The organism is Saccharothrix sp. BKS2 (assembly GCF_047689505.1).
GTDB lineage: Bacteria > Actinomycetota > Actinomycetes > Mycobacteriales > Pseudonocardiaceae > Actinosynnema > Actinosynnema lopnurensis.
In genome coordinates this window covers 461,373-518,323 of record NZ_JAUQOL010000003.1, presented here as the reverse complement: position 1 = coordinate 518,323, position 56,951 = coordinate 461,373, and the positions used below count along the sequence as shown (strand labels likewise).

At 73.4% G+C, this 56,951-nt stretch carries 51 protein-coding genes (2 of these 51 cut by a window edge); 36 read left to right on the top strand and 15 right to left on the bottom strand.

Going from position 1 to position 56,951, the window contains the following annotated elements; genetic code table 11:
- The 12 genes from Q5530_RS07850 to Q5530_RS07795 all read left to right on the top strand — a co-directional run.
- On the top strand, positions 1–279 hold the 3' portion of the coding sequence (locus tag Q5530_RS07850; RefSeq protein WP_415361685.1) for an aminoglycoside phosphotransferase family protein. 684 nt of this gene lie to the left of the window's left edge; only the last 279 of its 963 coding nucleotides appear in the window; the start codon falls outside the window, past its left edge; its stop codon occupies positions 277–279.
- Between the two features lie 9 nt (positions 280–288).
- Positions 289–1,584 (top strand): sensor histidine kinase, encoded by a 1,296-nt coding sequence (locus Q5530_RS07845; protein WP_415361571.1) that lies wholly within the window; start codon positions 289–291, stop codon positions 1,582–1,584.
- Complete coding sequence (locus Q5530_RS07840; RefSeq protein ID WP_415361570.1) at positions 1,581–2,261, top strand: response regulator; 681 nt, start codon at positions 1,581–1,583, stop codon at positions 2,259–2,261. Before Q5530_RS07845 ends, Q5530_RS07840 begins: the two co-directional genes overlap by 4 nt.
- 74 nt (positions 2,262–2,335) lie before the next feature.
- On the top strand, positions 2,336–3,214 hold the full coding sequence (locus tag Q5530_RS07835; RefSeq protein WP_415361569.1) for an ABC transporter ATP-binding protein: 879 nt from the start codon (positions 2,336–2,338) through the stop codon (positions 3,212–3,214).
- Positions 3,211–4,293: an ABC transporter permease gene (locus Q5530_RS07830; protein ID WP_415361568.1), complete on the top strand. Its 1,083-nt coding sequence runs from the start codon at positions 3,211–3,213 to the stop codon at positions 4,291–4,293. Before Q5530_RS07835 ends, Q5530_RS07830 begins: the two co-directional genes overlap by 4 nt.
- A gap of 94 nt (positions 4,294–4,387) precedes the next feature.
- The gene (locus tag Q5530_RS07825; protein WP_415361567.1) at positions 4,388–5,971 is read left to right on the top strand and encodes an ABC transporter substrate-binding protein; all 1,584 of its coding nucleotides are present in this window, start codon (positions 4,388–4,390) and stop codon (positions 5,969–5,971) included.
- On the top strand, positions 5,965–6,963 hold the full coding sequence (locus Q5530_RS07820) for an ABC transporter permease (protein ID WP_415361566.1): 999 nt from the start codon (positions 5,965–5,967) through the stop codon (positions 6,961–6,963). Before Q5530_RS07825 ends, Q5530_RS07820 begins: the two co-directional genes overlap by 7 nt.
- The gene (locus Q5530_RS07815; protein WP_415361565.1) at positions 6,960–7,799 is read left to right on the top strand and encodes an ABC transporter permease; all 840 of its coding nucleotides are present in this window, start codon (positions 6,960–6,962) and stop codon (positions 7,797–7,799) included. The genes Q5530_RS07820 and Q5530_RS07815 overlap by 4 nt, the downstream gene beginning before the upstream one ends.
- A complete protein-coding gene (locus Q5530_RS07810) occupies positions 7,796–8,596 on the top strand; it encodes an ATP-binding cassette domain-containing protein (protein WP_415361564.1) in 801 nt (266 codons plus the stop codon). Before Q5530_RS07815 ends, Q5530_RS07810 begins: the two co-directional genes overlap by 4 nt.
- Positions 8,593–9,231 carry an ABC transporter ATP-binding protein gene (locus Q5530_RS07805; protein ID WP_415361563.1) on the top strand — a complete coding sequence of 213 codons (639 nt, stop codon included), beginning with the start codon at positions 8,593–8,595 and terminating at the stop codon, positions 9,229–9,231. Before Q5530_RS07810 ends, Q5530_RS07805 begins: the two co-directional genes overlap by 4 nt.
- 111 nt (positions 9,232–9,342) lie before the next feature.
- Positions 9,343–9,534 carry a hypothetical protein gene (locus tag Q5530_RS07800; RefSeq protein WP_415361562.1) on the top strand — a complete coding sequence of 64 codons (192 nt, stop codon included), beginning with the start codon at positions 9,343–9,345 and terminating at the stop codon, positions 9,532–9,534.
- Entirely contained in the window at positions 9,531–10,931 is a 1,401-nt protein-coding gene (locus Q5530_RS07795; RefSeq protein ID WP_415361561.1) for a sensor histidine kinase, read from the top strand. Before Q5530_RS07800 ends, Q5530_RS07795 begins: the two co-directional genes overlap by 4 nt.
- A gap of 17 nt (positions 10,932–10,948) precedes the next feature.
- On the opposite strand, the gene Q5530_RS07790 is transcribed toward Q5530_RS07795, so the two are convergent.
- Both Q5530_RS07790 and Q5530_RS07785 read right to left on the bottom strand, forming a co-directional pair.
- Positions 10,949–12,094, bottom strand: a complete 1,146-nt coding sequence (locus Q5530_RS07790) for a glycosyltransferase (protein ID WP_415361560.1) — start codon at positions 12,092–12,094, stop codon at positions 10,949–10,951.
- Between the two features lie 60 nt (positions 12,095–12,154).
- Positions 12,155–12,610, bottom strand: coding sequence for a MarR family winged helix-turn-helix transcriptional regulator (locus Q5530_RS07785; protein WP_415361559.1), 456 nt, complete (start codon positions 12,608–12,610; stop codon positions 12,155–12,157).
- Between the two features lie 75 nt (positions 12,611–12,685).
- Between Q5530_RS07785 and Q5530_RS07780 the strand changes: the two genes are divergently transcribed.
- Positions 12,686–14,704: an MMPL family transporter gene (locus tag Q5530_RS07780; protein WP_415361558.1), complete on the top strand. Its 2,019-nt coding sequence runs from the start codon at positions 12,686–12,688 to the stop codon at positions 14,702–14,704.
- Between the two features lie 59 nt (positions 14,705–14,763).
- Here Q5530_RS07780 and Q5530_RS07775 read toward each other — a convergent pair whose 3' ends face one another.
- On the bottom strand, positions 14,764–16,701 hold the full coding sequence (locus tag Q5530_RS07775; RefSeq protein WP_415361557.1) for a discoidin domain-containing protein: 1,938 nt from the start codon (positions 16,699–16,701) through the stop codon (positions 14,764–14,766).
- A 114-nt stretch (positions 16,702–16,815) separates the two neighbouring features.
- Between Q5530_RS07775 and Q5530_RS07770 the strand changes: the two genes are divergently transcribed.
- Complete coding sequence (locus Q5530_RS07770; protein ID WP_415361556.1) at positions 16,816–17,814, top strand: LacI family DNA-binding transcriptional regulator; 999 nt, start codon at positions 16,816–16,818, stop codon at positions 17,812–17,814.
- Between the two features lie 82 nt (positions 17,815–17,896).
- Here Q5530_RS07770 and Q5530_RS07765 read toward each other — a convergent pair whose 3' ends face one another.
- Positions 17,897–18,463 carry a TetR/AcrR family transcriptional regulator gene (locus tag Q5530_RS07765; RefSeq protein ID WP_380643116.1) on the bottom strand — a complete coding sequence of 189 codons (567 nt, stop codon included), beginning with the start codon at positions 18,461–18,463 and terminating at the stop codon, positions 17,897–17,899.
- Positions 18,464–18,564: 101 nt separating this feature from the next.
- Between Q5530_RS07765 and Q5530_RS07760 the strand changes: the two genes are divergently transcribed.
- Positions 18,565–19,488 (top strand): NmrA family NAD(P)-binding protein, encoded by a 924-nt coding sequence (locus tag Q5530_RS07760; RefSeq protein WP_380643090.1) that lies wholly within the window; start codon positions 18,565–18,567, stop codon positions 19,486–19,488.
- 75 nt (positions 19,489–19,563) lie between these two features.
- On the opposite strand, the gene Q5530_RS07755 is transcribed toward Q5530_RS07760, so the two are convergent.
- Entirely contained in the window at positions 19,564–20,943 is a 1,380-nt protein-coding gene (locus Q5530_RS07755; RefSeq protein ID WP_415361555.1) for an FAD-binding oxidoreductase, read from the bottom strand.
- Positions 20,944–21,262: 319 nt separating this feature from the next.
- Between Q5530_RS07755 and Q5530_RS07750 the strand changes: the two genes are divergently transcribed.
- Genes Q5530_RS07750 through Q5530_RS07740 form a run of 3 tightly spaced genes read left to right on the top strand, consistent with a single transcriptional unit; the run spans position 21,263 to position 23,384 of the window.
- On the top strand, positions 21,263–21,655 hold the full coding sequence (locus tag Q5530_RS07750) for a nuclear transport factor 2 family protein (RefSeq protein ID WP_380643094.1): 393 nt from the start codon (positions 21,263–21,265) through the stop codon (positions 21,653–21,655).
- A gap of 36 nt (positions 21,656–21,691) precedes the next feature.
- Positions 21,692–22,111: a GlcG/HbpS family heme-binding protein gene (locus Q5530_RS07745; RefSeq protein ID WP_380643096.1), complete on the top strand. Its 420-nt coding sequence runs from the start codon at positions 21,692–21,694 to the stop codon at positions 22,109–22,111.
- 37 nt (positions 22,112–22,148) lie between these two features.
- The gene (locus Q5530_RS07740; RefSeq protein WP_380643098.1) at positions 22,149–23,384 is read left to right on the top strand and encodes an MFS transporter; all 1,236 of its coding nucleotides are present in this window, start codon (positions 22,149–22,151) and stop codon (positions 23,382–23,384) included.
- A 59-nt stretch (positions 23,385–23,443) separates the two neighbouring features.
- Here the strand turns inward: Q5530_RS07740 and Q5530_RS07735 are convergent, their stop codons facing one another.
- The 5 genes from Q5530_RS07735 to Q5530_RS07715 all read right to left on the bottom strand — a co-directional run bounded on the left by Q5530_RS07735 (position 23,444) and on the right by Q5530_RS07715 (position 28,447).
- Complete coding sequence (locus tag Q5530_RS07735) at positions 23,444–24,655, bottom strand: MFS transporter (protein ID WP_415361554.1); 1,212 nt, start codon at positions 24,653–24,655, stop codon at positions 23,444–23,446.
- Between the two features lie 202 nt (positions 24,656–24,857).
- On the bottom strand, positions 24,858–26,510 hold the full coding sequence (mdlC, locus tag Q5530_RS07730; protein WP_415361553.1) for a benzoylformate decarboxylase: 1,653 nt from the start codon (positions 26,508–26,510) through the stop codon (positions 24,858–24,860).
- Positions 26,511–26,705: 195 nt separating this feature from the next.
- Entirely contained in the window at positions 26,706–27,623 is a 918-nt protein-coding gene (locus Q5530_RS07725; protein WP_415361552.1) for an NADP-dependent oxidoreductase, read from the bottom strand.
- 2 nt (positions 27,624–27,625) lie between these two features.
- The gene (locus Q5530_RS07720; RefSeq protein ID WP_415361551.1) at positions 27,626–27,922 is read right to left on the bottom strand and encodes a hypothetical protein; all 297 of its coding nucleotides are present in this window, start codon (positions 27,920–27,922) and stop codon (positions 27,626–27,628) included.
- Between the two features lie 36 nt (positions 27,923–27,958).
- A complete protein-coding gene (locus tag Q5530_RS07715; RefSeq protein WP_415361550.1) occupies positions 27,959–28,447 on the bottom strand; it encodes a cupin domain-containing protein in 489 nt (162 codons plus the stop codon).
- 266 nt (positions 28,448–28,713) lie between these two features.
- Here Q5530_RS07715 and treS point away from each other — a divergent pair, with 266 nt between their 5' ends.
- The gene (treS, locus tag Q5530_RS07710) at positions 28,714–30,417 is read left to right on the top strand and encodes a maltose alpha-D-glucosyltransferase (protein ID WP_415361549.1); all 1,704 of its coding nucleotides are present in this window, start codon (positions 28,714–28,716) and stop codon (positions 30,415–30,417) included.
- Positions 30,414–31,652 carry a maltokinase N-terminal cap-like domain-containing protein gene (locus Q5530_RS07705; protein ID WP_415361548.1) on the top strand — a complete coding sequence of 413 codons (1,239 nt, stop codon included), beginning with the start codon at positions 30,414–30,416 and terminating at the stop codon, positions 31,650–31,652. Before treS ends, Q5530_RS07705 begins: the two co-directional genes overlap by 4 nt.
- A 14-nt stretch (positions 31,653–31,666) precedes the next feature.
- Here the strand turns inward: Q5530_RS07705 and Q5530_RS07700 are convergent, their stop codons facing one another.
- Positions 31,667–33,082: an FAD-dependent monooxygenase gene (locus Q5530_RS07700; protein ID WP_415361547.1), complete on the bottom strand. Its 1,416-nt coding sequence runs from the start codon at positions 33,080–33,082 to the stop codon at positions 31,667–31,669.
- Between the two features lie 196 nt (positions 33,083–33,278).
- On the opposite strand from Q5530_RS07700, the gene Q5530_RS07695 reads away from it, so the two are divergent.
- The 5 genes from Q5530_RS07695 to Q5530_RS07675 all read left to right on the top strand — a co-directional run bounded on the left by Q5530_RS07695 (position 33,279) and on the right by Q5530_RS07675 (position 37,978).
- Positions 33,279–34,175 carry an alpha/beta hydrolase gene (locus Q5530_RS07695; protein WP_415361546.1) on the top strand — a complete coding sequence of 299 codons (897 nt, stop codon included), beginning with the start codon at positions 33,279–33,281 and terminating at the stop codon, positions 34,173–34,175.
- A gap of 127 nt (positions 34,176–34,302) precedes the next feature.
- On the top strand, positions 34,303–35,757 hold the full coding sequence (locus Q5530_RS07690) for an ankyrin repeat domain-containing protein (protein WP_380640886.1): 1,455 nt from the start codon (positions 34,303–34,305) through the stop codon (positions 35,755–35,757).
- A gap of 4 nt (positions 35,758–35,761) precedes the next feature.
- Complete coding sequence (locus Q5530_RS07685; protein ID WP_380640885.1) at positions 35,762–36,070, top strand: muconolactone Delta-isomerase family protein; 309 nt, start codon at positions 35,762–35,764, stop codon at positions 36,068–36,070.
- A gap of 21 nt (positions 36,071–36,091) precedes the next feature.
- Positions 36,092–36,778: an EthD family reductase gene (locus Q5530_RS07680; protein ID WP_415361545.1), complete on the top strand. Its 687-nt coding sequence runs from the start codon at positions 36,092–36,094 to the stop codon at positions 36,776–36,778.
- Positions 36,779–36,838: 60 nt separating this feature from the next.
- A complete protein-coding gene (locus Q5530_RS07675; protein WP_415361544.1) occupies positions 36,839–37,978 on the top strand; it encodes an amidohydrolase family protein in 1,140 nt (379 codons plus the stop codon).
- 87 nt (positions 37,979–38,065) lie between these two features.
- Here the strand turns inward: Q5530_RS07675 and Q5530_RS07670 are convergent, their stop codons facing one another.
- Entirely contained in the window at positions 38,066–39,724 is a 1,659-nt protein-coding gene (locus Q5530_RS07670) for an FAD-dependent oxidoreductase (protein ID WP_415361543.1), read from the bottom strand.
- 308 nt (positions 39,725–40,032) lie between these two features.
- On the opposite strand from Q5530_RS07670, the gene Q5530_RS07665 reads away from it, so the two are divergent.
- The 9 genes from Q5530_RS07665 to Q5530_RS07625 are packed head-to-tail and all read left to right on the top strand — an operon-like array spanning position 40,033 to position 49,479.
- On the top strand, positions 40,033–40,857 hold the full coding sequence (locus Q5530_RS07665; protein ID WP_380640877.1) for a type 1 glutamine amidotransferase domain-containing protein: 825 nt from the start codon (positions 40,033–40,035) through the stop codon (positions 40,855–40,857).
- Positions 40,858–40,888: 31 nt separating this feature from the next.
- A complete protein-coding gene (locus tag Q5530_RS07660) occupies positions 40,889–42,496 on the top strand; it encodes a thiamine pyrophosphate-binding protein (protein WP_415361542.1) in 1,608 nt (535 codons plus the stop codon).
- Between the two features lie 14 nt (positions 42,497–42,510).
- A complete protein-coding gene (locus Q5530_RS07655) occupies positions 42,511–43,176 on the top strand; it encodes a DJ-1/PfpI family protein (RefSeq protein WP_380640873.1) in 666 nt (221 codons plus the stop codon).
- Positions 43,169–44,986, top strand: coding sequence for an AGE family epimerase/isomerase (locus Q5530_RS07650; protein WP_415361541.1), 1,818 nt, complete (start codon positions 43,169–43,171; stop codon positions 44,984–44,986). The genes Q5530_RS07655 and Q5530_RS07650 overlap by 8 nt, the downstream gene beginning before the upstream one ends.
- A gap of 31 nt (positions 44,987–45,017) precedes the next feature.
- Positions 45,018–45,353 carry an STAS domain-containing protein gene (locus Q5530_RS07645; protein WP_380640869.1) on the top strand — a complete coding sequence of 112 codons (336 nt, stop codon included), beginning with the start codon at positions 45,018–45,020 and terminating at the stop codon, positions 45,351–45,353.
- A complete protein-coding gene (glgX, locus tag Q5530_RS07640) occupies positions 45,350–47,494 on the top strand; it encodes a glycogen debranching protein GlgX (protein ID WP_415361539.1) in 2,145 nt (714 codons plus the stop codon). The genes Q5530_RS07645 and glgX overlap by 4 nt, the downstream gene beginning before the upstream one ends.
- The gene (locus tag Q5530_RS07635; protein WP_380640865.1) at positions 47,491–47,811 is read left to right on the top strand and encodes an anti-sigma factor antagonist; all 321 of its coding nucleotides are present in this window, start codon (positions 47,491–47,493) and stop codon (positions 47,809–47,811) included. Before glgX ends, Q5530_RS07635 begins: the two co-directional genes overlap by 4 nt.
- A complete protein-coding gene (locus tag Q5530_RS07630; RefSeq protein ID WP_380640863.1) occupies positions 47,811–48,269 on the top strand; it encodes an ATP-binding protein in 459 nt (152 codons plus the stop codon). Before Q5530_RS07635 ends, Q5530_RS07630 begins: the two co-directional genes overlap by 1 nt.
- On the top strand, positions 48,238–49,479 hold the full coding sequence (locus Q5530_RS07625; protein WP_380640861.1) for a PP2C family protein-serine/threonine phosphatase: 1,242 nt from the start codon (positions 48,238–48,240) through the stop codon (positions 49,477–49,479). Before Q5530_RS07630 ends, Q5530_RS07625 begins: the two co-directional genes overlap by 32 nt.
- 188 nt (positions 49,480–49,667) lie before the next feature.
- Here Q5530_RS07625 and Q5530_RS07620 read toward each other — a convergent pair whose 3' ends face one another.
- From Q5530_RS07620 to Q5530_RS07610, 3 genes are all read right to left on the bottom strand, one after another.
- Positions 49,668–52,595 carry a type I polyketide synthase gene (locus Q5530_RS07620; protein ID WP_415361538.1) on the bottom strand — a complete coding sequence of 976 codons (2,928 nt, stop codon included), beginning with the start codon at positions 52,593–52,595 and terminating at the stop codon, positions 49,668–49,670.
- Between the two features lie 78 nt (positions 52,596–52,673).
- The gene (locus tag Q5530_RS07615) at positions 52,674–54,122 is read right to left on the bottom strand and encodes an AAA family ATPase (RefSeq protein WP_415361537.1); all 1,449 of its coding nucleotides are present in this window, start codon (positions 54,120–54,122) and stop codon (positions 52,674–52,676) included.
- A gap of 188 nt (positions 54,123–54,310) precedes the next feature.
- Positions 54,311–55,123, bottom strand: a complete 813-nt coding sequence (locus Q5530_RS07610) for a helix-turn-helix transcriptional regulator (RefSeq protein ID WP_415361536.1) — start codon at positions 55,121–55,123, stop codon at positions 54,311–54,313.
- Between the two features lie 182 nt (positions 55,124–55,305).
- Between Q5530_RS07610 and Q5530_RS07605 the strand changes: the two genes are divergently transcribed.
- Both Q5530_RS07605 and Q5530_RS07600 read left to right on the top strand, forming a co-directional pair.
- Entirely contained in the window at positions 55,306–56,352 is a 1,047-nt protein-coding gene (locus Q5530_RS07605) for a hypothetical protein (protein ID WP_415361534.1), read from the top strand.
- Between the two features lie 65 nt (positions 56,353–56,417).
- Positions 56,418–56,951, top strand: partial view of an IS701 family transposase gene (locus tag Q5530_RS07600; protein WP_415361532.1) — the 5' end (the start) only. The gene runs 681 nt beyond the window's last position; the window shows 534 of its 1,215 coding nt (coding positions 1–534); it begins with the start codon at positions 56,418–56,420; its stop codon lies off the right edge, out of view.

Below are 56,951 nucleotides of genomic sequence, written 5' to 3'. Positions count from 1 at the left end.
GACCTGGTCGGCGCCTGGCACCTGCTCGACGCGGGTCCGCGCCGGGTGCTGCGCGAGGAGCTGGGCTGCGGTGACGACGAGTGGGCGCGCGGCCGGGGGTGGGCTTTCCAGCAGGCGATGGGGTTGGTCTGGTACTACGCCGCGAGCAACCCGGTGATGAGCGGGCTGGGGCGGCGCACCCTGGCGCGCCTCGTGGAGGAGGAGGGCGAACCGGGAGCACCGGAGCCCGGACAGCAGCACGGAGCGCGATCGTCCGGCGACGCGGAGCGCATCGGTTAGGTTGTCGCCATGGCAACCGCGGACTCCGCCGGCGCGGAGCCCCGCTGGGCCGAGTGGAGCCGACCGGGACCCACCCCGGCCCAGCAGCGCCGGGACGTGGTGCTCGCGGTGGGCGTGATGGCCGGCGCGCTCGCGATGACCGTCCTGGTGAACAGCATGGGCGCGCTGGCGTTCGGCCGGGCCCCCTCGCTGGGCGAGCAGCTGTTCTGGAGCGTCGCGGTCACCGCCCCGCTGGTGGTGCGCCGCCGGTTCCCGTTCGCCGTCCTGCTCGTGGTGGGCGTGCTGTTCATCGCCGCACAGACCCGGCAGATCGGCGACAACTTCGTGCCCTCGGTGGCGCTGTTCGCCGCGATCTACACCTCCGGCGCGTGGGAGCGCAGCCGCGTGCTCGCCCGGTGGTCGCGGATCGGGGTGATCGTGGCCATGTTCGCCTGGCTCGGGTTCAACCTGGTGCGTTTCCTCATCGGACCGCCGCAGGACTACGGCGACGTCACCGGGCCCCTGGACCCGGTGCTGGCGTCCGTCCTCTACGGACTCGGCTTCAACGTCCTGTACTTCCTGTCCGCCTACGTCATCGGCGACACCGCCTGGGTGTCCGCCCGCCGGCGGGCGGAACTGGAGCACCGCGCCGAGCAGCTGCGCCGCTCCCAGGAGCAGAACACCCGCGGCGCGCTCGTGGCCGAGCGGATGCGCATCGCCCGCGACCTGCACGACGTGGTCGCCCACCACGTGTCGGTGATGGGCATCCAGGCGGGCGCCGCGCGGCGCGTGCTCGACACCGACCGCGAGCTGGCCCGCTCGGCGCTGCTGATGGTCGAGCAGACCGCCCGGGGCTCGATCGCCGAGCTGCGCGGGCTGCTGGGCGTGCTGCGCGCCGAACCGACCGCGGAGGACGCGCCGGACGGCGAACTGGCCGCCCTCGACCGGCTGCCCGACCTGGTGGCCACGGCGCGCTCGGCCGGGCTGGAGGTGGCGCACCAGACCTACGGCGAGCCCCGGCCCGTGCCGGACGGCGTCGCCCTGTCCGCCTACCGGGTGGTGCAGGAGGCGCTGACCAACGTGGTCAAGCACGCGGCCGCGCACCGGGTCGACGTCCGGGTCCGTTACCTCGACCGCGCGCTGGAGGTCGAGATCGCCGACGACGGGCGCGGGCCCGTGCCCGCCACCACGCCCGGGTTCGGCCTGGTGGGGATGCGGGAGCGCGTCGCGGTCCACGGTGGGCAGCTCGAAGCCCGCCCGCGCAAGGGCAAGGGCTACCTGGTGCGCGCGACCCTGCCGACCACCGCCGAGGAGGACCTCCCGTGACCGACCGGCCGCTGCGCGTCGTGCTCGCCGACGACCAGGACCTGGTCCGCGCCGGGTTCCGGGTCATCCTCGGGACGGAGGACGGCATCGAGGTCGTCGGCGAGGCGGGCGACGGCGAACGGGCCGTCGAACTGGTCGAGCGGCTGCGGCCCGACGTGGTGCTGATGGACGTCCAGATGCCGCGCGTCGACGGGCTGGAGGCCACCCGCCGCATCCTCGGCGCGCCCGGCAACACCGCCCGCGTCGTCATCCTCACCACGTTCGACCGCGAGGACTACCTGTTCGAGGCGCTGCGGGCGGGTGCGAGCGGGTTCCTGCTCAAGAACGCCTCGCCGGAGGACCTGGTGGAGTCCGTCCGGATCGTGGCCCGCGGCGACGCGCTGCTCTCGCCCGAGGTGACCCGCCGCGTCATCGCGAAGTTCCACGGCCGGGACCGGATCGGGACCGCGCCGGCCCACCGGCCGCCCGAGCTGACCGACCGCGAGTACGAGGTGCTGGTGGAACTGGCGCGCGGGGCCAGCAACGCCGAGATCGCGCGCGCCCTGCACCTGGGCGAGACCACGGTCAAGACCCACGTCTCCCGGGTGCTCAACAAGCTCGACCTGCGCGACCGCACCCACGCCGTGGTGTTCGCCTACGAGCGCGGCATCGTCCAGCCCGGTGACGGCCGCGGGTAGGTCGCGCGGAGGACCCGCCGGGTGGGTCCCGCGGAGGACGCGGGGCGGGTGCGGCACGGCATAGCGTTCCGGTCGTGTTGACTGTGACGGCGATCAGCCGGAGCTTCGGGGACCACCGGGTGCTCCACGACGTGACCTTCGAGGTCCGCCCCGGGCGGATGACCGGTTTCCTCGGCGCCAACGGCTCGGGCAAGACCACGACCATGCGCATCGTCCTCGGGGTGCTCGCACCGCACGGCGGCGAGGTGGCCTGGCGCGGGCGACCGGTTCGGGAGGGGGAGCGGCCCTCGTTCGGCTACATGCCCGAGGAGCGCGGTCTCTACCCGAAGATGGCGGTGGGCGACCAGATCGCGTGGCTGGGCCGGCTGCACGGCCTGGACCGCGCCACCGCCCGCGCCAACACCGACCGCCTGCTCGACCGGCTCGACCTCGCCGACCGCGCGGGCGACCAGCTGGAGGCGCTGTCGCTGGGCAACCAGCAGCGCGTGCAGATCGCGGCCGCGCTGGTGCACGACCCCGAGGTGCTGGTGCTCGACGAGCCGTTCTCCGGCCTGGACCCGATCGCGGTGGGGGTGGTGCTCGGGGTGCTGCGCGAGCGCGCCGCCGCGGGCGTGCCCGTGCTGTTCTCCAGCCACCAGCTCGCGCTGGTCGAGCAGCTGTGCGACGACGTGGTCATCATCTCCGGCGGCCGGGTGACGGCGAGCGGCACGCGGGAGGAGCTGCGCGAGCGGTACGGGACGCGGCGGCACGAGCTGGTCGTGTCCTCCGACGCGGGCTGGGTGCGCGACCTGCCGGGCGTCCGCGTGGTCGAGCTGGACGGTCCGCGGGCGGTCTTCGAGCTGGACGGCGGCGACGACCAGGACGTGCTGCGCGCGGCCCTGGAGCGCGGCGCGGTCCGAGCCTTCGGCCCCGTGGTCCCCACCCTGGACGAGATCTTCAAGGAGGCGATGTGAGCGTGTCGTTCACCGGGGCGACCCGGTTGGTCGCCGAGCGCGAGGTCAAGGTCCTCGTGCGCACCAAGGGCTTCTGGATCGGCTTCGCCGTGATGCTGGTCGGGCTGTTCGCGCTGACCGTGCTGCCGGCGGTGTTCGGCGGCGGCGCCACGCCGGTGGCCCTGGTCGGGTCGCAGGCGGCCGGGGCCTTCGCCGGCGAGGACTTCGAGGTCCGCCAGGTCGAGGACGTCGCCGCGGCCGAGGAGCTGGTGCGCGCGGAGGAGGTGGACGCCGCGGTCGTGCCGGACACCACCGGCGAGTCCGCCACCGGGGTGCGCGTGGTCGCCCTGACCGAGCCGCCGGGCGAGGTGGTGGCCGCGCTGGCCACCGCACCGCCGGTGGACCTGCTCGAGCAGGCCGAGGTCGGCGAGGACGAGCGGTTCGTCGTCGTCCTGGTGTTCGCCCTGGTGTTCATGATGTTCGGGATGGGCGGCGCGGCCATCGCGCAGAGCACCGTCACCGAGAAGCAGACCCGCATCGTGGAGATCCTGGTGTCCACGATCCCGGTGCGGGCCATGCTCGCGGGCAAGATCGCCGGGCACACCCTGCTGACCATCGGGCAGGTGGTGGTGCTCGCCCTGGCCACGCCCATCGCCCTGCGCCTGGGCGGCCAGTCCGAGCTGCTCGCGGTCGTCGCCCCGGCCCTGGGCTGGTTCGTGCCGTTCCTGCTGCTGGGGTTCGTGCTGCTGGCCTCGATGTGGGCGGTGACGGGCTCGCTGGTCAGCCGCCAGGAGGACCTGGGCTCGACCATGGGCGTGGTCATGATCCTGGTGATGGGCCCGTACTTCGCGGTGCTGGCGTTCGCCGACAACTCGGCGGTGATGGGCGTGCTGTCCTACGTCCCGTTCTCCGCGCCCGTCGCGATGCCGGTGCGGCTGTTCGCCGGGCAGGCGCAGGCGTGGGAGGCGCTGCTGTCGCTCGCCGTGCTGGCCTGCTCGGTCGTGGCGATCGTGCTGCTGGCCGCCCGGCTCTACGAGGGGTCGCTGCTGCGCACCGGCGGCAAGGTCAAGCTGTCCAAGGCGTGGGCGCGGCAGGACTGACCAGGTCCCGAGGGGGTTCCGGATTCCGCGCGGCCCTGTTGCCTATCTATGATTGTTGCGAACCACTAGCAACAGCATTGAGGGGGCGATTGGGTTGCGTGGAGCTACCCGGCGGCTGGTGGCCGCGGCGGTCGTCACGGCGACCGCCGCGACGGCCTGTTCCAGCGGTGACGCGGCCGGCGGCCCGGCGCCGACCGAGCTGCGGTTGGCCATCGGCGGCGAGTCGGAGGAGGGCTACGACCCGACGCTGGGCTGGGGCCGCTACGGCAACCCGCTGTTCCAGTCCACGCTCCTGACCCGGGACGCCGACCTGCGCGTCACCAACGACCTGGCCACCGGCCACTCGGTGAGCCCCGACGGTCTGGTGTGGACGGTCGAGCTCCGCGCCGACGCCCGGTTCTCCGACGGCCGCCCGGTCACCGCGCGCGACGTCGCCTACACCTTCACCACGGCGGCCAAGAGCGGCGGCCTCACCGACGTCACCGTGCTCGACGAGGCCGTGGCCGTCGACGACGACACCGTGGAGCTGCGCCTGAGCCGGCCGCAGAGCACGTTCGTCAACCGGCTGGTGTCGCTGGGCATCGTGCCCGAGCACGCCCACGGGCCCGACTACGCGCGGCGGCCCGTGGGCTCCGGGCCGTTCGTGCTGGAGCAGTGGGACGAGGGGCAGCAGCTCATCGTCCGCCGCAACGACGACTACTACGGCGCCAAGCCCGCCTTCGAGCGCGTCGTGTTCGTGTTCACCGGCGAGGACGCCTCCCTGGCGGCGGCCCGCTCCGGGCAGGTCGACGTGGCCGCGCTGCCCTCGTCGCTGGCCTCCACCGCGATGCCCGGCATGGAGCTGCACCGGGTGGAGTCGGTCGACAACCGCGGCATCATGTTCCCCTACCCGCCCGCCGACGGCCGCACCGACGACGACGGCAACCCCGTCGGCAACGACGTCACCTCCGACCTGGCGGTGCGGCGGGCGGTCAACACCGCCCTGGACCGCCGGGCCCTGGTCGACGGCGTGCTCGACGGGTACGGCCGCCCCGCCACCGGCCCGGTCGACGGCCTGCCCTGGTACGAGCCCGCCACCGCCGCCCCGGACAACGACCCCGACGCCGCGCGCCGCCTGCTGGAGGAGGCCGGGTGGCGCGACACCGACGGCGACGGCACCCGCGAGCGCGACGGCGTCAGGGCCGAGTTCTCCCTGCTCTACCCGGCCACCGACTCCCTGCGGCAGGGGCTCGCGCTCGCCGCGGCCGACATGCTCGAGGCCGTCGGCATCGCGGTGACGCCCAAGGGCGAGAGCTGGGAGGTCATCTACACCCGGATGCACGCCGACGCGGTGCTGTTCGGCTGGGGCAGCCACGACCCGACCGAGATGTACAACCTGTACTCGTCGGCGCAGGCGGGCGTCGAGAGCTGGAACCCCGGCTTCTACGCCGACGCCGAGGTCGACGCCGCCCTGGCCGCGGCGATGGCGGCCACCGACGCCGACGAGGCCACCCGGCACTGGCGGGAGGCCCAGCGCGGCTTCGGCCCGGCCGCCGACGCGGCGTGGGCCTGGCTGGTCAACCTCGACCACACCTACTTCGTCGACTCCTGCCTGGACGTCGGCCCGGTGCAGGTCGAGCCGCACGGCCACGGCTGGCCGATCACCTGGGGCATCACCGGCTGGCGCTGGACGTGCTGATCCCGGCGCTGCGCGGCGCGGCCGGGCGGCTGACGCGGCTGGTGCTGCTGCTGGCCGCCGTGGCGGTGGCGTCCTTCGCGCTGATGGTCAACTCCCCGGTCGACCCGGTCGCCGCCTACGTCGGCGCGGACGTGGCGGCGATCGGCCCGGAGCAGCGGGCGCTGATCGCGGAGCGCTGGGGGCTGGACGACCCGGCCCCCGAGCGGCTCCTGTCCTGGTTCGGCAACCTCGTGCGGGGCGACTTCGGCTTCTCCGCCACGTTCAACCAGCCGGTGCTGGACGTGATCGGCGACAAGTTCCTCACCAGCCTCGCGCTCATGGCGCTGGCCTGGCTGCTGTCCGGCGTGCTCGGCTTCGCGCTCGGCCTGGTGGCGGGTGCCCGGCGGGGGCGCGCGGCCGACCGCGTGATCACCTGGTGGTCCTACACGCTGGCCTCCGCGCCGACGTTCTGGGTCGGGCTGCTCCTGCTGTACGCGTTCGCGGTGTCGCTGAACTGGGCGCCGGTGTGCTGCGCGGTGCCCATCGGCGTGCCCGCGGCCGAGGTCGGGCTGCTCGACCGGCTGCACCACCTGGCGCTGCCCGCGATCACGCTCAGCGTGGTGGGCGTCGCCCCGGTCGTGCTGCACACCCGGCAGGCCGTGATCGAGGCGATGGGCAGCGACCACGTGGCGTTCGCCCGCGCGCAGGGGGAGCGGGGGATCGGCCTGGTGCGGCACCGGGTCGTGCGCAACGCGGCCGCCCCGGCGCTGCTGCTCCAGTTCGGTTCGCTGGGCGAGCTGTTCGGCGGGTCGGTGCTGGCCGAGCAGGTGTTCTCCTACCCCGGTCTCGGCGCGGCCACCACGACCGCCGCGCTCGGCCAGGACGTGCCGCTGCTGCTGGGCATCGCCCTGTTCACCACGGTGCTGGTGTTCGCGGGCAACGCCGTCGGCGACCGCGTGCACGCCGCCGTCGACCCGCGGGCCGCGCTCGCCGACGCCAGGAGGCGCACGTGACCGCCACCGTCCTGCCCCGGCTGGACCGCCGCGGCCGCACCCTGGCCCAGCTCGGCGCGTCGGCGCTGCTCGTGGTCGCCGTGGTGGTCGCGGGCACGGTCGCGGAGGACGCCGCGCAGACCACCGGGCTGGCCGAGCGCAACCGGGCGCCGTCGGTCGGGCACTGGTTCGGCACCGACTGGCTGGGCCGGGACGTGCTGGCCCGCGTGCTGGCCGGGCTGCGGTTGAGCCTGGTGGTGGGCACCTCGGCCGCGGTGCTGTCGGCGCTGATCGCGCTCGTGCTGGCCTGCGCGGCGACCGTCGGCGGGCCCAGGGTGGACGCGGTGGTCGGGTGGCTGGTCGACCTGTTCCTGGCGCTGCCGCACCTGGTGCTGCTGATCCTGCTGGCGTTCGCCTTCGGCGGCGGCACGGAGGCGGTGGTGGTCGCGGTCGCGGTCACCCACTGGCCGACGCTGACGCGGGTGCTGCGCGGCCAGGCCCGGCAGGTCGTCGGCTCGGACTTCATCGTGGTGTCCGCCCAGCTGGGCCGGAGCCGGTGGTGGATCGCGCGGCGGCACGTGTCCGGGCACCTGGTCGGGCAGTTCCTGGTCGGCCTGGTGCTGCTGTTCCCGCACGCGATCCTGCACGAGGCGGCGCTGTCGTTCCTCGGCCTGGGCGTGGACCCGGCGGAGCCGTCGATCGGCGTGCTGCTGGCCGAGTCGATGCGCTTCCTGTCCGCCGGCGCGTGGTGGCTGGCCGTGCTGCCGGGCCTGTGCCTGCTGCTGGTGGTCAAGGCGGTCGACGGCATCGGCGAGAATCTGCGTTCGCTGCTGAACCCGAGGAGCCACCACTCGTGAGCCCGCTGCTGGAGGTCTCCTCGCTGGCCGTGTCGTTCCACCAGTACGAGCGGGGCCTGCGCCGCCGCACGGTGGTCGCGCTGGCCGGGATGGACCTGACCGCCGACCGGGGCGAGCTGGTCGCCCTGGTCGGGGCGAGCGGGGCGGGCAAGAGCCTGCTCGCGCACGCCGTGCTCGGCATGTTGCCGCCCAACGCCGAGGAGAGCGGCGTGGTCCGCTTCGACGGCGTCGCGCTGGACCCGGCGGCCCGCCGGGCGCGGGCCGGTTCCGGCACCGCCCTGCTGCCGCAGGCGGTGACGTTCCTGGACCCGGTGACGCCGGTCGGGCGGCAGGTGCGGCGCTCGGCGGAGCTGGCGCGCAGGCCCGACCCGGATCTGTCCGCGGCGGTGGCGCTGGCGGACCGGGGGCTGGGCCCGGAGGTGGCGCGCCGCCACCCGCACGAGCTGTCCGGCGGCATGGTCCGGCGCGTGCTGACGGCCATGGCGATGATGGCGAGCCCCGCGCTGGTGCTCGCGGACGAGCCGACGCCCGGCCTGCCGCCCGAGGCGGTCCGGGCGGTGCTGGCCGAGCTGCGCCGCATCGCCGACGAGGACCGGGCCGTGGTGCTGATCACCCACGACCTGACCGCCGCGCTGGAGGTCGCCGACCGGGTGGTGATCTGCCGGGACGGCCGCACCGTGGACGAGGCGCGGCCCGCGGACTTCCGCTACGACGGCGCGGCGCTGTCCCACCCGTACACCCGCGCGCTGTGGCGGGCCCTGCCCGCCAACGGCTTCCACCTGCCGGAGGACCCGTGACCCTGCTCGCCGAAGACGTCTGGTTCCGCTACGGCCGGCGGCAGCCGTGGGTGGTGCGCGGCGCGTCGCTGACCGTTGAGCCCGGCGAGGTCGTCGGGCTGCACGGCCCCAGCGGCGCGGGCAAGAGCACCCTGGGCAGGCTGCTGGCCGGGCTCGTCGCGCCCGGCCGCGGCCGGGTGGAGGTCGACGGCGAGCCGCCGCGGCCCGACCGCCGGGCCGGGCGGCCGAACCCGGTGCAGGTGGTGCACCAGCACGCCCACCTGGCCATGGACCCGCTGTGGAAGGTGGGTGCGGTGCTGGCCGAGGCGGGGTCGGCGGCGGTGGACCCCACCCTCGTGCCGCCGGCGCTGCTCGACCGCTTCCCGCACGAGATCAGCGGCGGCGAGGCGCAGCGGGTCGCCCTGGCCCGCGCGCTGCTGGCCCGGCCGCGGTTCCTGGTCGCCGACGAGATCAGCGCGAGCCTGGACGCGATCAGCCAGGCCGAGGTGTGGCGGCTGCTGCTGGCGCGGGTCCGCGCCGGGGGCGTCGGCGTGCTCGCCATCTCCCACGACGGGCCGCTGCTGGAGGCCGTGGCCGACCGGGTGCTGGACTTCGCCGACCTCGCGGTGTCACCCGATTGGGTTGTCACTGGATAGTGGTAATCCTCGGCGGGGACCCCCAAAGGTCCACCGCAGGTTGGACGATTGGCCGGTCGAGTGGTGATTTCCTCGTTGCTGACCTCAATGGACCAACCAAGGGAGTGACCGATGTCGGGAGCACAACCTGTCGTGGCCGGCCAGACCTCCGGTGAGGTGCGGCCGGTCGAGGAGGACCGGGGCGCCGCCCGCTCGACCGAGCCCGCCGAGCCCGCCGCACCCGAGCGGAAGGCCCCGCCCGGGAGCCCGGCCCGTGGTGTCTGCGCCGCGCACGGTGTGCCGGAGTGCAAGCGCTGCGGATGACCGGGGGGCGCCTCCGGCCGATCGCCGCCGACGTCGCGCTGGCCGTGGCCGCCTGCGTGATGGACCTGACGCTGTACTCCGCCGCTCCGCTGCGGATCGACGACCCGCACTTCTGGTCCTCGGTCGGGTACCTGGTGTTGATCTTCGCGGCCCTGCTGGCGCGGCGGCGGCGACCGGCGGCGGTGTTCGTGGTGGTGCTGGCGCTGTCGGTGCTGGCCGAGCCGTTGACCGGGGTCGACTTCCAGCCCCTGGTCGTGGTCTACCTCGCGCTGTTCGCCACCGCGGTGGGCTGCCGGAAGGAGGTGGCGGCGGCCGCGCTGGCGGGCGCGCTGGCGTGCGCCGTCCGGCTCGCGTTCGAGGACGTCCACGTCGGGAACCTCGAGGAGCTCGTGGTGGAGGTGGTGGCGGGGGTGTACCTGATGGTGCTGCCCCTGTCCGTGTGGGCGGCCGGCAGGTGGGTGCGGATCAGCCGGGAGCACGCGAAGGACCTGGAGGCGCGCCGGGAGCTGGAGGCGCGGCAGGCGGTGGTCGAGGAACGGGCCAGGATCGCCCGGGAGCTGCACGACATCGTGTCGCACGCGGTGACCGTGATGGTGCTCCAGGCGGCGGGCGGGCGCCGCGTCCTGCGCCGCGACCCGGCGCGGGCCGAGCGGGTGCTCGACACCATCGGGCAGGTGGGGGAGGAGGCGATGGGGGAGCTGCGCCGGATGCTGGGGCTGCTGCGCACCGACTGGCCGGTCGGGTCGGGAGGCCGGGGCCGGCCGGGGGGATCGGGCGGGGCGGCCGGGTCGGGTGCGGCGGATGGGTCGGGTACGCCGGGTGGAGCAGACGGGCCGGATGAGTCGGGTACGCCGGGTGGATCGGGCGCTGCGGGTGAAGCAGGCGCGCCGGGTGAAGCAGGTGGGGCGCCCGGGTCGGGCAGGTCGGGGGGTCTGCCCGACCCGGGTGACGTGCCCGACCCGCTCGGTCCGGGGGAGTTCGACGGGCCGTGCTCCGGGGTGGCCGACCTGCCCCGCCTGCTCGACCCGGTCCGCGCCGTCGGCGTGGACGTGGCGCTGCGGGTGGCGGGCGAGCCGCGCGCCGTCGCGCCGGGTGTGGACCTCGCGGTGTACCGGGTGGTGCAGGAGGGGCTGACCAACGTCACCAAGCACGCCGGGGCGGGCGCCAGCGCCGAGGTCCGGCTGACCTGGTCGGGGGACCGGGTGGAGGTGGAGGTGGTCGACGACGGGGGCGAGGGGGAGCCCCGGCGCGGCCTGTCCACCGGGCACGGGCTGTCCGGGCTGCGGCAGCGGCTGGCGGTGCTCGGCGGCGACCTCACGGCGGGGGAGCTGCACGGCGGCGGGTTCCGGCTCGCCGCCGTGCTGCCGGTCGCGGACCGGCTGGTGGCCTCGGGCTGACCCCTCGCCCCGGCCCGTCAGGCGTAGCGGGGCAGCGTGGCCGCCACCTCGTGCGGCGACGGCATGGCGGCCACCTCGGCGGCGATCGCCCTCGCGGCCTCGCGCACCGCCTCGTCGGCCAGCAGGCGCCGCGCCTTCTCGGCGACCGCCTCGGCGGTGACCTGCTCGCCCAGCAGTTGGTCGCCCAGCCCGCCCTCGGTGACGGCCGCGGCGTTGCTGAACTGGTCGGCCCCCTGCGGCAGGAGCAGCTGCGGCACGCCCGCGCCGAACGAGCCCATGGTGGTGCCGCTGCCGCCGTGGTGCACCACGAGGTCCACGTGCGGCAGCAGGTCGGCCTGCGGCACCCACGGCAGCACCACCACGTGGTCGGGCACCTCGCCCAGCGCCTCGGTCGACACGGTGGGACCGGCGGCCACCAGCACCCGGGCGCCCAGCCCGGCCAGGCCCCCGATCGCGGTGCGCAGCACCTCCACGTCGCCGAACGCGGTGCCCAGCGTCAGGTAGACCAGCGGCTCGCGGTGCTCGGTCACCCACGCGGGCAGCTCGCCGGGCTCCGCGAACGGCACGGGCCGCAGCTCGATCCGCTCGGTGGAGGCCAGGAACGCCGGCGCCTGCACCGAGGGCGGGCAGATGTCGAGGTACGGGTTGCCCATCAGCATGGGGTCGTTCCCGGGGGCCTTCGCGCCCAGCTCGTCGGCGACCTGGGCGATCAGGCCGGCGGCGTGCCGGACGAGGTCGTCGTCACCCGTCCACATGCGGCCGAAGCCGTGGCACAGGGCCGGTAAGCCGGCCACCTGCGCGGCCATGCCCGCGCCGGGGTTGGCCACCTCGTGCACCACGAGGTCCGGCCGCCGGTCGGCGATGATCGGCTTGAGGTCGAGCGCGAAGCCGCGCGGCAGGAGGTAGCCGAAGAGCCGGGCCAACATCTCGGGCAGGATTTCGCGGGGCCCCTCGGCGTCGAGGCCGGCGGTGGCCTCGGCGAAGGCGGCCCCCAGCTCCGGTCCGCCGGTGAGGTGCTCGACGCCGACCCTTTCCAGGGCGGGGCCGAAGGCCGCCGAGGTGACGTAGAGGACCTCGTGGCCCAGGTCGCGGGCGGCGGCCGCCAGCGGGATCAGCGGGTAGGTGTGTCCGTGCGAGCCGAGGCTCGAAAAGAGGATCTTCACCGGTTCGAGGGTACTCAGCTTTTTCCACAGCGGGTGAATTGCTCTCGGTTGAGAGGTGGGTCACTCCGCCAGGTCGGTCCGCACGGCCACGGTCGCCTCGATGCTCGCCGCGAGGAACCGCGCGACGACCTCCTTCTCGGCCTCGCCGAACCCGACCCAGGCCCGGGTCAGCGCCTCGTTGAGCGGGGTGAAGAAGGCGCGTCCGAGGTCCAGCGCCTTCTCGTTCACCCGCAGTTCGACCTTACGTCGGTCCTGTGCGCTGCGGGTGCGTTCGACGTGCCCGGACGCCTCCAGCCGGTCCAGCACGGAGGTGGTCGCGGACGCGCTCAGGTGCATCGCCTCGGCCAGTCTGCTCGGCGACATCGGCTCGCCGCCCCACCGCGCGTCCATGATCAGCGCCAGCGCGTTCAGGTCGGTGCGGTGCATCCGCTGCCGCTCGCCGAACAGCTCCGCGAACCGGTCGCTCTCGACCGTGAGCTGCCGCAGCAACCTGACCAAGGTCGAGTTGTCGACCATGCGCCCTCCCCTTAAAATTTCGATCGTCGAACCATCAGATCATCGAACTAAGTTGTTCCGGAAGGACATTCTCCCGTGCACGCCACCCGTTCCCGCACCCGCTGGCTGCTGCCCGCCCTCGTGGCGGTCGCCTGGTTGGCCCTGGGCGGCTTCTCCGGCCCCTTCGCGGGCAAGCTCGGCGAGGTCTCGGTCAACGACAACACCGCGTTCCTGCCCGCCTCGGCCGAGGCCACCGAGGTGGCCGAGCGGGTGCGGGAGTTCGGCGCCGGGCAGGGCCTGCCCGCGGTCGTGGTCGCCGAACGCCCCTCCGGCCTCACCCAGGCCGACCGGGACTGGCTCGGCGGCCGCGAGTGGCCCGGCGAGGCGTCCCCGGTCATCCCCTCCGAGCGGGACGACCAGGCGGCCCAGGTGGTCGTCGTGGTCGACCCGGAGGACCCGGCCGGCGCGGTCGAGGAGCTCCGGTCGCGGCTGACCTCGCCGCCCGACGGGCTGACCGTGCTGGTCGCCGGGCCCGCCGCGCAGGTCGCGGACCTGAAGGAGGCGTTCGGCGGCATCGACGGCCTGCTGCTGCTCGTCGCGGGCGCGGTGGTCGCGGTGATCCTGGTGCTGGTCTACCGCAGCCCGCTGCTGCCGTTCGTGGTGCTGCTGTCGGGCGTGTTCGCCCTGGGGCTGGCGAGCCTCGCGGTCTACCTGCTGGCCGACGGCGGTGTGGTCGACCTCAACGGCCAGAGCCAGGGCATCCTGTTCATCCTCGTCTTCGGCGCGGCCACCGACTACGCCCTGCTGCTGGTCTCCCGGTTCCGCGAGGAGCTGCGCGACACCGAGGACCGGTACCGGGCGGTGCGGGTCGCCTGGCGCGCCACCATCGAGCCCATCGCCGCGTCCGCCGGCACCGTCGTGCTCGGCGTGCTGTGCCTGCTGTTCAGCGACCTCAACTCCAACAAGGGCCTCGGGCCGGTGGCGGCCATCGGCATCGCCGCGGCGTTCCTGGCCTCGGTGACCTTCCTGCCCGCCGTGCTCGCGCTGCTCGGCCGCGCCGCGTTCTGGCCGCTGCGCCCGGCGTTCGGCTCGCCGCACCCCGAGGCGAGCGGCCTGTGGGCGCGGGTGGCCGGCCTGGTCGCCGCCCGCCCGCGCGCCACCTGGGTGGTCACCACCCTGGTGCTGCTGGTCGGCGTGGCCTTCGTGCCGCAGCTCAAGGCGTCCGGCACGGCCCAGTCCGACGTCTTCCTGACCGAGGTCGACTCCGCGGCCGGGCAGGAGGTGCTGTCGCGGCACTTCCCGGGCGGCAGCGGCTCGCCCGCGATCGTGCTGGCCGACGCGGACCGGGCGCAGGCGGTCGGCGAGGCCGCCGGCGGCGTCGAGGGCGTGTCCGCGGTGCGGCCCGCCGGGGAGGCCGGGGGACTGGTCCGGATTGACGCCGTGCTGACCGACCCGGCCGACTCCGACGCGGCGCTGGCCACCGTCGAGCGGCTGCGAGAGGCCGTGCGGGCGGTGCCGGACGCGGACGCGAAGGTCGGCGGGCCCACCGCGACCCAGCTCGACACGCGCGACACCTCCGAGCGCGACCGGCTGGTGATCATCCCGATCGTGCTGCTGGTGATCTTCCTGGTGCTGGCGCTGCTGCTGAGGTCGCTGCTGGCGCCGCTGCTGCTGATCGCCACCGTGGTGCTGTCGTTCGGGGCCACGACGGGCGTGGCCGCGCTGGTGTTCAACGGCCTGTTCGACTTCCCCGGCGCGGACCCCGTCGTGCCGCTGTTCGGGTTCGTGTTCCTGGTCGCGCTGGGCATCGACTACAACATCTTCCTCATGACGCGCGTGCGCGAGGAGGCGGCGGAGCTGGGCACGCGTCAAGGCGTGCTGCGCGGCCTGACCGTGACCGGTGGCGTGATCACCTCGGCGGGCGTGGTGCTCGCGGCGACGTTCTCGGCGCTGGCGGTGCTGCCCATCCTGTTCCTGGCGCAGCTCGCGTTCATCGTCGCCTTCGGCGTGCTGCTGGACACCTTCGTGGTGCGGTCGCTGCTGGTGCCCGCCCTGGGGATGGACCTGGGGCGGCGCATCTGGTGGCCGTCGGCGCTGGCGCGCGGCAAGGACTAGGCCGTCCCGCCCGGGTCCGGCCACCGGAGCCGGACCCGGGCGGGACGACCCGGGGCGGGTCAGCGGTAGAGCCGGACGTCGGCCAGGCTCCACCAGTTCGGCGCGGCCGTCGTCGTGGTGATCCGGAGGTGCCGCGCGCTGGTCGGCGGGAGGTCCACCGCGGTCAGCTGACCGGTGGCGGAACCGGTCCGCAGGGTGCGCCACGTGCGGCCGTCGTCGCCGGCGGCCAGTTCGTAGCCGCGCGCGAAGTCGCCCACCTCGCCGCCGCTGTCGAGGGCGACGCGCCGGAAGGACTTGCGCCCGCCCAGGTCCAGCTGGAGGTACTGGCCCGCGACCTGCGCGGTGCCGGTGCTCCAGCGGGTGGAGGCGTCGTCGTCCACGGCCAGGCCCGGGTCCCCGCCGAGCGGGGAGGTGGCCGTGGCGCCCTCCAGCGGCACCCGGTCCAGGGTGGTGCGCAGCGCCGCGCTGCGCGGCCAGGTGAACGTGGCCAGCGCGCCGCCCGGGAGGGTGTACTCGAAGGTGCGGCTGCCGACGTTGACCGCGAACGCGCGCGGGTCGTCGTTCTGGTTGTGCACGACCAGCGCGGTGGAGCCGTCCGGGTTGCGGAACGCGACGTCCATGACCTGGCCGTTCCAGCCGGTGGTGCCGAACGAGGTGCTGGCGACGCGCCGCGCGCCCGGCTTCACGAACTTCGCCAGGTGGCCGATCGTGTAGTACTCGGCGTCGGTGGTGACCGAGCCGTCGGGCTGGACGGTGACCAGGCCGGTGCACGTGCCGCAGCCGCCGTTGTGCGGGCCGCCGGTGCTGTCCAGGGCGATGTTCCAGTTCACCGCCGAGCGCGCCCAGTTGCGGGTGGTGCCGATGACGACGTTGCGTGCGTGCCAGGTGAGGGTGTCGCGGAAGACCTTGGCGGGCGGGTCGGTGACGCCCTTCGAGCCCGAGCACTCGGTGAACCAGATCCCCTTGTCCGGGAACGCCTCGTGCAGCGCGGTCTGCGCGCTCGGGTCGCCGTAGTAGCAGTGGAACGCGGTGCCCGCGACCCAGCGGGACGCCCGGCCGCGCAGCACCTCGTACGGGTAGTCGGTCTCCGGGTCGGAGCCGGGCGGGGTGGCGGCGACGTCGTTGGGGTGCGTGGCCCAGTTGTGGTCGTAGGCGAGGATCTTGGTGCGCGGGCTGGCCAGGCGCAGCTTCGGGCCCAGCGCCTCGATCACCCCGAGCTGCTGGGCGACCGGCATGTCCGTGCCGGGGTAGGCGTCGGGCGTGCGGTTCTGCGGCTCGTTCTGCACCGACAGGAAGTCGATCGGCACGCCGGCCGCCGCGTACGCCTGGACGAACTTCACCAGGTAGCGGGCGTAGGCGTCGTAGATCCGCGGGTCGTCCTCGAGCCGCCCGCCCACGAGCGAGTCGGTGGTCTTCATCCACGCGGGCGGGCTCCACGGCGTGGCCATGACCTTCAGCGCGGGGTTGAGCCGCTTGGCCTCGCGCAGCAGCGGCAGCACCTGTGCGCGGTCGCGGTCGATGCTGAAGTGCCGCAGGGCGAAGTCGGTCTGCCCGGCCGGGACGTCGTCGTAGGTCCAGTGCTCGGCGGCCGCGGTGAAGTCGGAGGAGCCGACCGGCTGGCGCAGGAAGCTCACGCCGATGCCGCGCACCGGGTCGAACAGCTTCCGCATGGTCTCCGCGCGCACGGCGGGCGGTAGGCCGGCGAGCAGGGCCGCCGAGGAGTCGGTGATCGAGGCGCCGAAGCCGTCGACCTGCTGGTACGCGTGGTCGGGGTCGACCACGATCGTCGGGAGCGTCGACGGCGCGGTGCCGAACGCGACGCGCGGGCGCTCGGCCAGCAGTTCGGACCGGTCGGCCGCGGTCACCCAGACGCGGGCCTCCACGGCACCCCGGTCGGGGCCCCGGTCGGGACCTGTGGCCTGCGCGGCGACCACGCCACCGCAGGTCAAGGCCACCGCGGTCGTGACCGCCGCCACGCCGCGCACGGTTCTCCTCATCAGCCACCCACTTCTCGCGCACCAGGGATCAATCATGGTGGAACAACTTGTTCCGGAATGGAACACGTCATCGTTGTCGCACGTCAAGCCCCAGGTCGTGGGTATGGTGATGCGGTGGAGACCGACCGGCGACGTGCCAGGGTCCGCGACATCGCGGCGGAGACCGGCGTGTCCATCGCCACCGTGTCGCGCGTGCTCAACGACCACGTCAACGTCTCCCCGCGGACCCGCGAGCTGGTGCTGCGGGCGGTCGAGCGGCGGCGGACCGGGGACGGCGGGCCGCGCACCGTCCACGTCCGGTGCCCGTACGTGCTCACCGACTACTTCGGGCTGATCGTCTCCTCGATCGCCGAGGCGCTGCGCCTGCACGGCGCGCGCATGGTCCTCGACGCGGGCGAGGCGTCGCAGCACACCGACACCCTGGCCGGGCTGCCCGACGAGCCGGGCGTGGCCGGGGCGGTCCTCATCCTGCCGCCCGAGGACGGCGACCAGCTGGTGGAGCTGGCCGGGCGCGGGTTCCCGTTCGTCGTGGTCGACCCCCGCACGCCCCCGCCGCCGGACGTCGCCGCGGTGTCCGCCGCGCACTTCTCCGGCGCCCGCGCCCTGACCGCGCACCTGGTCGGGCTGGGGCACCGGGACATCGGCGTGGTCGCGGGCCCCGAGGAGTGGCTGGCGGGCGACGCGCGCACGGCGGGCCACCACGCCGCGCTGGCGCGGGTCGGCGTGCTGCCCGCGCCGGACCGGGTCCACCACGTCGAGCCGACCGCGGCCGAGGGGCTGCGGGCCGCCGGCGCGCTGCTGGACGGTCCCGACCGACCGACCGCGATCGCCTGCTTCAACGACAAGCTCGCGGTGGGTGCGCTGCACGCCGCGTTCGAGCGGGGGCTGAGGGTGCCGGAGGACCTGTCCGTGGCGGGGTTCGACGACATCGACCTGAGCCGGGCCACGCGGCCCGCGCTGACCACGGTTCGGCAGCCGCTGCGGGAGATGGGGCGCCTCGCGGTCACCCAGCTGATGCGCGTGCTTGACGGCCACCGGCCGGAGGCGCTGCACCTGGAGCTGTCCACCACGCTGGTCGTGCGGGGCTCGACCGGGCCGGTGCCGGGCCGCTGAGCCGGGTTGCTGGACCGGGTTGCTGAGCCGGTTCGCTGGACCGGGCCACCGGTAGCGGGGTGGGCGCGGGCGGGCGCCTCGGTCAGCCCCGCGGGCTCAGACCCGCCACCGCCAACCGGAACAGCCGGTCCGCCCGTGCGGCGGGGTCGGGGTGGTGCTCCGTGGCCAGGACGATGCCGACGGCCAGTGTGATCAGGTCCGAGACGGTGACGCCCGTCGCCACCGCGCCGTCCCGCGCGGCGCGGCGCAGCAGGGGCCCCGCCGCCTCCTCCAGTGCCGCCGAGCAGGAGTTCTCGTGCACGGGGTCGGGTTCGACCCCGTCGTAGGCCAGCGCCGCCGCCAGCCCCCGGGCGGAAACGCAGTAGGCGACGACCTCGCCCAGCCACTCCAGGAGCGCGTCGCGGCTGTCGTCCCGGCCGGTCAGGTCGTGGGCACGCGCGGCCAGCGCCTCGATCCGCTCCCGGGAGACCGCCTCCAGCAGCGCGCGGCGGGTGGGGAAGTGCCGGCGCACGGTGGCCGAGCCGACCTCCGCGGTGCGGGCGATCTGCTCCAGGGAGGCGCCGGCGCCGTGGGCGGCGACCTCCGCCTCGGCCACGGCGAGGATGCGCGCGTAGTTGCGCCGGGCGTCGGCGCGCTGGCGGTCCGGCATGGCGTGGTCTCCGTGCTTGCTCAAGTGGCGGGCCCCGCCGTATCGTACCGCGGCAGAAACGGCGGGCCCCGCCGTTTCTAGCCGAGCACCCGAGGAGCGCCATGTCCGCAGATCCCGCACCCGTCCTGGTCACCGGGGCCACCGGCAAGCAGGGCGGCGCCACCGTCCGCGCCCTGCGCGCGGCGGGTGTCCCCGTCCGCGCCCTGGTGCGCGACCCGGCCACCGACCGGGCCCGGTCCGTCGAGGCGCTCGGCGTCGACCTGGTCACCGGCGACCTCCACGACCGCGGGTCCGTGACCCGGGCCGCCGAGGGCGTCCGCGCCGTCTTCTCCGTGCAGATGCCCGCGATGACCGCGGCGGGGTTCGACTACGAGGGGGAGGTGGCCCAGGGCGCCAACCTCGTCGCGGGCGCGAGGGCCGCCGGGGTGCCGCAGTTCGTGCACACGTCCGTCAGCGGCGCGGGGCAGCACACCGGGGCGCCCGGCTGGGCCGAGGGCCGGTGGGCTTCGATGGCGCCCACCCTGGGCGCCAAGAGCGCGGTGCAGGACCTGGTCCGCGAGGCCGGCTTCCCCCGCTGGACGCTGCTCAAGCCGGGCTTCTTCATGGAGAACTTCCTCCCCTCCGCGGCGTTCCTGTTCCCGCGCGGCGTCGAGGGCGGCCTGGTGAGCGTCGTCAAGCCCGGGACCCGGCTGTCCCTGGTCGCGGTGGAGGACATCGGCCGGGCCGCCGCGGCGGCCGTCGCCGAGCCGGAGCGGTTCGACGGCGTCGAGCTGGAGCTGGCGGGCGACCACCTGTCGATGGCGGGGATCGCCGACGTCCTCTCCCGCGTCCTGGGCGCCCCGCTGCCCGCGCCGGACATGACCGAGGAGGAGGCCCTGGCCGCCGGGATGCCGGCCATGGGCGCTTCGCACGAGTGGATGAACGTCGTCGAACAACCGGCCCGCCCGCGGTACGCGAGGGACCTCGGCATCCCGCTCACCACCTTCGACGAGTGGGCGCGCGAGCACTTCCGGGCCGACGCCTGACCCGGTGCTCCCACGCGCCCGGCGGATCGCCGGCACCGGGGAACCCGACCGGCGACCGCGGGCGGCGCGTTCGCCTCACGACACCGGCGGCACGAGGGCGGGCACGGCGGTGAACACGCCGTCCGGGTCCAGCCGCCGCTTGACCTCCAGCAGCCGCGCGGTGTTGGGGCCGAACGCGGCCATCGCGCGCTCGTGGTCGTCCGGCCCCAGCAGGTTCGGGTAGCCACCGGGCAGCGCCGACCGCTCCAGCTCGTCGGCCAGCGCGGCCGCCCACTCGCGGTGCGCGCCGCCGCTGTCCGGGGAGTTCGGGGCCCAGGTGGTGATGATCTCCAGCAGGACGTGCTCGTCGCGCAGGCCGAACGCGGTCGACGAGACGGGCACGCGGGTCGCCGCGCCGTGGAAGTGGTGCAGCGTCAGGGAGGACAGCGGTGACGTGACCCGCCGGGCGAAGTCCACCAGCACGTCGCACACGTCCTCGGTCAGCACGGGCAGCCACCGGCTCGTCGCGGTGTTGTGCCGGCCGTCGACGACGAACGGGTCCAGCAGCCCCAGCTGCTCGGGCGCCGTCATCGGGCCGAGCCGCGAGAACACCGGGGTGCCGAGCGCCCGGATCCGCCGCAGGTACGGCTCGCCCGCCGCCGGGTCGCCGCTCCACGTCGGGTACAGCATGATCAGCGGCGAGCCGTCGGGGCCGCTGTAGAAGCCCCCGATGACCGACAGCTCGTCCGGCGACTCGGCCAGCAGCTCGCGGTAGCCGCGCAGCACCGAGGGCGCCTGCGCCAGGGGGAACATCGCCATGCCGGACAGCACGGTCGGGATCGGGTGCACCCGGTAGCGCAGCCCGGTCACGACGCCGAAGTTGCCGCCACCGCCGCGCAGCGCCCAGAACAGGTCCGGGTTCTCCTCGGCGTCCGCGGTCACCGCCGTGCCGTCGGCCAGCACGACGTCCGCGCCCAGCAGGTTGTCCAGCGCGAGCCCGTGCGCGCCCAGCAGCGGGCCGTAGCCGCCGCCCAGCGTCAGCCCGGCGATGCCCACCGCGTTGACCGTGCCGGTGACCGCGCGCAACCCGTGCTCCGCCAGGGCGGAGGCGACCCCGCCCGCCAACGACCCGCCCCGCACCCGCGCGGTCCGCCCGTCGGCGTCGAGCTCCACCCCGCGCATCGCGGAGAGGTCGAGCACCACGCCGCCCTCGCGGATCGCCCGGCCACCCCAGTCGTGGCCGCCGCCCCGGACCGACAGCGGCGCGCCGTGGTCGCGGGCGACCCGCACCGCGTCCGCCACGTCGGCCGCGTCCGCGCACCGCACGACCGCCGCCGGGTACCGGTCCACCAGGCCGTTCCACACCCGCCGGCCGCGGTCGTAGTCCGGTCCGCCCGGGATCAGCACGGGGCAGCGGACGACCGCCCGCAGGGCGTTCGCGACGGTGCGGGCGGGGGAAGAGGTGGTGGCGGTCATCGGTCCTCCAGCAGCGAGAGGGGATGTCCGGGACACTAGAGCGGGAATTCCGGGATTGCCCACGGCGATCGCACGGAGTGCGGTGCGGCCGATCGCCGGGCCTCCCCCGAACGAGTGGCGTTCCCCGACCTGGGCCCGTCCGGCGGGGTCGACCTGCGCGAACGCCCCACGCCATCCTGGTACTCGCGGTGCCACGACCAGTCGGTACTGGAACCCCCCTCGCGCGCGGCGGGATGCTGTGGGTCCACGTGACCGGAAAGACTGGGGGATCCCCATGGCCGACGACGGCGGGGTCTTACGCGACCGCAACATCGCGGCGGTGACCGAGTTCCTCCGCCTCCTGGAGGAGGGCGACATCCCGGCGTGGATGGAGCTGTGGGCCGAGGACGCGGACCACTACTACCCGTACGGCACCGAGATGTTCCCCGCTCACATCGTCGGCAAGGCGGCGATCCACGAGCGGTGGAAGGGGATGCCGGGCAACTTCTCCGAGCTGAGCTTCCCGATCAGGGAGACGTGGGCCGACGGCGACACCGTGCTGGCCCGCTTCGACTCGGACCTGGTGCTCAAGGACAGCGGGGACGAGTACCACAACAGCTACCTCGGGGTCTTCAAGTTCGACGACGAGGGCAGGTTGTACGAGTACCGGGAGTACTTCGACCCGATCCTCGCGGGTCAGGCGTTCGGCCTGCTCGACGTCACCTACCGGTAACAGATCTCAAGCAGCACAACACCATAGGAGCAGTGCATGAGCACGGTCACCCTTTCCCGGCACGACGCCCGGCGCGTGCTCGACGCCGCACTCGCCCACGCGCAGGAGCTGGGGGTCAGCGTCTCCATCTCGGTCGTGGACGACGGCGGCCACCTCAAGGCGTTCGAGCGGATGGACGGCGCGTCGTTCTTCAACACCTCGCTGGCCACCAGCAAGGCGATCACCGCGGTGGGCATCGGCATGTCCACCGAGGACTTCATGCAGTTCGTGGCGGGCATCCCGCCGCTGCTGGCCGGCCTGTCCGCCCAGCCGAACGTCGCCATCCTGCCCGGCGGCGCGCCGATCACGGTCGACGGCGTGGTCGTCGGGGCCATCGGCGTGGCCGGTGGCAAGGGCGGCGAGGACCAGCCGGTCGCGCAGGCCGGCCTGATCGGCTTGACCGCCGCCGCGGTCTGAGCGCGACACTCTCGCGAGGAAATCGAGGTAGGTGCACATGAGCACGACCATCCAACCGGGGGAGGGTCATCCCCGGAGCACTGTGGCCCTGGTGGCGTTGGCGCTGGGTTCCTTCGTGATCGGCACGGCGGAACTCGTCATCGTCGGCATCCTGAACCTGGTCGCCGACGACCTGTCGGTGTCGGTGAGCACGGCCGGGCAGCTCGTCACGGCCTACGCGCTCGGCATCTCCGTCGGCGGTCCGATCGTGACCGCCCTGACCATCCGGTTCGGCCGCCGCACGCTCTTGTGGGCGTCGCTCGTGGTCTACATCGCCGGCAACCTGTTCGCGGTGTTCGCCGTCGGGTTCGGGGCGCTGCTGGCCGCGCGCCTGGTGACCGGTGCGATCCACGGGCTGTTCATCGGCGTGGCGTCCACGATCGCCGCCGCCCTGGTGGCGCCGAACAAGCGGGGCCAGGCCATGGGGATGGTCTTCGGCGGCATCGCGGTGTCCACCGTCCTCGGCGTGCCCCTCGGCACCCTGGTCGGCCAGTCGATGGGGTGGCAGGCCGCCTTCGTCGGCATCGTCGGCCTCGGCGTGATCGCGCTCGTCGCGACGCTGCTGATGGTGCCGCCGGTGCGGAGCGCCGCGCCCTCCGGGCTCGGCGCGCAGGCGAAGTCGGCGTTCGCGCCCAGGGTGCTCGCCACGCTGGCGGTGGGTTTCCTGCTGCTGGGCGGGCAGTTCACGGTGCTGACCTACCTCGCGCCGTACCTGGAGGAGGTCACCGGCATCACCGGTTCGCTGATCAGCGTCTTCCTGCTGGCCTACGGCATCGCGAGCGCGGTGGGCACGTTCTTCGGCGGCCGGTTCGCCGACCGCAGCGCGACGCGGACGCTGGTCGTGGCCAACGTGCTGCTGATCATCGCGCTGGGCGGGCTCTACCTGCTGGGCGCCTCGCCGGTCCTGGCCGCGGTGGCGCTGGCCCTGTGGGGCCTGGTCGGCTTCGGGCTCGTCCCGTCGCTCCAGCTGCGGGTGATCACGCTCGCCGGTCCGGGCGGCGACCTGGCCGCCACGCTCGGCGCCTCCGCGGTGAACGCGGGCATCGCCGTGGGCGCGGTGGGCGGCGGGCTCGCGCTCGCCTCCGGCGGCCCGAACGCGGTGGTCCTCACCGGCCTGGTCGTCTGCGCCGTGGTGCTGCCCGCCACGTGGGCGATCGGCCTGCTCAAGGTGCCGGGCGCGGCTCCCGCGGCCGGCAGCCCGTCGAGCGCCGCGGCGGACCCCGTCACCGCGTAGCGAGCGCGGACGCACGCAGTCGAGGGCCCCGAACCGACCGATCGGTTCGGGGCCCTCGACTAGGCGCGCTCGGCGGGCACGTGCGCCGCCGACCCGGCCAGCGCCACCAGCACCAGCGTGCCGACCGCGACGATGAACGCCGTCGTCGCGCCGCGCGTGCCGATGGCGTCGACGGCCAGTCCGAGGCCGATCGCGGGGAACGCCGTGCCGATGTAGGCGACCACGTTCACGGCGGCCATCAGCTCGCCGCGCCTGCCGGGTGCGGCCAGCTCGCTGAGCAGCCGGAACGCGGCCAGGTAGGTGGCGCCCCAACCGAAGCCCAGCAGGGCGGTCGCGGTGAAGAACAGGGCGGTCGACCCCAGGGACAGGGCGACCAGGACCAGGGCGAGGCCGCCGAGCAGCAGCCAGGAGCCGGCCGCCATGGCGGTGCGGCAGCGGACGCCGCGGCACGAGACCTGCGCCAGCGCCCCGGCCCCGGCCAGCGCGGTGACCACCAGGCCGTCGACCACGCTGCTCCGGCTGCCCAGCAGCTCCGCCGCGAGCAGCGGCCCGAGCCCGAGGTACAGCCCGCCCACCGCCCACACGGCGACCACCGGCAGCGACAGCGCCAGGAACGCCCGGCGCGCCCGCGACGGCACCGAGATCCGGCGCGCCACCCCGATCCCGCGCCCGCGGGCGCCCGGCACGGTCTCCGGCAGGAACAGCACCCCGGCGGCCGCGCCGACGAGCAGCACCAGCAGGACCACGTAGGTCAGCACGGTGGGCGCGGGGCCGTGCTCGACCAGCGCGCCGGCGCCGAGCGCCCCGGCCCCGATGCCGACGATCGGGGTGAGGCTGCCCAGCAGCGCGCCCGCCGGCGCGAGGTCGATCAGCGCCGCCGCCACGGCGCACCCGCCGATCCCGCCGCCGAACCCCTGGAGGGCCCGCGCGGCGAGCAGCCAGCCGACCCCGTCCGCGAACGCGAACAGCAGGGTGGACCCGGCCACGAGCCCCAGCGCCAGCAGGAGCACCGGTCGGCGGCCCGCCGTGTCGGACAGCGAACCGAACAGCACCATGCCGGTCAGGGCGCACAGGCAGTAGACGGCGAACACGACCGTGGTCGTCGCCGTCGAGAAGTGCCAGCGCTCCTGGTACAGGACGTACATCGGGGAGGGGGCGGTGGAGGCCGCCGACAGCAGCACGGCCACCGCGCACACCAGGGAACACGCCCACCGGGATCTATCCGAATCGGAACCGCCCGCCACCTGGGGGCGGGCGTCCACGAACTCCATGACTTCTCCTCGGGGATTCTCCGAGATCCGACGGAAATGGTCGGGAAATTACATTCGCCGACCATGGTGGCGGAATTTTCGGAGCCCTCACAAGAAGATCGCACCCCGGCGGGCGCAGTACGTGATGTCGAAAAAAGTAAAAACCGCGTTCCCGCCCGCTGGGGCAGACGGGAACGCGGCGCCTCGGGGGTCTTTCCGGGGATCAGAGGCGGAACAGGCCCGGGTCCTGCACCACGACGTCGAGCAGCACCGGGCCGTCGGCGTTCAGCGCGGCCTTGAGCGACGCGCGCAGCGATTCCGGCGATTCGATGCGCTCGGCCGGGCAGCCGAAGCCGCGGGCCAGCTCGGCCATGTTCACGCCGCTCAGGTCCCAGCCGGAGTGCCACGCCTTCTGGCTGTTCTCGTCCAGGTAGTACTTGAGCGACAGGTAGCCGGAGTTGTTCGGGATGATGAAGGTGACCGGCAGGTTGTGCTGCGCCGCGGTCCACAGCGCGTGCAGCGTGTACTGCGCCGACCCCTCGCCCATCACCACGACGGCCCGGCGGTCCGGCCGCGCCACGGCGTACCCGACCGCGCCCGCGAACGGGAAGCCCAGCGCGCCGCTGGCGGTGGCGAAGTAGCCGTTGTCCGGGCCGAGCGGGATCTGCTCGTGGAAGTCCGCGCGGGCGATCGGCAGCTCCTCGAACAGCTGGGCGTCGGCCGGCAGCTCCTGCGCGAGCAGGTGGAACAGGTACGCCTGGGTCAGCGGCGTGGTCGCCTCCGGCACCGGGATCTCCTCCCGGAACGACGGGAGCGCCACCTTCTCGTGCTCGCGGACCAGCGGCAGCAGGTCGCGCACGGCCTGCGCGGGCGGGCAGACGTACGCCGCGTCGGCCATCGACCACGCCGCGGCCTCGGGGCTGTCGGTGACGTGCAGGACCCGCGTGCCCTCGGGCAGCGCCGGCTGGTCGCTCTCGTCGAGCGCGGCCGGGTTGGTGGAGAACAGGTCCACCGTGGTGAACAGGGTGAACGTCGGGCTGCCCAGCACCACCACCACGTCGTGCTCGGCGAGCTTCATGTTGATCAGCTCGGGCATCGGCGCCAGGACGCCGCCGAACAGCGGGTGCGTCTCGGGGAAGCTGCCGCGCGGCCACACCGGGCTGCCGTAGACCCTGGCGTTGAGCCGCTCGGCCAGCCGCACCAGGTCGAGCCGGGCGCCGCCGATCTCCACACCCGGACCCGCGACCAGGGCCGGGCGCTCGGCGCCGTCGAGCGCCGCGGCGATCGTGGCCAGCACCTCGGGGTCGGGCACGACCGCGCTGCGCACCTCGCGCACCTTGATCGGGCCGGGCGCGGCGGGGCGGATCCAGTCGTCCTCGGGCACCGCGACGAACACGGGACCGGCGGGCGCCTGCTTGGCGATGTGGTACGCCTTCTCGATCAGCGCGGGCACGTCCTGCGGGCGCGCCGGCTCACCGGCCCACTTGATGTAGGGCTTGGGCAGCTGCGTCGCGTCGCTCGCCTTGAGGAAGGGCTCGCCGAGCAGCAGCTTGCGGGCCTGCTGGCCGCCCAGGATCACCATCGGCGTGTGCGCGCTGGCCGCCGTGTAGATCGAGCCCATCGCGTTGCCGACGCCCGGCCCGCCGTTGATGATCACCAGCGACGGCTCGCCGGTCGCCTGGGCGTGGCCGTCGGCCATGCCGACGATGCTGGCCTCCTGGAGGCCCATCACGAACTTGAAGTCGTCCGGCCACTGCTCGAACAACTTCATCTCGGTGTGGCTCGGATTGCTGAAGACCGTGGTCATCCCCAGTGCCCGGAACAATTCCAAGGTCGCCTCGCGGACGGTTCTGGAATTGGCTTGTTCCGCTGTCATAATCCACGCTCCTGGCTTGTTTGCGATTGACGTGGCCGACGATGATCGCGGGTGTCGAAGAAGTGTCGCGCGTCGTCGCGGCGTTAACGTTCCACCCGTTGCACGGAATACTGTCCCAGCGTCGGGGCGGTCTCAAGCCTCCCCGATCCCGGGGCGGCCACTTCGTTAGCTGGCCACCCCGGCGCGGATTCTCGGTCAGCTCACGTCGAGCACGAGCCGGCCGCGCACGTGGCCGCGCTCACCGGTCCGGTGCGCGTCCGCCACCCGTTCCAGCGGCAGCACGTCCTCGATCGCGATCCGCAGCCCACCGCGGGCCAGCAGGTCCGCCACGGCGGCCAGCGCCTCGGGGTCGGGGCTCACGTAGGTGTAAGCCGTGCGCAGGCCCCGTGCGGCGGCGGCCCGGTCCAGCGCGTCGTCCTGGCCCTTGAGCGTGACCAGCACCCCGCCGGGCCGCAGCACGTCGAGCAACCGCAGGGCGTCCGGGCCACCCCTCGTGTCCACCACCAGGTCGATGTCGCGGACCACGTCCTCGACCCGCTCGGCGGTGTAGTCCACGACCCGGCCCGCGCCCAGGCCCGCCACGAAGTCGTGGTTGTGCGCGGACGCCGTCCCGACGACGTCGGCGCCCGCGTCCGCGGCGAGCTGCACGGCGACGTGGCCGACGCCGCCCGCGGCGCCGTGCACGAGCACCCGCTGCCCCTCGACCAGCCCGCCGTGGCGGAACAGCGTCTGCCACGCGGTGGTGCCGACCATCGGCGCGGCCGCCGCGGCGCGGTGGTCGACGCCGGCGGGCTTGGCCGCCAGCTCCGCGGCCGGCGCGACCACGTACTCGGCGTAGGCGCCCGCCAGGTTCGGGAAGCGCGGCATCCCGAACACCTCCGCCCCGGTGTCGACCGCGGTGCCGGAGACGTCCCAGCCCAGCACGGCGGGGAAGGACCGCACCCCGACGCCCTGGCCGGCCCGGGAGAACCAGTCGATCGCGTTGACGCCGGCCGCGTGCACCCGGACGAGGACCTCGCCCTCGCCCGGGGTGGGGACGGGGACCTCCGCGATCCGCAGCGCCTCCGCGGGTCCGAAGGCGTCGATGACCGCGGCGCGCATGGTGTCCGCCATCGTCAGCGGCCCACCCGCTGGTACCGGCCGGAGGACACCGTGGGCAGGTCGATGGCGGCGAGGAAGTCCTGCGTCTCCGAGGCGCCGAAGAACGCGGCGATGGTCGCCTCGGCGTCCTCGACGGTGGCCCAGTGGACGGACACCATCCACTCGCCGTCCTCGCTCACCGCGGTCTCGCGGGACTGGAAGCCCGGCCGGCGCTCCATGTACTCGGTCTCCACGTACCGGTTGCGCCGGATGAAGTCCTCGGTCTCGACGTCGTCCCGCAACCGGAACCTGATCGTCTCGATGGTGCTCATGCGTCTACCTCCCGTTCGTTCCTGCGGTCGTGGTGGTCACAGCGCCAGGCGGAGGTCGTGCTCCGGGGCCAGCTCCACGATCTGCCGCTGCTGCTCGGGCGTCAGCGGCACGGGCGCGATGCCCGGCCGCGCGGGCGTGCCGATGGCGCTGAAGAAGTTCTCCATGCCGGTGCTCGGCGTGAAGAGGAAGAGCAGCCGCGACACGTGCAGGCCGACGTTGCGGAAGCGGTGCCTCGTGCCGCGCGGGATGTACACGAAGTCGCCCTCGCCCGCCAGGAAGGTCTCCTGGCCGTTGAGGAACTCCAGCTCGCCCGAGAGGATGAAGAACGCCTCGTCGGCGTGCGGGTGGACGTGCGGGGGCGGACCGCCGCCGGGCGGCACGGACGCCTCCGCGAACGTGAGGGCGCCGTTCGTGGTCGCCTTGGTGGCCTTGAAGCTGTAGATGGCGTCGCCGAACCACACCGCCGGGCCCTGACCGGCCTTCGCGTGGATGACGGGGAGCAGGTCGTTCTCCGTCGTGGTCATCGCTGCCTCCGTGGGGTGGGGACGTCGGCGACCGGAAGAGCGTCGACGACGTCCCCACCGTGGCCCACCCGCGCCGTTCTAGGGAGCGTGAGCTTGTGGTGGTACCGCGAGTGCCAGTCAGGGACTGCGTCGAGTCCGAGCAGTCAGCCCGGCCTCCTCGTCAAACACCGGCGGCGTGTTCAGGGTGAGGGGGAGAGGTCGTCGAGGGGCGAGGAGGCGATCAGGGTGAGGCGACGAGACCTGGGCGGGGTTGCGGAGGTCGTTCCGTGACCGGCATCGCACACGATCCCGACTGGTTCAAGAAGGTCGTGTTCTACGAGGTGCTGGTCCGCGCGTTCAGCGATTCCGACGGCGACGGCACCGGCGACCTGCGCGGCCTGGCGTCCAAGTTGGACTACCTCCGGTGGCTGGGCGTCGGGTGCGTCTGGTTGCCGCCGTTCTTCGCCTCGCCGCTGCGCGACGGCGGCTACGACATCTCGGACTTCCGCACGGTGCTGCCGGAGTTCGGCACGGTCGAGGACTTCGTGCACCTGCTGGACGAGGCGCACCGGCGGGGCATCCGGGTGATCATCGACCTGGTGCTCAACCACACCAGCGACGCGCACCCGTGGTTCGAGCAGTCGCGCACCGACCCGGACGGCCCCTACGGCGACTTCTACGTCTGGCACGACGACGACCGGAAGTACGCCGACGCGCGCATCATCTTCGTCGACACGGAGACCTCGAACTGGACCTACGACCCGGTGCGCGGCCAGTTCTACTGGCACCGGTTCTTCTCCCACCAGCCGGACCTGAACTACGAGAACCCGGCCGTGCAGGAGGCGATGCTCGACGTCCTGCGGTTCTGGCTGGACCTGGGCATCGACGGGTTCCGGCTGGACGCGGTGCCGTACCTGTTCGAGCAGGAGGGCTCCAACTGCGAGAACCTGCCGCGCACGCACGACTTCCTCAAGCGCTGCCGCAAGGTGATGGACGACGAGTACCCGGGCCGGGTGATGCTCGCCGAGGCCAACATGTGGCCCGACGACGTCATCGACTACTTCGGCGATCCGACCGTGGGCGGGGACGAGTGCCACATGGCGTTCCACTTCCCGCTGATGCCGCGCATCTTCATGGCCGTGCGGCGCGAGTCGCGGTTCCCGATCTCGGAGATCCTGGCGCGGACGCCGCAGATCCCCGACCGCTGCCAGTGGGGCATCTTCCTGCGCAACCACGACGAGCTCACCCTCGAGATGGTCACGAACGAAGAGCGCGACTACATGTACGCCGAATATGCGAAAGACCCTCGCATGAAGGCGAACATCGGCATCCGGCGCCGGCTCGCGCCGCTGCTGGAGAACGACCGCGACCAGCAGGAGCTGTTCACCGCGCTGCTGCTGTCGCTGCCCGGCTCGCCGGTGCTGTACTACGGCGACGAGATCGGCATGGGCGACAACATCTGGCTGGGCGACCGCGACGCGGTGCGCACGCCGATGCAGTGGACGCCGGACCGCAACGCCGGCTTCTCCCACGCCGACCCGGGCCGGCTGTACCTGCCGACCATCGCCGACGCGGTCTACGGCTACCAGGGCGTGAACGTCGAGGCGCAGGTCGACAACCAGTCCTCGCTGCTCAACTGGACCCGGCGGATGCTCCGGGTGCGCGCGCTGAACCCGGTGTTCGCCCTGGGGACGTTCCGGGAGCTGGGCGCCTCCAACCCGAGCGTGCTGACCTACGTGCGCGGGCTGACCGGGGAGGACGGCCGCGAGACCACCGTCGTGCTGTGCGTGAACAACCTCTCGCGCTTCGCGCAGCCGGTGGAGCTGGACCTGTGCGCCTACCGCGGCCGGACACCGGTGGAGATGACCGGCGGCGCCCGGTTCCCGCGCATCGGGGACCAGCCGTACTCGCTCACCCTGGCCGGCTACGGCTTCTACTGGCTGGAGCTGGAACCGCAGTTCGAGCCCGGGTCGGAGGAAGAGGGACGATGACGACGATGAACCCCGCCGCGTTCGCCGAGGCGCTGGGTACCGCGCTGGTCGACTGGCTGCCGGACCGCCGCTGGTTCGCCGGTGGCGGCCGGACCGCCCGGGACGTCGAGGTGGTGTCGCTGGCCCAGGTCGAGGGGAACGGCGTGCTCGCCGTCGTCGCGGTGCGGTTCGCCGACGGCGTCGAGCACTACCACCTGCCGCTGGCCCTGCGCCGGGACGCGCCGGACGTCGAGGTGATCGCCCGGGTGGGCGAGGTCGGGATCACCGACGGGGCCGGCGACCCCGACCTCCCGTGCGCATTGTTCGACGCGATGGCGCGCAACCTCCGGGTGAGCGGGGCGTCGTTCCGGTCCGAGCCGCGCAGCGGCCTGGTGGCCGGGCGGGTGCGCTCCAGCCGGGCGCTCGGGGTGGAGCAGTCCAACACCTCCGTGGTGCTGGGGGAGCGGTACGTCCTCAAGCTGTTCCGCCGCCTGGCCCCGGGCCTCAACCCGGACCTGGAGGTGCACCGCGCCCTGGGCCTGCTGGGCAGCGAGCACGTCGTGCCGGTGCTCGGCGCGATCGAGGGCGAACTCGACGGCACCCGCACGACGCTCGGCGTGCTCCACCCGTTCCTCGCCCACGCCGAGGAGGGGTGGGACCTGGCCACCAGGTCCGCGGCGCCGTTCGCGGCCCGCGAGCTGGGGGAGGCGGTCGCCGCGGTGCACCGCCAGCTCGTGGTCGCCTTCGGCGCCGCCACCCTGGACGCGGGAGAGCTGAGCCGGGAGCTGCTGACCCGCCTGGACGCCGCCGCGCCCCTGCTGCACGGCCGGGGCGCGTGGGCGCGCGAGGTGTTCACCGCGGTCGCCGGGCTGCCACCGGTGCCGGCGCAGCGGGTGCACGGCGACCTGCACCTGGGCCAGGTGCTGCGCGCCGACGGCCGGTGGCTGCTCATCGACTTCGAGGGCGAGCCGTCCGCGCCGGTCGCGCGGCGCCGCGCCGTGCACTCGCCGCTGCGCGACGTGGCCGGGGTCCTGCGCTCCTTCGACTACACCGGCTCGCCGCTCGCCCCCGCGTGGGCGGCGGAGTTCCTGCGCGGGTACGCCGACGAGTCCGGGATCGACCTCGACCGGCACCGGGCCCTGCTCACGGCCTACGAGCTGGACAAGGCGGTGTACGAGGTGGTCTACGAGACCCGCAACCGGCCGGACCGGGTGCACGTCCCGCTGCGGGCGCTGCGCCGCCCCGACGCCGCGTGACCGGGCGGTCCGGCTCAGCCGGGGCCGTGCAGCCAGGCGGTCAGCTCGTCGGGCAGCCGGTGGACCTCCGCGGTGGGCGCGGTGGCCGCCGCGTAGCCGTCCGGCCGGACCAGCACCGCGTCCGACCGGTCCTCGGCCGGCTCGACGGTGATCGGCCTGCCCACCACCGCGGACCGGGCCGCCGCCACCCCGGCCGCGGTCGGGACCAGCAGCGACCAGCCCAGGCGCGGGGTCGTCGCGGGACCCGGCGCGACGCGGTGGCCCACCGCGCCGTAGCGGACGTCGAGCTGCGCCAACCTCGTCGCCAGCCACCGGGTCAGGCGGGGCGTCGACCCGAACGAGCGCACCAGGTCGTCACGCAGCTCGTGCATCCCCGTGGTGACCGCGCGGGTCAGCTGCTCGCTGAACGCCGCCGCCGCCTCGGCGACCGGGCGGCGCTCCGCGTCGTAGGTCCGCAGCAGCCCGGACCCGGCCGTGCCGTCCAGCACGGCGGCCAGCTTCCAGGCCAGGTTCACCGCGTCCTGGATGCCCGAGTTCATGCCCTGCCCGCCCGCCGGGCTGTGCACGTGCGCGGCGTCGCCGGCCAGGAACACCGGGCCGCGGCCGAAGGTCTCCGCCACCCGGTACCGCACCCGCCAGGTGCTGCTGACGTCGAGCGACCGCACCCGCGCGCCACCCGGGCCCCGGTCGTCGAGCAGCCGCCGCACGGCGGCCAGGTCCGGCGCGGGCGCGTCCGGCGGCACGGGCGCGGCCACGCGGAACCGCCCGTCCGGCAGCGGCGACACGAGCAGGGTGCCGCCGGGGGACAGGTAGTAGGTGAAGGCGTCCACCGGCCCGGACCAGTCCATCGCCACCTCGGCGAGCGCGAACACGTGCGGGTCGGTGCGCCCGGTGAACGCGATGCCGGACCGCTCGCGCACCGCGCTGCGCAGGCCGTCGCAGCCGACCAGGTAGCGCGCCCGCACCACCCGCGCCGTGCCGCCGGGATCGGCCACCACCGCGGTGACGCCCTCCTGCCCCTCGTGCACGTCGATCAGCGCGTGGCCCCGGCGCACCGAGCCGCCGAGCTGCCGCAGCCGCGCTCCGAGCACCTGCTCGGTGGTCTCCTGCGGCACGCACAGCGCGAACGGGTAGGGGGTGCCGAGCTCGTGGAACGCGGCGGACAGCAGGACGCCGTCGCGGTTGCGCACGGTGGCGGCCGGGGCGGGCAGGCCGCGGGCGACCAGCTCGTCGGCCGCGCCGACCAGCGCCAGGGTCTCCAGCGTCCGGGCGTGCACGACGGCCGCCCGGGAGTGCCTGGCCGGTTCGTCGGCCTGGTCGAGGACGAGGTGGTCGACCCCCAGTGAGCGGAGCGCGCAGCCGAGCGTGAGACCGGTGGGGCCGGCGCCCACGACGAGCACGTCGACCTGGTGGGGAAGCGGTTCGGGCATGGGTTCCTCGCAGGGGAAGGAGTGGGGAGTTCAGACCATGATGTGATCATCTCGAATTGGCAATGCGCATCACACGAAGTAATTCAACCCGCCACGCGCCTTCGTGGTACTGCCGCTACCACCACCAATTCACGCTGGACCGTTTCCGTTGACCGGGACGAACCTGATCCCAGTCAACCAAGAGAAGGTGACGGCCATGCGCTACTCCACTCAGGTCGAGCGGGTCGTTTTTCGCAGCGGCGGTGATCTCCTGGTCGGGGACCTGCACCGGCCCGTCGGCGCGGACCCCGGCGCGGCGGTGGTGGTGGCCGGGTCCTGGACGACGGTGAAGGAGCAGATGGCGGGCGGGTACGCCCGGGGGCTCGCCGCGCGCGGCCTCGCGGCGCTGGCCTTCGACTTCCGCGGCTTCGGCGAGTCCGGCGGCGAGCCCCGGGACCTCGAATCGCCCGAGCGCAAGGTCGAGGACCTGCGCGAGGCGGTCGGCGCGCTGGTCGCGAGCACCGGGAGCGACGCGGTCGGCCTGCTCGGCGTGTGCGCGGGCGCCGGGTACACCGCGGTCGCCGCGGCCGAGGACGAGCGGGTCCGGTCGCTGGCGCTGGTCGCGCCGTGGCTGCACGACGAGGGGCTGGTCGAGGCGGTGTACGGCGCGGACGGCGTGCGCGCCAGGATCCGCGCGGGCGAGGAGGCGGCCCGCGAGCACGGGCGCACCGGCCGGACCGCCTACGTGCCGGTGGTGAGCGAGACCGGCGAGGCCGCCGCCATGCACGGCCGGTGCGACTACTACGTCGACGCCGACCGCGGCGCGGTCCCGGAGTGGCCCAACCGGTTCGCCGTCATGGCGTGGCCGGGCTGGCTGCGGTTCGACCCCATCTCGTGGGCGAGCCGGATTCCCGTGCCCGTGCTGGTGGTGCACAGCGACGACGCGGCCATCCCGGAGGGGGTCCGGAAATTCCGCGCGGGCCTGTCCGGGCCGTCGGAGGTGCGGTGGCTGTCGGGCACCCAATACGACTTCTACGACCGCGAGCCCGTGTTCACCGAGGCGTTGAACGCGGTGGCCGACCACTTCCGCGACGTGCCCTCGCGCATTCTGTGAGGTCCGCGCCCCGACTCAACGGAGTCCCCGGGGCGTTGCCGTCCACACCTGCCGTGAACCGCGCCCGTCGGCAACAGTTCCGACGAGGAAACCGGTTGTTCGGCGAGCATCGGGACAGGAGCCTGTGATGACCACCCAGCAAACACGCCAAGTGGTGGAGAAGTACTTCACCGACCTGGAGAACGGGGACCTCGCCTCGGCGCTGTCCGCGTTGGCGGAGGACGTCGAGTTCGAACTCCCCCGCGACCAGTGGAACGAGGTCATCCCGTACCTCGGGGTGCACCGGGGCGTCGCCGAGGTCACCCGCGCCTTCCAGGTCCGCGGCGAGACCACGGAGGTGCTCGACTACGGGATGCGGGACCTGCGCGTGGAGGGCGACACCGCCTTCGCCGTCATCTACACCAAGGGCGCGCACACGCGGACCCGCCAGGAGTTCGAGATCGAGGACTCCCACCGGCTCGTCGTCGCCGACGGCAAGATCGTGGCCTGGAAGGTCTACTTCGACCCCAACGGCGAGGTCGCCGCCTTCAACGCCGACCGCGAGGACCGCCTCGTCGCCGCGGTGTGGGCCTCCGACCACGCGCTGGTGACCGAGTTGCTCGGCACCGGGGCGCGGGTGGACCACCGCGACCGGTCCAGCGGCCTCACGCCGCTGATGATCGCGGCCGGCCAGGCGGACGCGCCGATGGTGGCGCTGCTGCTGGAGGCGGGCGCCGACGTGTTCACCGCGGACAGCGGCGCGGGCGCCACCGCGCTGCACAAGGCGTGCCAGGGCGGCAGCCTCGACGTGGTGCGCGCGCTGGTCGACGCGGGCGCGTTCATCGACGCCGTCGCGCCGACCACCGGCCACACGCCGCTGATGGACGCCCTGTGGTTCAAGTACCCGGACATCGCCAAGCACCTGCTCGACGCCGGCGCCGGCCTGAACCTGTCGACGCACTACGGGTTCACGCTCAAGGAGCACTTCGAGTACGAGCTCAACGTCAACACGCGCGGCAAGGACCGCCTGCTGCTGGCCGAGCAGTACCTCAAGGCCCGCGTGGCGGGCGACGACGCGCGGATCGAGGGCCACCGCCTGATGGCCGCCGTCAACGCCGGCGACGTCGAGGGCGTGCGCGCGCTGCTGGCCGGGGGCGTCGACGTGGACGAGCTGTACCCGATCGTCAACGGCTTCAACGACGGCCACACCGCGCTGCTGGTCGCCTCCCGCGACGGGCACACCGAGATCGCGCGGCTGCTGCTGGACGCGGGCGCGGACGTCAACGCCACCGAGCCGACCTTCGGCGCCGTGCCGCTGCACAAGGCCGTCTACAACGGCCACGTCGCGCTGACCGCGCTGATCGCCGCGCGACCGGGCGTGGACCTGGACTTCCAGGGCGCCACCAACGGCTACACGCCGCTGCACGACGCGCTGTGGCACGGGTACGACGAGTGCGCCGCGATCCTGCTGGACCAGGGCGCCCGCCTGGACCTGCGCGGCCACGACGGCAAGACCCCGTTGGACCTGGCGACCGAGGTCTTCGGCGCCGAGCACGACCTGACCCGCCGGATCGCAGCCGCTGCCCAGCAGGACGAGAGGTGATGACGTGCTGTTCTACGTCCAGATGAAGTGGAAGCACGAGGGCCGGATCTCCCTGGACGAACTGTGGGAGATCGAGGCCGAGGAGGCCGAGCACGCGAAGGAGACCGTGGACTCCGGTTTCTGCGTGGGGATCTGGAAGGTGGCCGCGCAGAAGCGGGTCATCGCGATCATCGACTCGCCGGACGCGGAGGAGCTCGACCGCACGGCGCTGGGCCGGTTGCCCATGCGCGAGTACCTGGAGTTCGAGGAGGTCTGGCCGCTCCGGGACTACCTGGGGTTCGCCGACGACGTCCTCAAGAAGTACAAGGTCTGACGCCCTCGCGAGGAGAATGCCATGATCCACCAACTGATCTTCGCCTACCCCAAGCCGGGCATGACCGAGCAGGAGTTCCAGCGCTACTGGCTGGACGTGCACGCGGTGCAGTACGCGAGCAAGATCCCGCAGATCAGGAAGTACATGATCGACACCAGGGTCTCCCTCGGCCCCGACGAGGAAGAGCCGAAGTGGAGCGGCGTCGCGGAGATCTGGCTGGAGAACGAGCAGGAGCAGCTCGCGTCGCTCCAGACCGAGGAGTTCCTCCAGGGCGCGCGGCTGGACGAGCCCAAGTGGGCCGCGTTCTGGCGGACGCTGGTGCTCGACACCGACGCGCACGTGCTGCGCGAGGGCAGTGAGGACGCGGGCGGCGTCAAGCTCATCGTCCTGGTCAAGCGCAAGGAGGGCCTGCCCCTCCACGAGTTCCGCGAGCACAGCCTCGGCAAGTACGCGGACCTGGTGCTCGACGTCCCGGGCGTGCGACGCTACCTCCAGGGCCACACCAGGGACGGCGCCTACGGCATCGGCGAGGCCGTGCTCGACGCCGCCCACCAGCTGTGGTTCGACGACCTGGACGCGATGAACGCGGCCCTGGCGTCGCCGGAGTTCCAGCGGGCGCAGGAGGACCTGGAGTCCTTCGTGGAGACCCGCTACGTCCACCGCATGGTGGTCGAGGAGCACTGGGTGATCGGTCCGCGCCCCCGCTAGAGCGCCACGGGAGCCCGCACGCCGAGTGGCGTGCGGGCGCCCGCGCGTCAGGAGGAAGCCGTGCTGTTCCAGGACTTCCGGCTGTTCACCGGGGAGCGGGTGCTCCACCGGGCGGACGTGCTGGTGTCGTCCGGGCGCGTGGTCGCGGTCGGCGCCGGGCTGCGGGGCGGACCCGTCGTCCGCGGCGCCGGCCGCACCCTGCTGCCCGGACTGGTCGACGCCCACGTGCACGTCGTGCCCGGCGCGTCCCGCCAGGCGGTCCGCTTCGGGGTGACCACGCAGCTCGACATGTTCGCCGAGCCCCGCGTGCTGCGGGTCGAGCGCGCGGCCGGCCCGGACGCGGCGGACCTCCGGTCGGCCGGGATCGGCGCCACCGCGCCCGGCGGGCACCCCGGCCAGTACCCGCGGTTCTCGGCCTTCCCCACGGTGTCGGGCGCGGGCTCGGCCGACGCGTTCGTGGCCGCGCGGGTCGCCGAGGGGTCGGACTACCTGAAGGTGTTCGCCTCGTCCGCGCCGGGGGAGCCCGACCTGCCGACCGTGTCGCCGGAGGTGGTGGCCGCCCTGGTGTCCGCCGCCCACGACCGGGGCCTGCGGGTGGTCGTGCACGCCACCGACCAGGAGGCCGCGCTGATGGCCGTGCGGACGGGCGCGGACGGCCTGGCGCACCTGCCCTTCGACCGCCCGCCGTGCCCGGCGTTCGTCGCCGCGCTGGCCCCGGTGTTCGTCGTGCCGACGCTGACCGCGGTGGAGTCGTTCTGCCAGGTGCGCCACGAGGTCGACCCGCGCGTGGCCGCCCGGCTGGACGCGGACGCCCTGGCGAACCTGGAGGACTGCATGGAGCCGCCGCCGGCCCCGTGCTACCGGCCCGAGCACGCCTCCGGGGCGGTGCGGCCGCTGCGCGACGCGGGGGTCGCGGTCCTGGCGGGGACCGACGCCGGCGTCCCGGGCACCGCGTACGGGGCCAGCCTGCACCGGGAGCTGGAGCTGCTGGTGTCGGCGGGGTTGACGCCCGTCGAAGCCCTGGCGGCCGCGACGTCGGTCCCGGCGCGGTGCTTCGGCCTGGTCGACCGGGGTCGGGTCGCGCCGGGGCTGCGGGCGGACCTGGTCGTCGTGGACGGCGACCCGACCCGGCGGATCACGGACTCCGCGGCGGTGGCGGCGGTGTACCGCGGCGGCCGGCTGGTCAGCGGTCGGGCGTGACCGGCCGGCAAAGTGCGACAGCCGGCGGGGCGTGACCTGCCGGCGGCGACGGCCTGCCGGGTGTGACCGACAGGCGGGGCGGTCCGCTCAGCACACCGCCCGGTAGTGGTGGATCAGCGCCACGGCCATGGCGCCCTCGCCCACGCCGGCGGCGATGCGCTTGACCGAGTGCGACCGCACGTCTCCCGCCGCGAACACGCCCGGCATGCTGGTCTCCAGCAGCAGCGGCTCGCGCGGCTGTTCCCAGCGCACCGCCGCGCCCTGGTCCCGGCACAGGTCCGGACCGGTGAGCACGAAGCCCTTGTCGTCGCGCAGCACGGACTGGGCCAGCCAGTCGGTGCGCGGGCGGGCCCCGATGTAGGTGAACACGTACTCGGCGGGCTCGGTGGTGCGCCGACCGGTGCGCAGGTCCTCCAGCGTGATCTGCTCCAGCCGGTCCGCCCCGTCTGCCGCGACGAGCCGGGTGCCGGTGTGCACGTGGATGTTCGGCGCCTGCTCGATCTCCCGCACCAGGTAGTGGGACATGCCCGCGCTCAGGTCCTCGGCCCGCACGACCATCCGCACCGACGCCGCGTGCTGGGCGAAGTGCAGCGCCGCCTGCCCGGCCGAGTTCGCCCCGCCGACGATCCACACGTGCTGGTCGGCGCACGAGGTGGTCTCCGAGGACGTCGCCCCGTAGTAGATGCCGGCGCCCTCGAAGCGCTCCGCGCCCGTCGCGTCCAGGCGGTGGTAGGCCAGGCCGGTGGCCAGCAGCACGGTGCCGCCGCTGATCTCGCTGCCGTCGGACAGGGTGATCACGCGACCGCGCCCCGCGGCCCGCAGGGACACCGCGCTGACCGGCGACATGACCTCGGCGCCGAACCGCCGCGCCTGCGCCACCGCGCGCCGGGTCAGCTCGGACCCGGTCACCCCCGAGGGAAAACCCAGGTAGTTCTCGATCCGGCTGGACGTGCCCGCCTGGCCGCCGGGCACGTACGCCTCCAGCAGGAGCGTCGACAGGCCCTCCGAGGCGCTGTAGACGGCGGCGGCCAGCCCCGCCGGCCCGCCGCCGACGATGACCACGTCGTAGTGCGGGCGCCGGGACTCCACGCCCAGGCCGAGCAGCTCCACCAGGTCGGCGTGCGAGGGCCGGTCCAGCCGGGTGCCGTCCGGCAGCACCACGGCGGGCAGCCTGCCCAGGTCCAGGCCGTCGAGCTCCGGGCCCGCGTCGCGCTCCACGTCGAGGAAGCGGAACGGCTGGTGCAGCCGGGTGAGGAAGTCGCGGACCTGGTGCGTGGCCGGCGCGAAGCGGTGCCCGATGACCCTGATGCCCCCGTAGGGCGGCTCGTAGGACCGCTGCCACCCGTCGAGCAGGTCGTCCAGCACCGGGTAGAGGCGCTCCTCCGGCGGTTCCCACGGCTTGACCAGGTAGTGGTCGAGGCGCACGCGGTTGATCGCGTCGATCGCCACGCCGGTGTCGGCGTAGGCGGTGAGCAGCACGCGCCGCGCCGACGGGAACCGCGACAGCGACCGGTCGAGGAACTCGATGCCCGACATCTCCGGCATCCGCTGGTCGACCAGCAGCAGCGCGGGCTCCTCGCGGCGCTCGCGCAGGACGTCCAGCACGCGCAGGCCCTCGACGGGGGACTGGGAGGCCAGCACGCGGTACCGGTCCTGGTAGGCCCGGGTGAGGTCGCGGCGGACGGCCCGCAGCACGTGCGGGTCGTCGTCCACGGCGAGCAGTGTCGGACGAGGTTGTTCAGGCATTGCTTCTCCGAACTGTCGACGCGTGCGGTCCCCCGCGACGGACGAGGTCAAGTTCCGAGTGTGCCCCCCGCGCCGCGTTCCCCGTTACGCCGAGCTAACGGAGTGCCCGAGGTTTCCCCCGGTCCGCCGCTTTTTCCGCGCCGACCACTTGACGAAGTGAACGGTCGGACCCGTCGACTTCCTCAAGTCAATGCCCGGGGGGCCCGTTGCCTTGTTCGGTCCAGCCCGCGTTGCTTGACTCGGTCCGGCAACGCGGAAATGTGGCCACCTGCTATTTCTCCGTTCAGGTCACCGGCGCAGGAGAAACCATGTCCAAGAATATCCTGATCATTCTCTCGGAACACGGGTACTGGGGCGAGGAACTGCTCGGGCCCGTCGTGGCGTGCGACGAGCGGGGCTACCGGACCGTGTTCGCGACCCCCACGGGCAAGCGGCCGCAGGCCCTGCCGCCGAGCCTCGACCCCGGCTACATCGACCCGCCGCTGGGCCGGTCGGTCACCACGCCGGAGGTCGCGGTCGCGGCGACCGAGCTGGACCGGTCCTCCCGGCTGGACAACCCGCTGTCCCTGGCCGAGTGGATCCCGGACCGGCCCTACTTCAGCGAGCCGGACCACCTCCGCAAGATCGAGGCGTACTACCGGGAGCTGGGCACCCTCGACAAGGACGTCGAGCAGTACGACGCGCTCGTCATCGTCGGCGGCAGCGGGCCCATCGTCGACCTGGCCAACAACGGGCGGCTGCACGAGCTGATCCTCGCGTTCGTCCGGGCGGACAAGCCGATCGTGGCCGAGTGCTACGGCGTGGCCTGCCTCGCGTTCGCCCGCGACTGGGAGGACCGCGAGAGCATCATCCTCGGCAAGCACGTCACCGGGCACTGCAAGGAGTACGACTACAAGGACGGCACCGGGTTCGTCACCACCGACTTCAACATGGGCCCGCCGCCGTACCCGCTGGAGTACATCCTCCAGGACGCCACCGGCCCGGAGGGCCGCTACCACGGCAACGTGGGGCGCGAGACGTCCGTGCTGGTCGACTACCCCTTCATCACCGCGCGGTCCACGCCCGACTCGTTCCTGGCCGGCCAGAAAATGGTCGAGGTCCTCGAAAGCGGTCTGCGCAAGTACGGCTGGTGACAATTCCGGACAGGACGTGAGGGGAATTCCGATGACCGCGAGGCCGGGAAAGGTCGCGATCTTCGAACAGTTCGCGGCCGATGGGATCACCAAGATGTTCGGCAATCCGGGCACGGTGGAGCAGGGTTTTCTCGACGTGGTGGACCGGTTGCCCGGCTTCGAGTACGTGCTCGCGCTCCAGGAGACGGTCGCCATCGCCATGGCGGACGGCTACGCGCGGGCCACCGCCGGGCCGGCGCTGGTCCAGCTGCACACCGGCGTCGGCCTCGGCAACGGCATCGGGATGCTGTACCAGGCCAAGCGCGGCCACTCCCCGCTCGTGGTCATCGCGGGCGAGGCGGGCGTCCGGTACGACGCGATGGACTCGCAGATGGCGTCCGACCTGGTCGCCATGGCGCGCCCGGTCACCAAGCACGCGACCAGGGTCACCCACCCCGGCTCGCTGCTGCGGGTGCTGCGGCGGGCGGTGAAGATCGCCATGACCGAGCCGCGCGGCCCGGTGTTCGTCGCGCTGCCCATGGACGTGCTGGACGCCGACACCACCGAGCCGGCCGTGCCCAGCACGATCCCGAGCCGGGCGGTCGTGCCGGTGCCCGCGGAGCTGGACCGCGCGGTCGAGGCGCTGCTCGGCGCCGAGCGCCCCGTCGTGCTGATGGGCGACGGGGTCTCGGTGTCGGGCGCGCAGGCCGAGCTGACCGCGGTGGCCGAGCAGCTCGACGCCCCGGTGTGGGGCGTGGACAACTCCGAGCTGAACATGGACGCCGCGCACCCGCTCTACCGGGGGCAGATCGGCCACATGTTCGGCGCGAACAGCGCCCGCGCGGTGGCCGACGCCGACGCGGTGCTGATCGTCGGCACCTACGTGTTCCCCGAGGTGTTCCCGCTGCTGGACAGCCCCTTCCGGGCGGACGCGCGCATCGTCCACGTCGACCTGGACGACTACGAGATCGCGAAGAACTTCCCGGTCGACGTGGCCCTGGTGGCCGACCCGAAGCCCACCCTCGCGGCGCTGTCCGAGCGGCTGACCGCCGCCGGCCGGACGCCGGGACGGACCGAGGTCCGCTGGGAGCCGACCGAGCCCCAGCGCGACGCGCCGCTCATGGAGCTGTTCGCGGCGGAGCTGGCCCGGCAGGCGCCGGCGGACCTGGTCGTGTTCGACGAGGCGCTGACCGCGTCCCCGTCGTTGCTCAAGCACCTGCCACCGCGGGTGCCCGGGAACTACTTCCTCACCCGGGGCGGTTCGCTCGGCATCGGCATCCCCGGCGCGATCGGCGCCAAGATGGCCCGCCCCGAGGCCGAGGTGGTCGGGTTCACCGGCGACGGCGGCAGCATGTACACGATCCAGGCGCTGTGGACGGCGGCCCGCCACGACCTGGCGGCCAGGTTCGTCATCTGCAACAACCACCGCTACGGCCTGCTGGACCTGAACATCGAGCAGTACTGGGGCGAGCGGGGCATCGAGCACCACGACTTCCCGAGCTCGTTCGACCTCTCCCGGCCGGAGATCGGCTTCGTCGAGCTGGCCAAGAGCCTCGGCGTGGACGCCGTCCGGGTGGAGAAGGCGTCGCAGGTGGAGGACGCCGTGCGCCGAATGCTCAACCACAACGGTCCCTTCCTGGTCGACCTGCTCACCGGGTGAGTCGAGGAGAACCCATGACCGACATCGTCATCCGGGACGGCGGACGGCTCGCCGGCCGGACCATCGCGATCCTGATGGAGAGCGACTACGTCGAGCCCGAGCTGCACTACTACGAGCGCAGGTTCGCCGAAGAGGGCGCCACCACCGTGTTCCTCACCCGGCTGTGGGGGCAGTCCTCCATCACCTTCACCGGCCACGAGTTCGGGCTCCCGTTCACCGTGGACGGGGACCTGGAGGCGGTGGACGACGACCGGCTGCGCTCCTTCGACGCGCTGATCGTGCCCTCCGGCATGGTGTCCGACCGCTTGCGCTACAGCGAGGACGTCACCGAGGTGCCCCCGGCGGTGGACCTGCTCCGCCGGGCGTTCGACGAGCCCTCCGTGCTCAAGGGGATCATCTGCCACGGCATGTGGCTGGTGTCCCCGATCCCCGAGGTGGTCCGCGGCCGCCGGGTGACCTGCCACAACAACCTGGTCGGCGACATCCGCAACATGGGTGCCCGCTACACCGACCAGCACGTGGTGGTCGACGGCGACCTGATCACCGGTCGCAGCGCGAGCCACTGCCACCTGTTCGCCCGCACCATCATCGACATGGTCGCCGCGCGCCACGCGCGCGGCGGCCCGCGCCGGTGGTGGGCCGCCGAGCAATTCGCACCCGTAGGAGCGCGGTATGCGTGACAGCCAGTTCACCTTCTCCGACCTGGTCGCCGGCTACGTGACGGCGCACGACCGGGAGCGGTCGCTGATCGACCTGCGCACCAGCGACGGGCGCGAGCTGCGGGTGACGTTGACCGAGACGACCTCCGCCGAGTTCCTGCGCAACCTGGGCGACCCGTACCTGGACGCGTCCGCGCACGTCAACGACCTGGTGGAGCCGGGGCGCTACCTGTACGCCTACGGCATCTCCTACCCCGGGGGCGACCGGGTGTTCGTGGCCAAGCGGCTGCTGTTCCTGGGCCGCGGGGTGGGCGACTACCACTTCGAGCAGCCCGGCTGGTGGTCCCAGCAGCTGCGCGAGCTGGCCCGGTTCTACCGCCGCGCCCAGTTCGGCAGCAAGACGCCGGTTGACTACGCGGACTACCGCACGGTGCTGCGCCTGGGCGGCGACAAGGCCGACCACCACGTGCAGGAGACCGACACGATCTCCCGCCTGGTCTACGGCATGGCGTCGGCGTACATGCTCACCGGCGACGAGGACTTCCTCGGCGTCGCCGAGCGCGGCACCGAGTACCTGCGCGACCACGTGCGGTTCGTCGACCGGGACGAGGACGTCGTCTACTGGTACCACGGCATCGACATCCGCGGCGGCTCCGAGTCGAAGCTGTTCACCTCGGAGTTCGGCGACGACTACGACGCCATCCCGATGTACGAGCAGATCTACGCGCTCGTCGGCCCGACGCAGACCTACCGCGTCACCGGCGACCCGCGGATCTCCGACGACATCGAGGGCACGCTGCGGCTGTTCCGGAAGTTCTTCCACGACCCCGAGCGGGGCGGCTACTTCTCCCACATCGACCCGATCCTGCTCAACCCGGACCACGAGTCGCTGGGCGTGAACAGGTCGCGGAAGAACTGGAACTCGGTCGGCGACCACGCGCCCGCGTACCTGTTCAACCTGTTCCTCGCCACCGGCGACAAGCGGCACGCCGACATGCTGGAGGAGACGTTCGACCTGATCGTCGAGCACTTCCCGGAGGAGGGCAGCCCGTTCGTGCAGGAGCGGTTCCACGCCGACTGGTCACCGGACCGGACGTGGCGCTGGCAGCAGGACGCGGCGGTCGTCGGGCACAACCTGAAGATCGCCTGGAACCTGATGCGGATGAACGCGATCCGCCCCAAGGCGTCCTACGTGGAGCTGGCCGAGAAGCTGGGCCGGACCATGCCGGACGTGGGCAGCGACCAGTGGCGCGGCGGCTGGTACGACGTGGTCGAGCGCACCCTGCGCGAGGGCTCGGACTCGCACCGGTTCGTGTGGCACGACCGCAAGGCGTGGTGGCAGCAGGAGCAGGCGATCCTGGCCTACCTCGTCCTGGCCGGCAACACCGGCGACGCCGACTTCACCCGGCACGCCCGGGAGGCGGCCTCGTTCTACAACGCCTTCTTCCTCGACCACGACGAGGGCGGCGTGTACTTCAACGTGCTCGCGGACGGCACCCCCTACCTGCTCGGCAACGAGCGGCTCAAGGGCAGCCACTCGATGAGCATGTACCACGCCTCCGAGCTGTGCTTCCTGGCCACGGTCTACGGCCGCCTGCTGCTGCACTCCGAGCCGCTCACCCTGTGGTTCCGCCCGCGGCCCGACGGGTTCTCCGACCGGGTGCTGCGGGTGGCGCCGGACGCCCTGCCCCCCGGCCGGGTGCGGCTCGACTGGGTCGAGGTGGACGACCGGCCCTACGAGGACTTCGACCCGGTCGCGATGACCGTGAACCTGCCTGACGCAACCGGCGACGTGGTGGTGCGCGCCCACCTGTCGCCCGTGGAGGACTGACCGCGCGCGGATCGTCGACAGGGGAGCTGACATGCGGGTGGACAAGTACATGCGCGGGGCGGTCACCGTCATCGCGTTGAACGGCGAACTGGACAGCCGCACGGCGCCCGAGGTCCAGCAGAGCCTGGCCGACCTGCTGCCGTCCGACGGCACGGTGCTGCTCGACCTGAACGGCATGTCGTACATGTCGAGCGCGGGACTGCGCGTGCTCCTGCTGGTCCACCGCAAGGCGAAGGAGGAGAACGTGGAGGTGGTGCTCTCCTGCGTGCCGCAGGACGTGCACGCGGTGATGTCGGCGACGGGGTTCCTCGCCTTCTTCACCATCACCGGCTCCGTGGACGAGGGACTGGAGGCGCTGGCCGGATGAGCACCGTGCTGCCCGAGCGGATCGACGCCTACCCGACGCACCGGATCGCGGAGCACCCGGTGCGCGCAGGCCGGCTCCTGCCCTTCGGCGCCACCCCGGTGCCGGGCGGGATCAACTTCTCCGTCTACTCCAACAACGCCACCGCGATGACGCTGGTGCTGTTCCGGCGCGGCGAGCGGGAGCCCGTCGCCGAGCTGCCCATACCCGAGTGCTTCCGGATCGGCGGCGTGTACGCGATGACGGTGTACGGCCTGGACCCGGAGACGACCCAGTACGGCTACCGCGCCGACGGGCCCTTCCGGCCGGAGGAGGGGCACCGGTTCGACCCGTCCCGCGTCCTGCTCGACCCGTACGCCAGGGTGCTGGAGGGGCAGGACACCTGGGGCGTCCCGGTGGACCACGAGGACCGGTACCTCCGCCGCTGCGGGATCGCGCCGGACGACTTCGACTGGGAGGGCGACCGGCCGCTGAACCGGCCCGAGCAGGACACGGTCGTCTACGAGGCGCACGTGCGCGGGTTCACCCGGCACGACTCCTCCGGGGTGGACCAGCCGGGCACGTTCGCCGGCCTGGTGCAGAAGATCCCCTACCTGGTGGAGCTGGGCGTGACCTGCGTCGAGCTGATGCCGGTGTTCGAGTTCGACGAGATGGACAACTCCCGGGTCGACCCGACGACCGGCGCGCGGCTGCACAACTACTGGGGCTACAGCACCGTCGGGTTCTTCGCGCCGAAAGCCTCGTACGCGGCCACCGGCCGGCACGGGATGCAGGTCGACGAGCTCAAGAACCTCGTCAAGCAGCTGCACCGGGCCGGCATCGAGGTCGTGCTCGACGTGGTGTTCAACCACACCGCGGAGGGCAACGAGCTGGGGCCGACGATGTCCTTCCGCGGCCTGGACAACCGCGTCTACTACATGCTCACGCCGGACGGCCACTACTACAACTTCAGCGGCACCGGCAACACGGTGAACTGCAACCACCCGGTGGTGCGGGGCTTCGTGCTCGACTGCCTGCGCTACTGGGCCTCGGAGTTCCACGTCGACGGGTTCCGGTTCGACCTGGCCTCGATCCTCGGGCGGGCCCAGGACGGGCGGTCCCTGAGCGACCCGCCGCTGGTCGAGTCGCTCGCGAGCGACCCGGTGCTGCGGGACTGCAAGCTCATCGCGGAGGCGTGGGACGCGGGCGGGCTCTACCAGGTGGGCAGCTTCCCGGACTACTGCCGGTTCTCCGAGTGGAACGGGCGCTACCGCGACACGGTGCGCCGGTTCCTGCGCGGCGACCTGGGCGTCACCGGGGACCTGGCGACCCGCGTGGTCGGCTCGCCGGACCTCTACCAGCGGCGCGGGCCGGTGGCGTCGGTCAACTTCGTCACCGCCCACGACGGCTTCACCCTGCACGACCTGGTGTCGTACAACGAGAAGCACAACGACCGCAACGGCGAGGGCAACCGGGACGGCGACAACGCCAACCACTCGTGGAACTGCGGGGCGGAGGGCCCGACCGACGACCCGGAGGTGCTGGCGCTGCGCGCCCGCCAGCAGCGCAACGCCATGCTGCTGCTGCTGACCAGCCTCGGCGTGCCGATGATCGTCGCCGGTGACGAGGTCGGCCGGACCCAGCTGGGCAACAACAACGCGTACTGCCACGACGACGAGGTGTCGTGGTTCGACTGGCGCCTGGTGGAGCGCAACCGCGACATGCTCGCGTTCACCCGCCACGCGATCGCCTTCCGCGCCGCCCACCCGGCGCTGCGGCGGCGCAGGCACCCGACCGGTCACATGGGCGACGGGCTGTTCCCCGACGTCAGCTGGCACGGCGCGCACGCCTGGACCCCGGAGTGGTCCGGCTACAACAGGCTGATCGCCGTCATGCACTACACCCGCGACGAGGGCGTGGACGACTGCGTCTACGTCGCGGCCAACGCGCACTGGGAGCCCTGCGACCTGGAGCTGCCGGAGCTGCCCGCCCACCTGGCGTGGCACCTGTTCGCCGACACCTCGGCGCCGTACCCGCACGACTCCCGCGAACCGGGCAGCGAGCCGCGACTGACCGATCAGTCGTCCTACCGGATCGCCCCGCGCAGCGTCCTGGTGCTGGTCGCCGGGGGCAGCGCGTCGACCAGCAGAGGTGAGGACCGATGAACTTCCAAGCCAAGGCGCACACCGACGACGGCGTGGTCACCGTTCGGCTGACCGGGGACCTGGACTCCCGGTCGGCCCCCATCCTCAACGACCTGATCACCGAGGTGACCGCGGGTCCCGTCCGGCGCCTGGTGCTGCTCCTGGAGGAGCTGGCCTACCTGTCGTCCGCGGGCCTGCGGTGCCTGGTGTTCGCGCACCAGAAGCTGGGGCGCGGCGTGGACATCGTCCTGATCGGCACCCGGCCGGAGGTGGCCGAGACGATCCGGATGACCGGCTTCGACCGCAGCGTGGTCATGCAGGACCCCGTGGAGACGTGATGGTCGCGCGGCGGCTCGAACTGCGGGACGGCCGGCACGCCGGTGACGAGCTGGCCGAGTTCGTCCGCTCGCTCGCCCGGCAGGCCGGCCTGCACCCGCGGCAGGTGTACCGGCTGCGGTTGGCCGCGGACGAGATCACCACGAACATCGCGCAGCACGGCTACCGGGGGGCCGGGGGAGCCGTGACCATCGAGGGAGGGGTGGAGGAGGACGGCGTCTGGCTGCGCATCGAGGACACCGCCCCGCCGTTCGACCCCCGCGCGCACGACCCGGGACCGCGTCTGGCCACTCCTCCCGAGGAGGGGCCGGAAGGCGGTCTCGGGTTGTTCCTCGCGCTGCGGGGGCTGGACCACTTCGCCTACGACTACGTCGGCGGCCGCAACCTGAACACGCTCGTGGTGCGGCGGCCGACGAAGGGAGGAACGGATGACCGGGACGACCGTGCTGGTGATCTCTGACCACGAGCTGCCGACGCCCGAGCTGGACGGCCTGTTCGCGACCGGCGAGTTCGAACCGCGGCACCGGACCGCCGGCGAGGTGATGACCCACCCAGCCCAGGCGTTGGGGGCCGAGGTCGCGCTGGTCTCGGCGTCCCTGGGCCTCCAGCGGGTCGCCCTGATCAGCCAGCGCCTGGCCGACGCGTGCTCGTCGCCCACGGTGCTGGTCTTCCCGCAGGGCGACCTGGCCGCGCTGGAGTCGTGCGTGCTCGGCGGGTTCGACTACGTGGTGGCGCCGTACCAGCCCGCGCTGCTGCGCAGCCGGATGTCGTCGTGCCGGGAGCGCCGGCGCCTGGCGCGGGCGGTCGAGGAGATGGCCGCGGCGGCGAGCCTGCGCGAGTACGAGCAGGACCTCGACCTGGCCCGCGAGATCCAGGCCGGCTTCCTGCCCGACGCGCTGCCCGCGCCGCGCGGCTGGGACCTCTCGGCGCGCACCAAGCCGGCCCGCCAGGTCGGCGGCGACTTCTACGACGCCTTCGAGCTGGTCAACGGCCGCCGGGTGGGCTTCGTCGTGGCCGACGTGTGCGACAAGGGCGTGGGCGCCGCGCTGTTCATGGCACTCATCCGGACGCTGCTGCGGCACACCGCCGAGCACACCGGGGGCTGGGACGCGCACGACCTCGAACCGGACGTCGGCGCGGCCGCGGCCGCGGCGGCGCTGACGCCGCTGCTGTCCGTGGGCGCGGGCCCGCTGGTGCAGGCGGTCGTCGGCACGAACCGCTACCTGGCCCGCAACCACCTGCGGCAGGGCTACTTCGCCACGCTGTTCTTCGGCGTGCTCGACCCCGTGTCCGGTGCGCTGCTCTACATCAACGGCGGGCACAACCCGCCGGTCCTGGCCCGCGCGGGCGGCGGGCACGTCCTGCTCCAGCCCACCGGGCCCGCGGTCGGGATGCTGGCGGACAGCGGCTACCTGCTGCACCACGTCAACCTGGACCCGGGCGACTCGCTGCTGGTCTACACCGACGGGGTGGTGGAGGCCCGGGACACCGCCGGGGCGCAGTTCGGGATGGAGCAGCTGGTCCGCATCGCGTGCGGGTCGGCGCCCTCGGCCTCGGGCCTGCTGGACCGGGTGGACTCGGGGCTGCACGACCACATCGGGACCGCGGAGCAGTTCGACGACATCACCATGATGGCGCTGCGCCGGGAGGTGCCGGCCCCCTCGCGGTGACGGTCCCGCCGGGCGTGTCGAGGCGACGACGGTACGTGGGTGACCACGCCGTTGTCGCCTCGTCCGCCGTCGTGGGTCTTCCGCGCCCCGGCCCTCGTGCGAGGGGCGGCTCCGGCAACCCGGCCGGGTGGCGCGTGGGGGAGCGGCCCACCTTCCCCGGGAGGTGAGCCGCGTCGCGGTGGTGCCGTTCAGCCCACGACCGCCAGCCCGGTCCGCGCGTGCAGCTCGCCCGCCAGGTGGCGCAGCGACCCGGCCCCCAGCAGCAGCCTCGGCGGGACGACGATGGCCAGGTGGTCCTCCACGATCGACCGCAGCTGCATCGCGAGCAGCGAGTCGAGCCCCAGTGACGTGGCGGTGCGGTCGAGGTCGACGTCCTCGGTGTGGAGCAGCCCCGCCACCTGGTCCCGGACGTAGCGCTCGAAGTCGGCGACCGTCCGCAGCCCCGGGGACGCCGCCGCCCGGCGGTCCTCCAGGACCCTGCGGCGCGGCCGGGTGAACCAGAACGAGCGGTGCTGGAACGGGTACGCGGGCACGGGGACGTAGCGGCCCCCGGTCTGGACCCTGGCCCAGTCCACCGCCCCGCCCTCGACGTGCACGACCCCCAGGCCCTCCAGCATCGACGCGAACTGCGGGCGGTCGCGGTGCGTCGAGGCGATCGCGGCGCCCCAGCCACCGGCCCGGTCGACGCAGTCCTCCAGCGCGGGCACGAGCACCGGGTGCGGGCTGATCTCCACGAAGACGACCGGTCCCGACACCGCGACCGAGGCGACGGCCGAGCCGAACCGGACCGGTTCGCGGAGGTTGGCCATCCAGTAGTCCGCGTCCAGCCGCGTCCCGTCCACCACCCGGTCCAGCACGGTGGAGTGCAGCGGCACGGACCCGGAGGTCGGGCGCAGCCCGGCCAGGCCCGCCAGCAGCCACGGCCGCACCGGCTCCACCTGCGGCGCGTGCGAGGCGAACTCCACGTCGACGCGGCGGCAGCGCACCCCCAGCGAGCGCAGCGACTCGGTCACCTCGGCCAGCGCGTCCCGGTCGCCGGAGAGCACGGTGGCGTGCTCGCTGTTGACCACGCCGACGCAGAGCCGGTCCGCGAAGGGCTCCAGCACCCGGGCCGCCTCGCGCTCACCCACCTGCACGGCGACCATCGCGCCCGGCCCGCAGTGCTCGGCGATCAACGCGCTGCGCCGGCAGATCACCGCGGCCCCGTCGGCCACCGACAGCGCGCCGGAGACCGTCGCGGCGGCGACCTCGCCCATGCTGTGCCCCACCACCAGGTCCGGCTCGACGCCCCAGTCCCGCCACACCGCGGCCAGCGCCACCTGCACCGCCCACAGCACCGGCTGCACCTCGCGCACCGAGGTCAGCGGCGCGTCCTCGTGCAGTCGGTCGACCACCGACCAGCCGGTCTCGGCGCGCACCGCCGCGTCGCACTCCCGCAGCCGCGCGGCGAAGACCTCGTTCTCGGCCAGCAGCTCCCGGCCCATGCCGACCCACTGCGAGCCCTGGCCGGGGAACACGAAGACGATCCTCGGCGCGGTGTGGGAACCGGTCCTGGACATCGGCTTGAGGACGCCGTCCGCGTAGGCGCGCAGCCGGCGCACGAGGCCCTGCCGGTCCGGCGCCACGACGGCGAGCCGGTGCTCGTGGTGGGTCCGCCTGGTGCCCGCGCTGAAGCAGACGTCGGCGAGGTCGTCCCCGTCGAGATCCCCTGCGGTGGGGTCGCCGGTGGTGGGGTCGCCCTCGGCGAGCCGCTGCGCGTAGGCCCCGGCGAGCTGCCGCAACGCCGAGGGGCAGCGGGCCGACACCGGCAGCAGGTAGGCGGACGGCCGGTGCGCCGCATCGGGTTCCCGCACCGGCGGTGCCTCGCCGACGACGACGTGCACGTTGGTCCCGGAAAGCCCGAACGAGCTGACACCCGCGAGCGCGGGGCCGTGCCGCTCGGGCCACGGTGTCGCTGTCGACGGCAGCTCGACCGCGGCGCGGTCCCCGCCGCCCGCCGGGCCGTGCAGGGTGGCCGGGACCGTGCGGCGCTCCACCGCCAGCACGGTCTTGACCAGACCGACGAGCCCCGCGACCGCCTCGGTGTGCCCGATGTTGGTCTTCACCGACCCGACCAGGCACCGCCTGCCCGCGGGTCTGCCCTCGCCGAGGACCCGGTCCAGCACGGCCAGCTCGACCTGGTCGCCCTGGACGGTCCCGGTGCCGTGCGCCTCGACGTAGTCCACGTCGGCCGGGTGGACGCCGGCGTTGCGGTGCGCCCGGCGGATCGTGTCCTCCTGGCCCTCCTCGGAGGGGGTGGTGAGGGCGATGCTGGTGCGGCCGTTGTTGCCCGCCGCGCTGCCGAGCACCACCGCGCGGACGCGGTCGCCGTCGGCCAGCGCGTCGGCCAGCGGCTTCAGCACCACGGCCGCGGCGCCCTCCCCGCGGCCGTAGCCGTTCGCCGCCGGGCTGCCGAACTTGCTCCGCCCGTCCGGCGCCAGCACGCGTCCGCGCGTGAGCGAGTCCCAGTAGCCGCCGTCGAGCAGGGTGTTCGCCCCGGCGACGATCGCCAGGTCCGTCTCGCCGGAGCGCAGGCCCTGGCAGGCCAGGTGCACGGCCAGCAGCGAGGTCGAGCAGGTGGCGTCGAGCGCCATGCTCGGGCCGCGCAGGTCGAGCAGCCGGGAGATCCGGCCCGCGGCCGTCCCGTGCAGGCCCGAGCCGATCAGGCCGTGCATGTCGTTGGCGTCGTGCGCGCGCAGCAGGTCCCAGTAGGTGGAGCCCAGGCACGCGCTGTAGACGCCGGTGCCGGACCCGGCGAGGGCGGCCGCGGGCAGGCCGGCGTCGTCCAGCGCGGTCCACGTGGCCTCGGTGAGCATCCGGTGCTGCGGGTCCATCCGGCCGGCCTCGCGCGGCGAGATGTCGAAGAAGGCGGCGTCGAACCCGGACACGTCGTCGAGGTAACCGCCGATGCGATGCCTGGTGTGCGTCCGGGCCGCGTCGGGCGCGGCCACGCGGTCCTCCCCGTTGACGAGCAGGTCCCAGAAGCGATCGGCGTCCGGGGCGCCGGGCAGCCGGCAGGACAGGCCGATGATGGCGATCGGTTGGTCACCGTGACGGGCTGTGGGCGTTAATCCCATGGAACTCTCCCGTTCTCTAGGTATGCGGAAATCCGGTGCCCGACCCGGGGGGAGGTCGGACACCGGTGGGTGCTGTGTCTAGGACGCGAGTTCGACGGCCCCGCCGGCGATCGGCATCCGGTGCCCGACCAGCTCGGTGAGGGTGACGGCGACGTTCCAGGCGTTGTCGCGCTTGCCGCCGTGGAAGTCGCCCGCGACGGCGGTGGCCTCGGTGAGCCTGCCCGCGAGCAGGAGGGCGTCGATCAGGCAGGCGGTGAGGTAGGGCTCCATCCACGGCACGTCGTCGCGCTGGGCCCGCACCGCGATCAGGGCGCGGCGCAGGTGCGAGACGGCGATGGCGGGTGAGCCGACCGCGAGTTCGACCGCCGCGCGTGCGGCCCTGGTGAACAGCGCCGCCTCGTGGTCGCTGCCGCCGCGGTCCAGCGCGTCGAGCGAGGCGAACGCCTCGGTGGGCGAGCCGGTCACGGCCAGCAGCCACGCCCGCACCGCGAGCAGGTGCCTGCGCCGCTGGAGGTTCGTGCCGCCGGCCAGCCGGAGCAGCTCGCCGGCCTCCTCGGGGCGCCCGAGGCCGAGCGCGAGCACGAGGGCGCGGACGGGCGCGACGCGCGACCACGTCGGCTCGTCGCGCCCGAGGGAGTCGAGGAACTCCAGGGCCTCGCCGGCCCGGCCGCGCAGCAGGAGCACCCCGGCCAGCACCTCGGCGACCCGGTCCTCGGCGCCGCTCCACCGGGCCAGGCAGCACAGCTCCTCGGCGCGGTCGAGCGCCAGCTCGCGCCAGGCCCGGTGGGTGGTCTCGACGAGCGCGGTGATGCCCTCGGCGGCGAAGCCGGCCCTCCCGCCCGTGCGGCACGGGTTGAACCGCCAGACCCCGCCGTCCAGCACGACGTCGTCCGCGAGGCGCTCGCCGACCAGGTCGTGCAGCGCGCGCGGGTTGCCGCCAGTGACGGCGTGCAGCGCCTCGACGGTGGCGCGGTGGACGCGCCCGCCCAGCACGCCGCCCAGCACCGCGCCGACCTCGTCGGTGTTCAGCGGGGGCAGGCACAGGATCTGGAAGTCGCGCTCGTAGCGCAGGCAGTCGAGGGGGTCGGGGCCGGGCGCGGGGGAGACCCCGGTCGGCCTGGTGATGATCGGCAGCACGTCGCCGCGCCGGTGCAGGTCGCGCACGACGAGCATCCCCGCGTGGTCGGCCCGGTGCGCGTCGTCGACCACCAGCACCACGCGGCGACCCTCGACGCGGTCCAGGAAGGCGTCGACGGCCTTCCGCACGGCCACGCCGAGCGGCTCGGTGGTGACGAAGTCCTCGGGCAGGTGCGGGAGCACCAGGCCGAACGGCACGAGCCCGCCGTCCGGGTGGAGGTGGATCACCTCCAGGTCGGGGTCGTCCACCTGGGCCAGGGCCCGCCGCAGCGCGGTGGTGCGGCCCACGCCCGGCTCACCGGTGATCAGCAGCGGCCCCGCGTGCGCCCGGGCCACCGTCGCGCGGATGCGCTCGACCTGCTCGGTCCTGCCGACGAAGTGCCACGGCATGGCTCCTCCAAGGTTCGGTTCACGTGGACCGCGACCGGGTGCGCTGGGAGGAGCACGGCTGTCGCAGTGTCCGAAACGCCGCACCTCTGGGGGGCGGCACCTAGAAGGTGGCCGAATGCCACGTGACGGGTCAACGACGAAATAACACAGTCCTCCCTCAACTGGTCTACTACTTAGAAGCCCAATGGTTACAGCGTGTCATTCGGACCAGCGGGCAGGTGGTACGCCACCATGTAGGAGTCCGTGTCGGACGGGTAGACGACGACGAGGCGCATCGTCCGGTTACCCAGCGTGGGGTGGCACAGGGTCCGCAGCCTGCTGCGCTGCTCGATGACGTCGTGCTCCTCCCACCACAGCCGGAACTCCGCGCTGAGGCGCTTCATCTCCACCACCAGCCTGGCCAGCCGCGCGTCGTGCGGCCGGCGGGCGGGCACGGTGCGCAGCCGGGCCACGATGTCCTGGGCGTCGGACTCCCAGTCGGCGAACCGGATCCGCGCGGTCGGGTCGGTGAACATCCAACGGACCATGTTGCGCTCGGCCGGGTCGAGCGCGCCGAAGTCCGCGTACCACTCGGTCGTGGCGTGGTTCCACGCGATGACGTCGGCGCTCAGGTTGAGCGCGTAGACCGGGTACTGCCCGATGCCGGTCGTCCGCACCAGCTGCCGGATGATGTCCTCCGGCGGGAAACCCGTGTCCAGCGGCTGCGGTTCGGCCACCTGCCCGTGCGCGAGCATGTGCATGTAGCGGCGCTCGTCCTCGGACAGCAGCAGCACCCGCGCGAGGCTGTCCAGCACCTCGGACGACGGCCGGATCTTGCGGCCCTGCTCCAGGTAGCAGTACCAGGTCGGGCTCAGCCCGGCGAGCACCGCGACCTCCTCGCGCCGCAGTCCCGCGGTCCGGCGACGCGGACCGACCGGCAGCCCCACCTGTTCCGGGTTGATCCTTTCCCGTCGACTGCGCAGGAACTGCGCGAGCTCGCGCCGGCCCAGGCCGCTGTCCAACCACACCACCCCCCGGAAAAGGATATCGCCCGCCGTGTCGGGCGAGCGGGCACCGCGAGTGTGGATGGCGTCTGCGGCCGACGCAATGCTGGTACCCGGAGTACCACCACAAGCACGGTGTGGGAAACGAGCGCGCGCCGACGCATGGTAAGGGCGACGAACGGTTGAGAGAGGACTACTCGATGGGTTTCGGCCTTCTTCTCCCCCTGACCGGCCTGCTCGGCGCAGCGGTCGTGTTCGCCGGGTGGCTCAGCGTGCTGCGCACGGTGTTCACCCCGCGGCGGACCTCGACCGTTGCCGCGCGGTGGTCGGTGCGGGTGGTGGCGATGGCGGTGTTCGCCCTCGCCCGGCGCACGCCGAGGAGGCTGCGGGAGAGGGTGCTGGACACCTGTATGCCGGTGAGCGTCTTCCTCATGCTGTGGGTCTGGCTGGTCTCGCAGGTGGCGGGCTTCGGTCTGGTCGCGTTCGCGTTCGGGGTCCTGCGGCCCGAGCCCGACGAGGTGGTCCGGTTCCTCACCCTCGACGGCGGCGACTCCGGCGCCGGCCTGGCGCTGCTCGCGTGGGTCTCCTGCGCGATGGTGCTGGCCGTGTTCTTCGTGCACCTGCTCCGCCTGCTCGACTCGTTCCGCCGGCGCGAGCTGCTCGTCACCGGCGGGATGATCACGGCCGTCGTCCCGTCGGACGCCGAGGTCCTGCTCGTCGACCACCTCCGCACCGGGTCGCGAGAACGGCTCGACGGCGCGTTCGCCCAGTGGTCGGCCTGGTTGGCCGACATCCGGGCCACCCACGTCTCCTACCCGTCCCTGCTCTACTACCGGCCCGCGAGCCAGTTCGAGTGGCTGCGCGCCGCGGTCGTCGTGCTCGACGCCGCCGCGCTGGTCCAGGCCATCGCCCCGCAGTGGGCCCCGCCGCACACGAAGGCGCTGCTGCACAACGGGTCGTGCTGCCTGGAGGAGTCGGCGTCCCGGCTCGGCCTGCGCGTGCCCAGGACCGAGGTCAGCCTGCACGGCCGCGAGGAGCACGCGTTCTCCGACGCCATCGGGGCCGCCCTGTCGGCCGGCCTGCCGCCGGAGCGCACCGGCGAGGACGCCTGGCACGCCTTCCAGTCCGTGCGGACGCGGTACGCGCCGCACGTGAGCATGATCTCCGCGCACCTCATGTACGACTTCGAGCTGCCGGCGTCTCCGGATTCCGTCGCCGACGAGCGACCGAGGACCCCTGTCGCCTGAACAGCACCGGGTGCCGCCACGTCGTCGATGTCGCTTGCGTATTTTTCACCAATTTGGGGGAACAGATGAGCAAGGACAACGAGTTACCCGGTTCCGCGATCCGCGACTCCGAATATCTTTCACTTTTTTGCCAGGAGTTCTTCACGCCGTTGGCCCGATCCGACCAACGGCGGTGGGCGGAGTCGTACGTTCGCGGACTGATCCACGTGCCCGGCCGCAAATCCATTCGCAGGATATCCGATCACGTCGTCGGCTGGCGCGCCGACCAGTGCCTCCAGCAGTTCGTGAACCAGAGCCCGTGGCGCTGGGAGCCCGTCCGCCTCGGCCTGGCCCGGCACCTCTCCTCGGCGCTCGCGCCGCAGGCGTGGGTGGTGCGGGAGGTGGTGTTCCCGAAGAACGGCCGCAACTCCGTCGGGGTGGCCAAGCAGTACGTGGCCTCCGCCCGGCGGACCCTCAACTGCCAGAAGGGGATCGCGGTCTTCCTGGCCGGCCGGGAGGCGAGCGTCCCGGTGAACTGGCGGCTGATGCTGCCGCGGTGCTGGGACGCCGACCAGAAGCGGCGGTCCAGGACGCACGTGCCCGAGGAGGAGCAGCACCGC

Bases quoted from the DNA above. Each gene is read 5' to 3' on its own strand.
- Q5530_RS07845 (WP_415361571.1), top strand. From the start codon at position 289: ATGGCAACCGCGGACTCCGCCGGCGCGGAGCCCCGCTGGGCCGAGTGG.
- Q5530_RS07800 (WP_415361562.1), top strand. From the start codon at position 9,343: ATGTCGGGAGCACAACCTGTCGTGGCCGGCCAGACCTCCGGTGAGGTG.
- Q5530_RS07795 (WP_415361561.1), top strand. From the start codon at position 9,531: ATGACCGGGGGGCGCCTCCGGCCGATCGCCGCCGACGTCGCGCTGGCC.
- Q5530_RS07785 (WP_415361559.1), bottom strand. From the start codon at position 12,610: ATGGTCGACAACTCGACCTTGGTCAGGTTGCTGCGGCAGCTCACGGTC.
- Q5530_RS07775 (WP_415361557.1), bottom strand. From the start codon at position 16,701: ATGAGGAGAACCGTGCGCGGCGTGGCGGCGGTCACGACCGCGGTGGCC.
- Q5530_RS07765 (WP_380643116.1), bottom strand. From the start codon at position 18,463: ATGCCGGACCGCCAGCGCGCCGACGCCCGGCGCAACTACGCGCGCATC.
- Q5530_RS07760 (WP_380643090.1), top strand. From the start codon at position 18,565: ATGTCCGCAGATCCCGCACCCGTCCTGGTCACCGGGGCCACCGGCAAG.
- Q5530_RS07755 (WP_415361555.1), bottom strand. From the start codon at position 20,943: ATGACCGCCACCACCTCTTCCCCCGCCCGCACCGTCGCGAACGCCCTG.
- Q5530_RS07745 (WP_380643096.1), top strand. From the start codon at position 21,692: ATGAGCACGGTCACCCTTTCCCGGCACGACGCCCGGCGCGTGCTCGAC.
- Q5530_RS07740 (WP_380643098.1), top strand. From the start codon at position 22,149: ATGAGCACGACCATCCAACCGGGGGAGGGTCATCCCCGGAGCACTGTG.
- Q5530_RS07735 (WP_415361554.1), bottom strand. From the start codon at position 24,655: ATGGAGTTCGTGGACGCCCGCCCCCAGGTGGCGGGCGGTTCCGATTCG.
- mdlC (WP_415361553.1), bottom strand. From the start codon at position 26,510: ATGACAGCGGAACAAGCCAATTCCAGAACCGTCCGCGAGGCGACCTTG.
- Q5530_RS07725 (WP_415361552.1), bottom strand. From the start codon at position 27,623: ATGGCGGACACCATGCGCGCCGCGGTCATCGACGCCTTCGGACCCGCG.
- Q5530_RS07720 (WP_415361551.1), bottom strand. From the start codon at position 27,922: ATGAGCACCATCGAGACGATCAGGTTCCGGTTGCGGGACGACGTCGAG.
- Q5530_RS07715 (WP_415361550.1), bottom strand. From the start codon at position 28,447: ATGACCACGACGGAGAACGACCTGCTCCCCGTCATCCACGCGAAGGCC.
- Q5530_RS07705 (WP_415361548.1), top strand. From the start codon at position 30,414: ATGACGACGATGAACCCCGCCGCGTTCGCCGAGGCGCTGGGTACCGCG.
- Q5530_RS07700 (WP_415361547.1), bottom strand. From the start codon at position 33,082: ATGCCCGAACCGCTTCCCCACCAGGTCGACGTGCTCGTCGTGGGCGCC.
- Q5530_RS07695 (WP_415361546.1), top strand. From the start codon at position 33,279: ATGCGCTACTCCACTCAGGTCGAGCGGGTCGTTTTTCGCAGCGGCGGT.
- Q5530_RS07690 (WP_380640886.1), top strand. From the start codon at position 34,303: ATGACCACCCAGCAAACACGCCAAGTGGTGGAGAAGTACTTCACCGAC.
- Q5530_RS07680 (WP_415361545.1), top strand. From the start codon at position 36,092: ATGATCCACCAACTGATCTTCGCCTACCCCAAGCCGGGCATGACCGAG.
- Q5530_RS07670 (WP_415361543.1), bottom strand. From the start codon at position 39,724: ATGCCTGAACAACCTCGTCCGACACTGCTCGCCGTGGACGACGACCCG.
- Q5530_RS07665 (WP_380640877.1), top strand. From the start codon at position 40,033: ATGTCCAAGAATATCCTGATCATTCTCTCGGAACACGGGTACTGGGGC.
- Q5530_RS07660 (WP_415361542.1), top strand. From the start codon at position 40,889: ATGACCGCGAGGCCGGGAAAGGTCGCGATCTTCGAACAGTTCGCGGCC.
- Q5530_RS07655 (WP_380640873.1), top strand. From the start codon at position 42,511: ATGACCGACATCGTCATCCGGGACGGCGGACGGCTCGCCGGCCGGACC.
- Q5530_RS07650 (WP_415361541.1), top strand. From the start codon at position 43,169: ATGCGTGACAGCCAGTTCACCTTCTCCGACCTGGTCGCCGGCTACGTG.
- Q5530_RS07645 (WP_380640869.1), top strand. From the start codon at position 45,018: ATGCGGGTGGACAAGTACATGCGCGGGGCGGTCACCGTCATCGCGTTG.
- glgX (WP_415361539.1), top strand. From the start codon at position 45,350: ATGAGCACCGTGCTGCCCGAGCGGATCGACGCCTACCCGACGCACCGG.
- Q5530_RS07635 (WP_380640865.1), top strand. From the start codon at position 47,491: ATGAACTTCCAAGCCAAGGCGCACACCGACGACGGCGTGGTCACCGTT.
- Q5530_RS07630 (WP_380640863.1), top strand. From the start codon at position 47,811: ATGGTCGCGCGGCGGCTCGAACTGCGGGACGGCCGGCACGCCGGTGAC.
- Q5530_RS07625 (WP_380640861.1), top strand. From the start codon at position 48,238: ATGACCGGGACGACCGTGCTGGTGATCTCTGACCACGAGCTGCCGACG.
- Q5530_RS07620 (WP_415361538.1), bottom strand. From the start codon at position 52,595: ATGGGATTAACGCCCACAGCCCGTCACGGTGACCAACCGATCGCCATC.
- Q5530_RS07615 (WP_415361537.1), bottom strand. From the start codon at position 54,122: ATGCCGTGGCACTTCGTCGGCAGGACCGAGCAGGTCGAGCGCATCCGC.
- Q5530_RS07605 (WP_415361534.1), top strand. From the start codon at position 55,306: ATGGGTTTCGGCCTTCTTCTCCCCCTGACCGGCCTGCTCGGCGCAGCG.